The 56,209-nt window shown below is 67.6% G+C and carries 55 protein-coding genes (2 of these 55 cut by a window edge); 32 read left to right on the top strand and 23 right to left on the bottom strand.

What is annotated here, in order from left to right; genetic code table 11:
• Positions 1-46: the 3' end of a flavin-containing monooxygenase gene (locus ACWFRF_RS03810; protein WP_452448808.1), read on the top strand. 1,439 nt of this gene lie to the left of the window's left edge; 46 of the gene's 1,485 nt are visible here — the last part of the coding sequence; the start codon falls outside the window, past its left edge; it ends in the stop codon at positions 44-46.
• Positions 47-83: 37 nt separating this feature from the next.
• Here the strand turns inward: ACWFRF_RS03810 and ACWFRF_RS03805 are convergent, their stop codons facing one another.
• Positions 84-2,075 (bottom strand): AfsR/SARP family transcriptional regulator, encoded by a 1,992-nt coding sequence (locus ACWFRF_RS03805; protein WP_452448807.1) that lies wholly within the window; start codon positions 2,073-2,075, stop codon positions 84-86.
• 110 nt (positions 2,076-2,185) lie between these two features.
• On the opposite strand from ACWFRF_RS03805, the gene ACWFRF_RS03800 reads away from it, so the two are divergent.
• Positions 2,186-3,064: an alpha/beta fold hydrolase gene (locus ACWFRF_RS03800; RefSeq protein ID WP_452448806.1), complete on the top strand. Its 879-nt coding sequence runs from the start codon at positions 2,186-2,188 to the stop codon at positions 3,062-3,064.
• 17 nt (positions 3,065-3,081) lie between these two features.
• On the opposite strand, the gene ACWFRF_RS03795 is transcribed toward ACWFRF_RS03800, so the two are convergent.
• Entirely contained in the window at positions 3,082-4,551 is a 1,470-nt protein-coding gene (locus tag ACWFRF_RS03795; protein WP_452448805.1) for an alpha/beta fold hydrolase, read from the bottom strand.
• A 128-nt stretch (positions 4,552-4,679) separates the two neighbouring features.
• A complete protein-coding gene (locus tag ACWFRF_RS03790; RefSeq protein ID WP_452448804.1) occupies positions 4,680-5,234 on the bottom strand; it encodes a TetR/AcrR family transcriptional regulator in 555 nt (184 codons plus the stop codon).
• Positions 5,235-5,308: 74 nt separating this feature from the next.
• Here ACWFRF_RS03790 and ACWFRF_RS03785 point away from each other — a divergent pair, with 74 nt between their 5' ends.
• Positions 5,309-6,733 carry an MFS transporter gene (locus ACWFRF_RS03785; RefSeq protein WP_452448803.1) on the top strand — a complete coding sequence of 475 codons (1,425 nt, stop codon included), beginning with the start codon at positions 5,309-5,311 and terminating at the stop codon, positions 6,731-6,733.
• A gap of 44 nt (positions 6,734-6,777) precedes the next feature.
• Here the strand turns inward: ACWFRF_RS03785 and ACWFRF_RS03780 are convergent, their stop codons facing one another.
• Genes ACWFRF_RS03780 through ACWFRF_RS03770 form a run of 3 tightly spaced genes read right to left on the bottom strand, consistent with a single transcriptional unit; the run spans position 6,778 to position 9,876 of the window.
• Positions 6,778-7,539: a MerR family DNA-binding transcriptional regulator gene (locus ACWFRF_RS03780; protein WP_452448802.1), complete on the bottom strand. Its 762-nt coding sequence runs from the start codon at positions 7,537-7,539 to the stop codon at positions 6,778-6,780.
• Positions 7,511-8,416, bottom strand: coding sequence for an alpha/beta fold hydrolase (locus ACWFRF_RS03775; protein WP_452448801.1), 906 nt, complete (start codon positions 8,414-8,416; stop codon positions 7,511-7,513). Before ACWFRF_RS03775 ends, ACWFRF_RS03780 begins: the two co-directional genes overlap by 29 nt.
• 50 nt (positions 8,417-8,466) lie before the next feature.
• Complete coding sequence (locus ACWFRF_RS03770) at positions 8,467-9,876, bottom strand: aminotransferase-like domain-containing protein (RefSeq protein WP_452448800.1); 1,410 nt, start codon at positions 9,874-9,876, stop codon at positions 8,467-8,469.
• 79 nt (positions 9,877-9,955) lie between these two features.
• Here ACWFRF_RS03770 and ACWFRF_RS03765 point away from each other — a divergent pair, with 79 nt between their 5' ends.
• Positions 9,956-10,294 (top strand): cupin domain-containing protein, encoded by a 339-nt coding sequence (locus ACWFRF_RS03765; RefSeq protein ID WP_452448799.1) that lies wholly within the window; start codon positions 9,956-9,958, stop codon positions 10,292-10,294.
• A 14-nt stretch (positions 10,295-10,308) separates the two neighbouring features.
• On the opposite strand, the gene ACWFRF_RS03760 is transcribed toward ACWFRF_RS03765, so the two are convergent.
• Positions 10,309-10,959 carry a TRADD-N-associated membrane domain-containing protein gene (locus ACWFRF_RS03760; protein WP_379313710.1) on the bottom strand — a complete coding sequence of 217 codons (651 nt, stop codon included), beginning with the start codon at positions 10,957-10,959 and terminating at the stop codon, positions 10,309-10,311.
• 92 nt (positions 10,960-11,051) lie between these two features.
• On the bottom strand, positions 11,052-11,678 hold the full coding sequence (locus tag ACWFRF_RS03755) for an SgcJ/EcaC family oxidoreductase (protein WP_379313712.1): 627 nt from the start codon (positions 11,676-11,678) through the stop codon (positions 11,052-11,054).
• Between the two features lie 169 nt (positions 11,679-11,847).
• Here ACWFRF_RS03755 and ACWFRF_RS03750 point away from each other — a divergent pair, with 169 nt between their 5' ends.
• Positions 11,848-13,194: a lipase family protein gene (locus tag ACWFRF_RS03750; RefSeq protein ID WP_452448798.1), complete on the top strand. Its 1,347-nt coding sequence runs from the start codon at positions 11,848-11,850 to the stop codon at positions 13,192-13,194.
• 59 nt (positions 13,195-13,253) lie between these two features.
• Here ACWFRF_RS03750 and ACWFRF_RS03745 read toward each other — a convergent pair whose 3' ends face one another.
• The 3 genes from ACWFRF_RS03745 to ACWFRF_RS03735 all read right to left on the bottom strand — a co-directional run bounded on the left by ACWFRF_RS03745 (position 13,254) and on the right by ACWFRF_RS03735 (position 15,605).
• Complete coding sequence (locus tag ACWFRF_RS03745; RefSeq protein ID WP_378630144.1) at positions 13,254-13,604, bottom strand: histone-like nucleoid-structuring protein Lsr2; 351 nt, start codon at positions 13,602-13,604, stop codon at positions 13,254-13,256.
• Between the two features lie 88 nt (positions 13,605-13,692).
• A complete protein-coding gene (locus ACWFRF_RS03740) occupies positions 13,693-14,667 on the bottom strand; it encodes an AurF N-oxygenase family protein (RefSeq protein WP_452448797.1) in 975 nt (324 codons plus the stop codon).
• A gap of 89 nt (positions 14,668-14,756) precedes the next feature.
• Complete coding sequence (locus tag ACWFRF_RS03735) at positions 14,757-15,605, bottom strand: SDR family NAD(P)-dependent oxidoreductase (RefSeq protein WP_378995100.1); 849 nt, start codon at positions 15,603-15,605, stop codon at positions 14,757-14,759.
• 90 nt (positions 15,606-15,695) lie between these two features.
• On the opposite strand from ACWFRF_RS03735, the gene ACWFRF_RS03730 reads away from it, so the two are divergent.
• From ACWFRF_RS03730 to ACWFRF_RS03690, 9 genes are all read left to right on the top strand, one after another.
• Positions 15,696-16,637: an alpha/beta fold hydrolase gene (locus ACWFRF_RS03730; protein ID WP_452448838.1), complete on the top strand. Its 942-nt coding sequence runs from the start codon at positions 15,696-15,698 to the stop codon at positions 16,635-16,637.
• A 155-nt stretch (positions 16,638-16,792) separates the two neighbouring features.
• A complete protein-coding gene (locus ACWFRF_RS03725; RefSeq protein WP_452448796.1) occupies positions 16,793-18,988 on the top strand; it encodes an MMPL family transporter in 2,196 nt (731 codons plus the stop codon).
• A 48-nt stretch (positions 18,989-19,036) separates the two neighbouring features.
• Positions 19,037-19,498, top strand: a complete 462-nt coding sequence (locus tag ACWFRF_RS03720; protein ID WP_378995096.1) for a VOC family protein — start codon at positions 19,037-19,039, stop codon at positions 19,496-19,498.
• 48 nt (positions 19,499-19,546) lie between these two features.
• Positions 19,547-20,059, top strand: a complete 513-nt coding sequence (locus ACWFRF_RS03715) for an anthrone oxygenase family protein (RefSeq protein WP_452448795.1) — start codon at positions 19,547-19,549, stop codon at positions 20,057-20,059.
• Between the two features lie 46 nt (positions 20,060-20,105).
• Complete coding sequence (locus ACWFRF_RS03710) at positions 20,106-20,942, top strand: alpha/beta fold hydrolase (RefSeq protein WP_452448793.1); 837 nt, start codon at positions 20,106-20,108, stop codon at positions 20,940-20,942.
• 111 nt (positions 20,943-21,053) lie between these two features.
• Positions 21,054-21,716 (top strand): hypothetical protein, encoded by a 663-nt coding sequence (locus ACWFRF_RS03705; protein WP_452448792.1) that lies wholly within the window; start codon positions 21,054-21,056, stop codon positions 21,714-21,716.
• 50 nt (positions 21,717-21,766) lie between these two features.
• The gene (locus ACWFRF_RS03700; protein WP_452448791.1) at positions 21,767-22,432 is read left to right on the top strand and encodes a GNAT family N-acetyltransferase; all 666 of its coding nucleotides are present in this window, start codon (positions 21,767-21,769) and stop codon (positions 22,430-22,432) included.
• 183 nt (positions 22,433-22,615) lie between these two features.
• Positions 22,616-22,783 carry a hypothetical protein gene (locus tag ACWFRF_RS03695; RefSeq protein ID WP_378995084.1) on the top strand — a complete coding sequence of 56 codons (168 nt, stop codon included), beginning with the start codon at positions 22,616-22,618 and terminating at the stop codon, positions 22,781-22,783.
• A gap of 243 nt (positions 22,784-23,026) precedes the next feature.
• A complete protein-coding gene (locus tag ACWFRF_RS03690; RefSeq protein WP_378995082.1) occupies positions 23,027-24,298 on the top strand; it encodes a PucR family transcriptional regulator in 1,272 nt (423 codons plus the stop codon).
• On the opposite strand, the gene ACWFRF_RS03685 is transcribed toward ACWFRF_RS03690, so the two are convergent.
• A complete protein-coding gene (locus ACWFRF_RS03685) occupies positions 24,299-25,852 on the bottom strand; it encodes an acyl-CoA carboxylase subunit beta (protein WP_452448790.1) in 1,554 nt (517 codons plus the stop codon).
• A 139-nt stretch (positions 25,853-25,991) separates the two neighbouring features.
• The gene (locus tag ACWFRF_RS03680; RefSeq protein ID WP_452448789.1) at positions 25,992-27,740 is read right to left on the bottom strand and encodes an FAD-dependent oxidoreductase; all 1,749 of its coding nucleotides are present in this window, start codon (positions 27,738-27,740) and stop codon (positions 25,992-25,994) included.
• Positions 27,741-28,218: 478 nt separating this feature from the next.
• Here ACWFRF_RS03680 and ACWFRF_RS03675 point away from each other — a divergent pair, with 478 nt between their 5' ends.
• Positions 28,219-33,681: an ATP-binding protein gene (locus tag ACWFRF_RS03675; protein ID WP_452448788.1), complete on the top strand. Its 5,463-nt coding sequence runs from the start codon at positions 28,219-28,221 to the stop codon at positions 33,679-33,681.
• Positions 33,682-33,719: 38 nt separating this feature from the next.
• Here the strand turns inward: ACWFRF_RS03675 and ACWFRF_RS03670 are convergent, their stop codons facing one another.
• On the bottom strand, positions 33,720-34,292 hold the full coding sequence (locus tag ACWFRF_RS03670) for a TetR family transcriptional regulator (RefSeq protein ID WP_452448787.1): 573 nt from the start codon (positions 34,290-34,292) through the stop codon (positions 33,720-33,722).
• A gap of 38 nt (positions 34,293-34,330) precedes the next feature.
• Between ACWFRF_RS03670 and ACWFRF_RS03665 the strand changes: the two genes are divergently transcribed.
• The 7 genes from ACWFRF_RS03665 to ACWFRF_RS03635 all read left to right on the top strand — a co-directional run bounded on the left by ACWFRF_RS03665 (position 34,331) and on the right by ACWFRF_RS03635 (position 38,266).
• A complete protein-coding gene (locus tag ACWFRF_RS03665; RefSeq protein WP_452448786.1) occupies positions 34,331-34,708 on the top strand; it encodes a hypothetical protein in 378 nt (125 codons plus the stop codon).
• A 68-nt stretch (positions 34,709-34,776) separates the two neighbouring features.
• The gene (locus tag ACWFRF_RS03660) at positions 34,777-34,965 is read left to right on the top strand and encodes a hypothetical protein (protein ID WP_378995072.1); all 189 of its coding nucleotides are present in this window, start codon (positions 34,777-34,779) and stop codon (positions 34,963-34,965) included.
• Positions 34,966-35,040: 75 nt separating this feature from the next.
• Positions 35,041-36,000, top strand: coding sequence for an Acg family FMN-binding oxidoreductase (locus ACWFRF_RS03655; protein WP_452448785.1), 960 nt, complete (start codon positions 35,041-35,043; stop codon positions 35,998-36,000).
• Between the two features lie 114 nt (positions 36,001-36,114).
• A complete protein-coding gene (locus tag ACWFRF_RS03650; RefSeq protein ID WP_379313986.1) occupies positions 36,115-36,405 on the top strand; it encodes a hypothetical protein in 291 nt (96 codons plus the stop codon).
• Position 36,406: 1 nt separating this feature from the next.
• A complete protein-coding gene (locus ACWFRF_RS03645; protein ID WP_452448784.1) occupies positions 36,407-37,078 on the top strand; it encodes a HemK2/MTQ2 family protein methyltransferase in 672 nt (223 codons plus the stop codon).
• A gap of 13 nt (positions 37,079-37,091) precedes the next feature.
• A complete protein-coding gene (locus ACWFRF_RS03640) occupies positions 37,092-37,271 on the top strand; it encodes a CDGSH iron-sulfur domain-containing protein (RefSeq protein WP_387448595.1) in 180 nt (59 codons plus the stop codon).
• Positions 37,268-38,266, top strand: coding sequence for an iron-containing redox enzyme family protein (locus ACWFRF_RS03635; RefSeq protein ID WP_452448783.1), 999 nt, complete (start codon positions 37,268-37,270; stop codon positions 38,264-38,266). Before ACWFRF_RS03640 ends, ACWFRF_RS03635 begins: the two co-directional genes overlap by 4 nt.
• Here ACWFRF_RS03635 and ACWFRF_RS03630 read toward each other — a convergent pair.
• The 4 genes from ACWFRF_RS03630 to ACWFRF_RS03615 form a co-directional block, all read right to left on the bottom strand.
• Positions 38,241-38,669, bottom strand: coding sequence for an ATP-binding protein (locus tag ACWFRF_RS03630; RefSeq protein WP_379313983.1), 429 nt, complete (start codon positions 38,667-38,669; stop codon positions 38,241-38,243). The two genes, ACWFRF_RS03635 and ACWFRF_RS03630, sit on opposite strands and share 26 nt — an antisense overlap.
• A 77-nt stretch (positions 38,670-38,746) precedes the next feature.
• On the bottom strand, positions 38,747-39,166 hold the full coding sequence (locus ACWFRF_RS03625) for an STAS domain-containing protein (RefSeq protein ID WP_378995053.1): 420 nt from the start codon (positions 39,164-39,166) through the stop codon (positions 38,747-38,749).
• A gap of 136 nt (positions 39,167-39,302) precedes the next feature.
• Entirely contained in the window at positions 39,303-40,142 is an 840-nt protein-coding gene (locus ACWFRF_RS03620; RefSeq protein WP_379313982.1) for an RNA polymerase sigma factor SigF, read from the bottom strand.
• Between the two features lie 97 nt (positions 40,143-40,239).
• Positions 40,240-40,677 carry an anti-sigma factor gene (locus ACWFRF_RS03615; protein ID WP_452448782.1) on the bottom strand — a complete coding sequence of 146 codons (438 nt, stop codon included), beginning with the start codon at positions 40,675-40,677 and terminating at the stop codon, positions 40,240-40,242.
• A 311-nt stretch (positions 40,678-40,988) separates the two neighbouring features.
• Between ACWFRF_RS03615 and ACWFRF_RS03610 the strand changes: the two genes are divergently transcribed.
• On the top strand, positions 40,989-43,136 hold the full coding sequence (locus tag ACWFRF_RS03610; protein ID WP_452448781.1) for a catalase: 2,148 nt from the start codon (positions 40,989-40,991) through the stop codon (positions 43,134-43,136).
• A gap of 271 nt (positions 43,137-43,407) precedes the next feature.
• A complete protein-coding gene (locus tag ACWFRF_RS03605) occupies positions 43,408-43,821 on the top strand; it encodes a hypothetical protein (RefSeq protein ID WP_452448780.1) in 414 nt (137 codons plus the stop codon).
• A 55-nt stretch (positions 43,822-43,876) separates the two neighbouring features.
• On the opposite strand, the gene ACWFRF_RS03600 is transcribed toward ACWFRF_RS03605, so the two are convergent.
• Entirely contained in the window at positions 43,877-44,563 is a 687-nt protein-coding gene (locus tag ACWFRF_RS03600; RefSeq protein ID WP_452448778.1) for a PAS and ANTAR domain-containing protein, read from the bottom strand.
• A gap of 124 nt (positions 44,564-44,687) precedes the next feature.
• Between ACWFRF_RS03600 and ACWFRF_RS03595 the strand changes: the two genes are divergently transcribed.
• The 3 genes from ACWFRF_RS03595 to ACWFRF_RS03585 all read left to right on the top strand — a co-directional run bounded on the left by ACWFRF_RS03595 (position 44,688) and on the right by ACWFRF_RS03585 (position 46,633).
• A complete protein-coding gene (locus ACWFRF_RS03595; RefSeq protein ID WP_378995042.1) occupies positions 44,688-44,861 on the top strand; it encodes a CsbD family protein in 174 nt (57 codons plus the stop codon).
• Positions 44,862-44,940: 79 nt separating this feature from the next.
• Positions 44,941-46,044 carry a glutamate--cysteine ligase 2 gene (locus ACWFRF_RS03590; RefSeq protein WP_387448578.1) on the top strand — a complete coding sequence of 368 codons (1,104 nt, stop codon included), beginning with the start codon at positions 44,941-44,943 and terminating at the stop codon, positions 46,042-46,044.
• Positions 46,045-46,192: 148 nt separating this feature from the next.
• Entirely contained in the window at positions 46,193-46,633 is a 441-nt protein-coding gene (locus tag ACWFRF_RS03585; protein ID WP_387448575.1) for an anti-sigma factor antagonist, read from the top strand.
• A 27-nt stretch (positions 46,634-46,660) separates the two neighbouring features.
• On the opposite strand, the gene ACWFRF_RS03580 is transcribed toward ACWFRF_RS03585, so the two are convergent.
• Positions 46,661-47,446 carry an alpha/beta fold hydrolase gene (locus ACWFRF_RS03580; RefSeq protein ID WP_379315119.1) on the bottom strand — a complete coding sequence of 262 codons (786 nt, stop codon included), beginning with the start codon at positions 47,444-47,446 and terminating at the stop codon, positions 46,661-46,663.
• Positions 47,447-47,630: 184 nt separating this feature from the next.
• Here ACWFRF_RS03580 and ACWFRF_RS03575 point away from each other — a divergent pair, with 184 nt between their 5' ends.
• From ACWFRF_RS03575 to ACWFRF_RS03560, 4 genes are all read left to right on the top strand, one after another.
• Positions 47,631-48,869, top strand: coding sequence for an alpha/beta hydrolase family protein (locus ACWFRF_RS03575; protein WP_452448777.1), 1,239 nt, complete (start codon positions 47,631-47,633; stop codon positions 48,867-48,869).
• 194 nt (positions 48,870-49,063) lie between these two features.
• Positions 49,064-49,567 carry a 2Fe-2S iron-sulfur cluster-binding protein gene (locus tag ACWFRF_RS03570; RefSeq protein WP_379315121.1) on the top strand — a complete coding sequence of 168 codons (504 nt, stop codon included), beginning with the start codon at positions 49,064-49,066 and terminating at the stop codon, positions 49,565-49,567.
• On the top strand, positions 49,564-50,550 hold the full coding sequence (locus tag ACWFRF_RS03565) for an FAD binding domain-containing protein (RefSeq protein WP_452448776.1): 987 nt from the start codon (positions 49,564-49,566) through the stop codon (positions 50,548-50,550). Before ACWFRF_RS03570 ends, ACWFRF_RS03565 begins: the two co-directional genes overlap by 4 nt.
• On the top strand, positions 50,547-52,613 hold the full coding sequence (locus ACWFRF_RS03560) for a xanthine dehydrogenase family protein molybdopterin-binding subunit (protein WP_452448775.1): 2,067 nt from the start codon (positions 50,547-50,549) through the stop codon (positions 52,611-52,613). The genes ACWFRF_RS03565 and ACWFRF_RS03560 overlap by 4 nt, the downstream gene beginning before the upstream one ends.
• Here the strand turns inward: ACWFRF_RS03560 and ACWFRF_RS03555 are convergent, their stop codons facing one another.
• The 3 genes from ACWFRF_RS03555 to ACWFRF_RS03545 are packed head-to-tail and all read right to left on the bottom strand — an operon-like array spanning position 52,614 to position 55,920.
• Complete coding sequence (locus ACWFRF_RS03555) at positions 52,614-53,801, bottom strand: lipase family protein (RefSeq protein WP_452448774.1); 1,188 nt, start codon at positions 53,799-53,801, stop codon at positions 52,614-52,616.
• Between the two features lie 9 nt (positions 53,802-53,810).
• Positions 53,811-54,998, bottom strand: a complete 1,188-nt coding sequence (locus ACWFRF_RS03550; RefSeq protein ID WP_452448837.1) for a lipase family protein — start codon at positions 54,996-54,998, stop codon at positions 53,811-53,813.
• 25 nt (positions 54,999-55,023) lie between these two features.
• Positions 55,024-55,920: an oxidoreductase gene (locus tag ACWFRF_RS03545; protein WP_452448773.1), complete on the bottom strand. Its 897-nt coding sequence runs from the start codon at positions 55,918-55,920 to the stop codon at positions 55,024-55,026.
• A gap of 236 nt (positions 55,921-56,156) precedes the next feature.
• Here ACWFRF_RS03545 and ACWFRF_RS03540 point away from each other — a divergent pair, with 236 nt between their 5' ends.
• Positions 56,157-56,209: the beginning of a type I polyketide synthase gene (locus ACWFRF_RS03540; protein WP_452448772.1), read on the top strand. It continues 6,424 nt past the right edge of the window; 53 of the gene's 6,477 nt are visible here — the first part of the coding sequence; its start codon is at positions 56,157-56,159; its stop codon lies beyond the right edge, outside the window.

Raw genomic sequence — 56,209 nt, 5'->3', positions numbered from 1 at the left:
ATGGCGCAGCAGTCATTTCCCACTCACCGACTATGTCTTCTCCTGATCGCATCGGCTCGGCTCGGGCGGCGCGCAGTTCGGCCTCATCCGACCGGCGATCGCAGCAGCGCCGCATCGATCTCGTCGAGGTAGGTGCGAACCGGGCCTACGCTGAGAAGTCCACTCTGCGCTGTTGTTTCGGCCGCCGCGGGGGCCAGCTGGGTCCGGGCTCGGCGCATGGTCTCGCGATCGCCGACGGCGGTGGCCGCGTGTGCCACGATGGCCCACAGTGCTTCGAACAGCAGGTCGCGCGGCGGGGATGTCATGGTGCGCAAGGCCTCTCGCGCACCGGAGAGCTCGCCCCGCGTGACGAGGAGGATGGGTTCGACCCAGGTTTTGTAGGGACCCCAGTCCGTCTCGGGGTCGATCGTGGCGATCCTGCCGGTCTCGCGCCGCCGCAGAGCCAGGCTCAGCCGCGCCAGTGGCAACAGGCCACGGTCGAGTCCCGGCATGCCTGCTCCGGTGAGTGAGGCGGCCGCCGTTGCGTACGCGGCTTCCGCAACCGCGAGGTCTGTTGTCGCACTGGCCCGTAAGGCGCGGTACCAGGTGGTGAACACCTCCACCAGCGGCAATTCATAACGCCGCGCGAGCGCGTCCGCGGCATCGGCGTGTCGGTCGGCGCCCATGTAATCCGCCGAGGCGCACCGTGTTTGGATGAGGATGAGGTGGCCGAGAACCTCGTAGGTCGCGAGTTTGCTGGTGGCCGCCACCGCGATGATCTCGGTGCCGACAGCGTCGCGCCGGTGCGCCAGTCCCGCTCGCTGGAAGCTCTGCATGAACACACCGTTGAGTGCGAAGGCCAGCAGGGCGGGGTCGTGCAGACGCCGGGCGATCTCCTCGGCCTGACGGGCGGCACGCAGCGGGCGCAGTCCCGCCTCGGTCGGATCGTCCACCGGCAGAGCGCCGCGCGATTCGACAGCGATGGTCGCCAGCAGCCTGGCTCGATCGGCATCATCGTGGGCGGGCAGGCGCAGGAGCGTCTTCTCGGCGATACCCACGAGGCGTCGATCCTGCGCCGGGTCGTCGGAGCGGGTCCAGATCGCGGGGACGTCGTAGATGCCGATCACCCGCGCGGTCAGCTCGGCGTCACCGAGGTCGTCGGCGGCGACCACCGCCGAAATCCGGTGGGCGCGTGCGGCCGCCAGACCGCCGCCACCCGTGACCGCGAGATCGCGCATCAAGCCCGCGGTCGATTCCAGCCGCGTCCTCGTACGCGGTGGGACCGCGCTGTCGTAGGCGGCACGCGCCTGTTCCCACACCCGTACCGTGGGGTCGGTCGCGACCGGGTCGAGGTAGTCGGCCTGGCGGAGCAGGTCGTGTTCGAGGCGGCGCAACGCCGGTCCGGGGTCGATGCCCAGATCCTCGGCCAGCATCCGCCGCGCCCTGGCGAGGACCGCGAGCGCGTCGGCCTGGCGGCCCGAACGGTAGAGGGCCGTGGCCAGCAGCCCCCACGCGTCTTCACGCCAGGGATGTTCGGCGACGTGCGCGTCGAGGTCGGGAACCGCCGCGGCGGCGGCACCCAGTGCCAATTGCGCCGCCCCACGACGCTCGACGGCCAACAACCGCTGCTCGGTGAGCCGCGACCGTTCGGCCTGCGCCCATCCGGCGTCGGCGAAGTCGGTATAGGCAGGCCCTTGCCACCAGCTCAGTGCGGCGGTGAGCAGCGAGAACGACGCTTCCGGCGGCAGGGTTGCCGCCGAACGCACCGCATCGTCGAATCGCCACGCGTCGACATCCGCCGGTTCGGGTCGCAGCGCGTAACCGAGCCCCTCGGTGACGAGCAGACGTGGCGGGGTGCGGGGCGGGCGATCCGGTTCCAGTGCTCGCCGCAATCCGGCGACGAAGGTACGGACCGCACCCACCGCGTTCGGGGGCGGCTCGTCCCACAGATCCTCGACCAGGCGACCGACCGGAACGACCCGCCGGTGCGCGAGGATCAGCCGTGCCAGCACCTCGCGGTAGCGCGGACCGCGCAGCGCGACCGGCGCACCGCGGTCGTCGTGCGCGATGACCGGTCCGAGCACCTGAAACCGCATCAGGCCAATGTAGTGCGCGTTCATCGGCTGCTCATCGCGACACCGCACGCTCGAACTCGATCCGCGCAGACCCCGCGGAACACCCTTCGAACGAAGCGAGAGCCCACGCGATGACCCGCACCATTCCCGGTTTCGACTACCACCGCGTCCCGGTCGCCGACGATGTCGCCCTCAACGTCGCCGTCGCCGGTGCGGGAACCCCGATCGTGCTGCTGCACGGCTTCCCACAGACCCACCTGATGTGGCGTCACGTCGCCGCCGACCTGGCGGCCGACCACACAGTGATAGTCCCCGACCTGCGCGGCTACGGCGACAGCGACAAACCCGAAGAATCCGGCACCGGCACCTACTCCAAGCGGAGTATGGCCGCCGACATCGTCGCCGCCGCCGCTGTCCTCGGTCACGACCGCTTCGCGCTCGCCGGTCACGACCGCGGCGCCTTGGTGGCCTTCCGCGCCGGGCTCGACCACCCCGACGCGGTCACCCATCTCGCCTGCCTGGACGTGCTGCCCACACTCGACATGTGGGACGTGCTGCACGGCTCGACCGCCGCCGTCGGATTCCACCTGTACCTGATGGCACAGCCGCCCGGACTGCCAGAACAGATGATCGCCGCCAGCGCCGACGCGTTCTTCGCCTACTTCCTCGACCAGTGGGCGAAGACTCCGGACGCGATCCCCGCGCCCGTGCGCGCCGCGTACCTCGACGCCTGTCGCGACGCTATCCCCTCGATCGTGGCCGACTGTCGTGCCTCGGCAACCATCGATATCGACCACGACCGCGCCGACCGCGCGGCAGGCGCCAGGTTGTCCATGCCCGTCACGGTCATGCAGCAGGACTGGGGCGCCGCGCTCGGATACGAAGCGGCGGCACTGTGGTCGAGCTGGGCGCCCGACCTCGACCACCGCACCGTCGACGCGGGTCACTTCATGGCCGAGGAGGACCCCCGGACCGTCACCGCCGCCCTGCGCGAGCTTCTCCGGCGCTGAGGTCGGCGCGGCACCGCTCAGTACGAGACGGTGAAGCGCAGGCCGACGAAAGTGTTGTCCTCCAGCGCGTCGACGATCGCGCTCGCGTAATCGCCCACGCTGATCCGGCTTTCACCAGCGGCGTCCACGATCGGGGTGTCGCGAGCCTCGGCCCGATAGACGCCGGTCGCCTCGCCGGGGACCAGGTGCACCGGCGGCGGGCTGACGTAGGACCACCGGACCGGGGAGTCGGCGGCACGCAGAATTTCCAGCGCCTCGCTCTGGTCACGGGCCGTCTCCAGGTACTGGGCGGGAAACTCCGGAGAATCGAGGAAACGCTGTCCCGGTGCGTATTCGAGGCTGCCGCCACCGCCGAGGAACACCAGGCGGTCGACCCCGGCGAGGGGCAGGGCCGCCAGGAGGGTCTCGGCGCCACGCGGCACCAGTCGGTCATCGCCCTTGACCGCCGCGACGACGGCGTCGTGTCCCGCGACGGCATTCTTGACCGAGGCCGCGTCGGTGACATCCACCGTGTCCCGGCCGAGCGCGGTGACCTGCATACCGCGAGCGGTCGCCGCGCGGACAACCGCACCGCCGAGATTGCCCGTGGCGCCGATGACAGCGATCCTCATCGGCTGGCGCCGGCGCAGACCGTCCACGAAATCACTGATGAGCGGGGCGATTTCGGGAAGGTTCTCCTCGAGCGCGAAATGGCCGGTCTCGAAGAGATGGATGGTGGCGTCGGGGAGATCGCGGAGGTAGGCGTTGGCGCCCGCCTCGGGGAAGAAGGCGTCATTGCGACCCCACAGCACGAGCGTCGGCGGCCGGTGCTCGCGCAACCACTGCTGCCACACCGGGTAGAGCGCCACATTGGTGTGGTAGTCGAGGGCCAGGTGTACCTGCGCGTCCTTGCGGCCGGGGAGGTCGAGAAAATGCTGGTCCAGGGTCCAGCCGTCGGGTGCGACGAGTTCGAGATCGGTGGTGCCGCCCTCGTATTGGCCGCGGGTGACGGGCAGTTCGAGGATCTGCCGTACGTTGTCCTCGGCGCCCGGCTGTCCCGGCTTGTTCGCGGTCATCGCGCGTGCCATGTCGGACAGGCCTTCGTCGTAGGTGTTCGCGTTCTGCACGATCAGCCCCGCGATCCGCGCGGGGCGGCGGGTGGCCAGGCGCAGGCCGACCGGTCCGCCGAAGTCGAAGGCGTACAGCACGAATCGGTCCAGGCCGATCGCGTCGACGAAGCCTTCGACGATGTCGGCCAGCCGTTCGAAGGAGTAGACGAAATCGTCGGGGACCTGGGTGTGCCCGAAACCGGGATAGTCGGGGGCGATCATCCGGAATCGGCCACCGAGGGCGTCCATGAGCCGGCGGAACTGGTGCGAGGCCGACGGAAAGCCGTGCAGCAGAAGCAGCGCCGGTGCGTTCGCGGGTCCGGTCTCTCGATAGAAGACCCGCACCCCGTCGACCTCGACGACCCTGTGCCTGATATGTGGGACGGTCACTACCGCCATGTCGAAACCGGCCTCTCTGAACATATTTCGTAGACGGATCCATGATCAACTGTTCGCCGGGCGTGATCAACGCCGAACTGGCCGGGCGTGGCATCCAGGGCACCGTGCGGGACGGCGTGTGGCCTCGGCTATCGCGGCAGAAGTTGAAGGATGCCCTGGGTGGCCCGGCGAAACGGTTCGCTCGACTGTGCGCCGCGAGCAAGGACATAGGCGCCCTGTCGGACAGCGAGAATCGTGGCGGCGAGGTCGTCGACATCCAGGTTCGGGTCGAGTTCCCCGTTTCGTCTGCCCTCGGCGAGGACTTGCCGGATCTGATCCTGGATCCAGTCGAACGTCGTGGCTATCGGTTCTCGTAGCGAATCGTCATCCACCACCGCCGCGTCTTGGACGAGCCGCCCGAGTCGGCAACCGCGCAGCACATTTTCGTCGAGGGTCAAGAATGCCGAGACTTTCTCGCGGGTGGTGGATCCGCTGTCCAGCCGGGCGGTGATCTGGTGTTTCAGCTCGTCGCTCATCTGCAGCTCGGCAGCGACGGCCAGGGCCGCCTTGCTGCGAAAATGGTGGTACATGCTGCCTTGTCCGGCACCGGCGAGCTCTTGGACCGCTCGCGGACTCGTGCCCGAGTAGCCGCGTTCCCACAGCAGGATGTGCATGCTCTCGATCAATCGCTCGGACGCAGTCATCGCCCAACTGTACCTATCAGTAGGTACAGTGGCGATCTGTACTCATAGGTACAGGGTCGACGAAAGGCGGCGCGATGGGGGCAGCGGGTTCGGAACGGGCGTCTGTGACAGCGGACGAGTCCGCGCAGTCGGGCAGGAGTCGCGAGCGGTCGCCGAACACAACCGCCGCCCTGGCCGCAATCTGCCTGGGGTTCTTCATGATTCTGCTGGACGGCAGCGCGCTGAATATCGCGTTGCCGTCGATTCGGGCCGAGACAGGCGGGTCGATGGTGGCCGTGCAGTGGTTGGTGAACGTCTACACAATTCCGCTGGCCGCGCTGCTGCTCAGCGCGGGAACGCTGGCTGATCGGCTCGGCGCCCGCCGGGTGTTCGCCTGGGCGCTGGGCGGGTTCACCGTCGCGTCGCTGATCTGCGCTGTGAGTGCGACCTTGCCGGTGCTCCTCGTCGCGCGGTGCGTTCAAGGGATCTTCGCCGCCGGAGTCCTGCCCACCACGCTGGCGATCATCGCCCGGATGTATCCGGACGCGACGCAGCGCGCACGCGCGATCACCGTGTGGGGCGCGACCGGCGGTGTCGCACTGGTTGCCGGGCCGATCGGTGGCGGACTGCTCACCGAGGTACTGGGCTGGCGATCCATCTTCTTGCTCAACGTGCCGATCGGAGCGACGGCGCTGTGGCTGACCTGGAGGCACATCGCCGAAACCACACGCCGTGACGACGGATCCTTCGACTGGACAGGCCAACTCCTGGCGATCGCGGGTCTGGGGACACTCGTCGGCGGTCTGATCGAAGGTGGTGAACGTGGCTGGTCGTCGCCGTTGACGCTGGTACTCCTTGCCGCGTCCGCGCTGTTCCTGTCGGGGTTCGTCGGGGCCGAATCGCGGGTTGCGTCGCCGGTCCTGCCGTTGACGATGTTGCGCAGCGCATCCTTCTCCGCCTCGATCGTGAACGGGTTCGCCTTCCAATTCGGCGCCTACGGCCTGCAATTCATGCTCGCGGTGTTCCTGCAGACACAGTGGGGCTACGACGCCCGCACCACTGGATTGTTCTTCCTGCCGTTCGCTGTTCTGTGGACGTTCGCGACCCTGGTACTCAACCGCCGGTGGGCGGACCGTGGGATGAGGTGGTTGCTGATCACGGGGTCCCTCACCGCTGGGGTCGGGGCTGTCATGTGTTCGGCGGTGGGAGAGCCGGACAGGTGGCCCGCCGTGCTGTTCGGCTCCGCGGTCGTCGGATTCGGCTGCGGACTGTTCGGGCCCAGCTGCAACGGTGCGGCGATGGCCTCCGCGGAGCCGCGCTGTGCCGGTCTGGCATCTGGAGTCCTCAACACCTCGCGTCAGGTCGGAATGGCGATCGGGATCGCACTGTTGGGTGGGTGCCTGGCTGCTCCGGATCCGATCATCGGTGCGCGCATCGGGATCATTCTGACAGCCGTGTGTTTCGTCGCGATCGCCGTGCTGAGCTCGCGCTACGTGCCGCGTCGCAGCGCGGCGCAGTGATCCGACGCGGTCCGGACCAGCGTGATACCGACCGCGCAATCGGGTCAGCTTCCGGAGGCTCGTTGTTCGGCGCGGTGGGTGAGTGCGTCGACGATGCGTTGCCAGGCGGGGGAGGACTCCGCGATGCGGGAAGCGACCAGTTCGGTGGAGCGGGTGGGGCCGCGGGTGTGGGCGATTTCCCAGGCGTCGAGGTCGTCGATGAGGCGGTCGAGGCGTGGATCGTGGGGGTGCCAGTCGACCGATTCATCGACCGCGCGGTACAGACGGATGGTTTCCGGGTCGTCGAATTCGGCGTTCTTCTCCCGGACCCGGTGCGGGATCGCGTCGGCGTCCAACGCGTGCAACAAGATCCAGGCGTCACGCTCGAGGCGCATCCGTTGGTCGCTGATGCCGAGACCGCGCATCCGGTTCAGCAGGGCGATCACCTCGCCGGGGAGGAAAAGGCTTTCGCCGCTTGCCAGTTCGGCGATCCGGTGGCGGTACTCGGCGAGCTGATCGATCTTGCGCCCGAGCGCGGTGTCGATCTCGCTGATGGCCGTGGCGAATTCGGCCGGTTGGGCGTGGAGCAGCGCGTCGATCCGGGACAGCGGAACGCCCGCGTCGGCGAGGGTTCTGATCCGGATGAGATCGACCGCCGCCTGCGCGGGGTAGCGGCGATAGCCGGAGGCGTCGCGCTCGGGCTCGGGCAACAGGCCGACCTGGTGGTAGTGGCGTACCGTGCGCACGGTCACGCCGGCGGTCGCCGCGAGTTGGCCGATGGTGAGCACCGCGCCGATCCTAGCGGCGACGAACCTGGTCGATGACATCGCGGATCGCCTCGACCACGGCATCGGGGCGATCGAAGCAGAGCCGGTGGTGCACCGTGTCGGAGAGAATGCGCTGTTGCCCCTGGGAAACCCCGCGTACCATCGCCGCGTCCATTCGCCGCCTGCCGTCGTGGATCTCGGCCAGCGCCTCGGGCGACTGGTGTGGGTCCGGGCCCAGCACGCTGAGTGCCACCAGCGGAATATCGGGAATGTTGGGCCCGGCGTGCAATTCGGCGGCCAGTTCCGGCAATCCGTTGCGCTCGGCGAAGCCCGCCCGGATCCACTCGTCGCTCGCCTTCGCCTCCGTCAATGCTCGCCGCACCGGTTCCGGGTAGTCCGCGAGCAGCCCGGCGGCCATTTCGCGAAGGGTTGTACGCAGGCGTTCGAGCTGCTCGGCATCGGGTGCGGGCGCCGCGGCCGCGGCCAGTCCCATCGCCGGTGGCATGAACTGGTCCCAGTCTCGGTGCAAGCCGTCCATCCAGACCAGTCCGGCCACGTGCCGCGGGTACAGCTGCGCGAACCGGTGCGCGTAGAGGCATCCGAGTGAGTGGGCGGCGAGAACATAAGGGCCCGAGAGTTCGTCGAGAGCGCCCAGCAGCTGGTGCAATTCTGTGGCGACCTCGGTGGCGGTACGGGGCAGGGGCAGCGGATCGCTGTAGCCGGTGCCGCCGCGGTCGTACACCACGGCGCTGGTGAACTGCGAAACCTGCTGCTGCACACCGAAATAGTCGAGTCCGACCGCACTCGCGCCGGGCAGGAAGACCACCGCCGGTCCACCACTGCCCGACCGATGGACGAAAAGGCGATTGCCGTCGATCTCGGTGAACCCGCCGACCGGCGGTGCGGGCTTCGTCGAGGAGATGTCGTTGTTCGTCATGCGACAAGGGTGCAACCCTGACGCTGCGTCAAGGTCAACCTCTGCGTCGGCTACAGCGCGAGCGGAGGCGCGGCGGCAGTGAGTGTGGTCGGCGGGCGGTAGGTACGCCACGCTTGCGCGAGGCGATCGACTGCGGTGGTGAGGGTCTCCAGCGGATGCAGGAAGTGGATCCGCAGATAACGGTCGCTGCCGCCGGTCGGATCGAGCCCGCCGCCGGCCAGGATCGAAATACGGTGTCGCAGTGCGGCTTGCGCGAAGGAGGCGCCATCACCGTGCGGTAGCCGGATCCAGAGCGTCTGTCCGCCCCGGACCCGCGCCACGTCCCATTCGGGGATCCGGCGCGCGAGCTCGGCACACAGGTGGTCGTGGCGGCGCTCGCGTTCGGCGGCCTGGGTGCGCAGCATGCCGTCGCGGCGGGGGAGTAGCTCGGCCGCGGCCAGCTGGGCAGGAAGATTGCCGCCGAGATCGTGCACCGCGCGCAGTCTGGCGAGCTTGGCCACGACGGGGGTCGCCGCGCGTATCCAGCCGATACGTAGTCCGCCCCAGACGCTCTTGCTCAGCGAACCGACGGTGATCACGGTGTCGGCGAACACGGCAAGGGGCGGCGGAGTCTCCTGGCCCGGGAAGCCGAGTTCGGCGAGCACCTCGTCATCGATCAGCGGAATCCCTTCTGCTGCTGATGTTTCCGCGAGACCTCGGCGCACGAGCGTGGAAAGCACCGACCCTGTCGGGTTCTGAAAGGTGGGGATCACGTAGGCGAGTGCGGGCCGACGGTCTCGGATCGCGCCCGCGAAACCGTGCAGTCCGGGCGGCAGTCCGGAGACGACCGCCGCCTCCGCGCGAAAGGCTTCCAACGCCCCCGGGTAGGTCGGGGCTTCCACGAGGACGTGATCGCCGGGCCGAAGGTAAGCCCGGGCGAGCAACGACAGTGCTTGTTGTCCGCCGGCGGTGACGAGGATCTGCCCGGCCTCGGTCGGCAGCCCGCGCCCCCGGTAGTACGCGGCGACGGCCTCCCGAAGCGTCGGATGGCCCGACGGGTAGTAGCCGATGTCGTCGGTCGTCGCGGCCAACGCGGGCAGCATCGCCGCGTAGGACTCGGCCAGTTCGACCGGCGGCCGGTCCGGTGCCGCGCAGGCCAGCGAGATCACGTCGGATCGCGGCTCGAGCAGGTCGAGAAACATCGGCTCACTCGTGGTCGCCGGCGGGTCGATCCGTGGGGTCCCCGCGACCCGGGTGCCACTGCCCTGCCGCCGCACGATCCGGCCTTCGTCCTGCAGCAGGTCGTAGGCCGCTACCACGGTGCTCCGCCCGACCGACAAGGCGACGGCGAGTGCCCGATCCGGCGGCAGCAGCACCCCCGGCGCCAGTTCGCCGTCCTCGATCAGCGCGCGCAACCCCGCCGCGAGCAGGGCGTACAGCGGCCCACGCCCCGCCGACCAGCGACCGAGCCGATCTGTCACGTCAATTGGTTCCATAGGCAGACCAATTATGCGCGATTGGCGCTGGATCGGCGCCCCGTGCGGCCCGACGATGATCACCATGACAGCCTCGAGCACCACCGGTTCCGTCTCGATCCCCGCGGCCATCGCAGCCCTGCCCGGCCCGTTCCAGCAGCACGAGCTGGCAACGGTCAACGACACCGTCGTCCGCGTCGCCCGGCTGGCGGGTGAGTTTCCCTGGCACCACCACGACGAAGACGAACTCTTCCTCTGCTGGGACGGCACGTTCCGCGTCGAACTGGCAGACCGCGCACCCGTGATCCTGCGACCCGGCGAATTGTTCGTGGTGCCCGCGGGAATTCGGCACCGGCCGGTCGCCGACGAGGTCGCGCACGTGCTCTTGATCGAGCGCCCGGAGACCGCGCAGTACGGCAACTGAACGCCGTGCGCACGTCACACCCGCGAGGTCACCGTCCCGGCTTCGACGGGCACCGTGCGAAGGAGTTCGGCCACCTCGGTGGGTGTGGCGGAGGGAAAGAGCTGCCGCACACCGATCATCGCCAGGAGCCGATCCTGATCGGCACCGACGCCCATCCGCGACACCACATCGTGGGCGGCACGGTTGGCCTCGGCGATCTCGTCGGCTTTGCTCAAGCGGGTGAGGTTCTCGCCCACGATCTTGTCGAGGTCGGTGGAGCGCTTGTAGAACAGCGCGGTGATCCCGACCGGCACCGCGCCCATGATCGAGGTCGCGGCGGCGGCGTCGCGATTGCCGAACGCCACCATCGACGCCGCGGCGAGAACCACCACCACGCCGCAGCAACCGCTGATCATGTACGCCCAGAAGAACGCCGTGCTCTGCGCCATCGCGCTGCGTACCTGGCGAAGGTATTCCTCTGTTCGACGACGCGGCGTCCCGGTGTCGCCGGTGGCCGGATCCGCCGGTTCCGAGACGACCGGGGCAGCGGTGTCGCCGGTCATGGTGACTTCGATGGCCCGCTTGCTGACGCGGCGACTGAATGTCGCGGAGAACCACGCAGACACCGCGGCGATCATCGTGGGGATCAGACCACCCACCCCGATCAAGGCCAAGACTTCGTCCACCGTATTCCCCCGAATCGAGCGCCGACACCCCTGTAACGTTCACGCGCACTCTACCCCGCGCCGGTTGTCCACTCGCACAAGGTGATCGGTGTTCATCGTTCGGCTGTCGGTTTGGTTGCCGGGTCGAAGAGGAACGAGATCCGCTCCATCCTGGGCTGACGCTGGGTGTTGTGGAAGGCCGCGATGCGCCACTGGTCGTCGGGTTCGCGCACCAGGGTGTAGGTCTGGGTCTTGGACAGTTCGGCGGGCTTGTCGTCGTCGTAGCGGTCGCCGCGGCTGGTGACGATGGCGACGTCGGCGCCGTAGAAGCGGGCATCGAGGAAGGAGTCCGCGAGCTTGGAGCCTTTCAGGAAGCCGTTGAACAGTGCGCGATGCGCCTCGGTCAGATCCGCGCGGCCCTGGTAGTGGGTGCCGATAAACGTTGTGTAGGTGGCATTTTCGGTGAACGTGGCGCCGAAGGCATCGGCGTCGTTGCGGTCCCAGGCGGCGGTCATCGCGCTGAGCGTGGCGCACACCGCACGCAGATCGGATTCGGTGCCGCCGTCGGGGACGAGGCTCGCGCACTCGGTGACGCCGATGTTGCGCACCTCGGAGGTGTAGCCCAGCCACAGGTAGCCGGCGGCGCCGGCAAGGCCGAGCACGAGGGTGGTGGCACCGAGCGCTCGCCCGATGGTGCGCCGTCGGGATTTGGTGGGGCGGGTGGTGGCGATGGTGGTCATGGGGGCGCCTCTCGACTAACTCTGCATGAAAGAAGTATCTGCGTATAGGAAGAGAATATTGGCACGATTGATCGCTTGTCAACGGCGAGTGGCGGACATGTGAACAAGAGGTCTTGTTAGAAACAAGCCACCGTGCTGTAATCAGCGTCACCTAGACAGAGGAGACGCCATGCAGCGCAGCACGGCAGCCACCGTCCGCCCGGGGTGGGGACGCAGGCTGGGAACGAGGTGGGCGGCGGTGCCTTTGGCGGCGGTGTGCCTGGCGATATCGAGCGTCGGCACCGCCGCCGGTGACCCGTATCCGAGTTTCCCGCCGGATCAGAACCAGCTCCCACAGCTGCCCGCCGAACCCCAGCTCTACGACATGCTGCCGATCCCGGTGCCCGCCGAGGATCCCTGGTACGACGACCCGGCGGGCCTCGATTCCTATGCGCCCGGACAGATCATCCGTTCCCGAACGGTGCAGACACGCCTGCTCGGCCTACCCTTCCCGGTGCATACCGAACAGCTGCTGTTCCGGAGCAACGACGTGCACGACAACCCGATCGCGACCGCGACCTCGGTGATCGTTCCCGGTATCCCGTGGTCGGGCAGTCCGCGGCCGGTGGTGTCCTTCCAGGAAGCCATCGACGCGACCGATTCGTCGTGCAACCCGTCCTACACATTGCAGACAGGCACGATGAAAGAGGCTGCGCTGGCGGTGTATTGGCTCGCGCAGGGGTTCGCGATCAATGTCGCCGACTTCGACGGCAAGTTCAACACCTTCAACACCTACGACGAAGGCAAAATGGTGCTCGACAGCCTGCGCGCCATGAAGAACTCGGCATTGGGCCTGACGGACTCCGGGATCGCGCTCTACGGGTACTCCGGCGGCGGCTCCGGTTCGATCCGGGCGGCTGAACTCCGCGAGAGCTACGCCCCCGATGTGCGGTTGCTCGGCACCGCGGTGGGTGGATTCCCCGCCGATCTGCGAGCCCAGGCCCAGTACGCGATCGCCCAGCGGCCGGGCCTTACCGGCGCCGGTAATTTCACGATGTGGCTCGGGTTCGCCGCGTTGTCGCGGGAATTTCCCGATCAGTTCGACGCGAAGGAATTGCTGACCCCGGAAGGGCAGGCGATCGTGGCGGATATGCGCAGTCGTTGCGTTTACACGATCGCCGCCGCCGGCGCGTACCGGCCGATCAGTGCCTATTTCCAGCCGGGGAAGTCACTCGAAACGGCACCGGGGGTGATGGAGGTTCTCGCGGACCAGAGTCTGGGACACCATATTCCGGACAGCCCGATCTTCTGGTGGCACGGAATCTGGGACGAACTGATCCCGACGTCGGCGGTACTACCGACAGTGCACGACTACTGGAACCGGGGCGCGGATCTGCGGTTCTACACGATGCCGCTGCCGGAACACATCGTCAATGCCGTCGCGGGCTGGCCGCCCGCGGTCGCCTGGACCAGTGCGGTGCTGCGCGGTCTCCCGCCGGGCGAGCGATTCAAAGCCGATATCCCGCTGCCCAACTGAAACGAAAACAGCACGGCGCGCGGAGGGAATGCGCGCCGTGCTGTCGACGATCCGAAACTTTACGCCGAGGCCTGCTCATAGGCCGAGATGACGTCCGCCGAGATCCTGCCGCGGCTGGACACCGTGTGTCCGTTCTGCGATGCCCACGCCCGGATCTCGGTGAGATCGTTGCGACGGGTGGATTCTGCCGCCGGTGCCGCGCCGAGACGACGTGCGGCGCCTGCCTTTGCGCGGCCGGTGCGACGCGCGTACGGAACCCACTGTTCGAACACCTCACGCAACTGTGCCGCGTTGGCATCCGACAGGTCGATTTCGTAGGCCGCCCCATCGATTCCGAATGTGACAGTCGCATCGGCAGCGGACGTGCCATCGAAATCATCGACAAGTGTGACAACGACTTTGCGCGCCATGGGAGTCCTGTTCGTTCGGGTGCCGAGAATTACCGTCGTTGATCTTAGTTGACGACGACACGGGTTATTCGCTCGGCATCAGTGGCGATCAGCTCGCCCGGCGTTGCGGCTCACCGCGGTAGCGGGTGTAGCCGCCGTCGACTTTCAGTAGCTTCCACAGCTGTCGGGTCACCGGGTTCATCATGCCGAGTTCGTCGACCAGCGTTCGGATGTCGCCGAAGAATCCGCTGAGGATCTGACGGGAGGTGGGGCTGCGCCAGAACGCGTCGTCGAATACCTCGTCCGGGATGTCGAACTTGGTGGCGAAGGATTTCGACGGCTTGACCAGTTCGTCGGCCAGCCAGCGCATCGCGATCGGGAACGCCACCGCGCAGACCGCGGTGCGCACCGGGCCCATGCGGGCGATGTGGGTGCGCAGGAACTCGTTGGCGAACGAGATGTGGCGCGCCTCCTCGGCGATATGGATCTGCATGATCCGCAGGAGGGCGGGCTGGGTCTCTTTGCCGGAGCGGATCAGCGCCTTCTGATAGTGATCGATCGGCTCCTCACCGCCGAGGATGCCGATGAACAGAATGGCCCAGAAGTAGCCGCCCGCGACACCGATGAACGGTGACATCACCCGGAACATCGGCCGCATGCCCGGCACATCGTCGCCGATGCGATTGACCAGCTCCTGGAACATCTGGATGTGGTTGCACTCCTCGGTCATCTCGTGGAGGCAGTACCGGAATTCGGGAGAGCCGTTGGGCAAGGTCATGGCGTACTGCATCATCCCGCGGATCAGGATGGATTCGAATGCCAGCCCGACCTTGGCCGCGTTGGCTTGTCGCCACCGCCCTATCTCGATCCGGCGCTCCAGCGGCAGGTTCTGATACCAGCTCGTGGCGCCGAGCGGGTCGAGCTCGCCGGAGAGCTCCCAGCGAGGATCGTCGCGATCGATCGCGAGTTCCGGTGCGTCCCAGTCGATGTCGAGGTAGGGGTCGAACCGGCGATGGACCGACCCTTCCGACAGTGTGTGCAGGGTTTCGGCGTACTCGGCAGCCGCGGTTTTCGAGAACGTCATTGTTTCTCTCCGTTGTCACCTGGACAGCCATCGAGCGGCTGATCCTCAATGTAAATGTAACGCACTGTCGCAGGTAATTCTAGGGGGAGTCAGTCGGCGCGCGGGATGCGTCCGTCGACGTCGGTGAATCCGTAGTCCTCGGCGAGGTCGGCGACTTTCCATGACTTCCCGGAGCGAGTCGACCGGCCCGGGTCGGCGGCCAGTGCCACCACGGCGCGCCCGGGGAACCGCGGGGTCTCGGCGGCGTCGAGATCGAAGGAGCCCTCGCCGGGCAGGGTCACCCGGCGGTGACCGTGCTCGTCGGCCGGGACCAGTTGCAGCAGTTCGGTATCCACGATTCCCGGCCAGATCGAGACGGCGGTCGCACCGGTGCCGTTCAGGTCGTGGGCGAGGTCGGCGGTGAGGCGATCCAGTGCGGTCTTGCCGACGCCGTAGACGGCATTGTGCATGTACCGCCGCGCGCCGGGGGAGGAGACATTGACGATGAGCCCGGCCGACTCGATCAGCAGTGGCGCGGCGAAAACGCTGGCCACGTAGTGCGATCGCACGCCGATTTCGAAGGTCTCGTCCCAAGCCTTGGGCGGCACGTCCCAGAACTTGCGGCCCAGCCAGCGGGCGGCGGCGGGGGAGTTGTAGACGTTGTTGACCAGCACGTCGAGACGGCCCTGTTCCTCGCGGACCCGGGCGAAGAGCTTTTCGACCGCATCGTCGTCGCGGTGATCGCAGACCGCCGCGACACCGTGCCCGCCGAACTCGGTGACCATCGCGGCGGTCTCCTGCACGGTGCCGGGCAGTCTGCCCGGCTCGGTGGTGCGCCCGGTGACGTACACGGTCGCGCCGGCCGCGCCCAGTTCGAGGGCGATGCCTTTGCCGATGCCACGACTTGCCCCGGTGACGACCGCGACGCGCCCGGCCAGAATCTTGGGTGTTCCGCTCATGACCTCCGGACACTACCGTCAAATCAGAACACGTTCTAGAAATTGGAGGCGGTAGTGGAACAGAGATTCCTCGACACGGGCGGAATCCGGATGCATGTCACCGAGCAGGGGCAGGGCTACCCGGTCGTGTTCTGTCACGGCTTTCCGCACACCGGGTTCATCTGGCACCGGCAGATCGAAGCCGTGGCCGAGGCGGGATACCGGGCCATCGCGCCCGACCTGCGCGGGTACGGCCGAACCGAGGCGCCCGCTGATGTCGCCGCCTATACCAATGCGGCCGTGATCGGCGACCTCCTGGCGCTCCTCGACGACATCGGCGCCGAGAAGGCCGTGTTCGTCGGCCTCGATTTCGGTGCGCAACTAGTGTGGGAACTGTCGCTCCGCGCTCCCGAGCGGGTCGAAGCCGTTGTGGTGCTGAACAATCCGTACTCGCCACGCCCGCCGCGCCCGCCGTCCGCGTTCTGGACCAAGGCCGCCCAGCGTCACTTCCTGCACCTGTCCTATTTCCAGCAACCCGGCGTCGCCGATGTCGAACTCGCCGCACGGCCGCGGGAATTCCTGTCCCGCGTCTACTTCTCCCTCTCCGGCGACTACCACTATCTCGACACCTGGAAGAACCCGCCGGGTCTGGGTTACCTGGATGTGCTGCCCCAGGCGCCCGCGCTGCCGTGGGCCTGGCTCACCGAGGACGAATTCGACACCCTCGCCACCGAATTCGAACGGACCGGTTTCACCGGAGGCTTGAACTGGTACCGCAACCTGGATCGCAACTGGGAGCTCTCCGAGCCTTTCGCCGACGCCCGGATCGAGGTCCCGACGTACTTCCTCTACGGCGAGAACGATCCCGACATGGAGGGCTTCAGCGGTCGTGACCCCCTCGCCACGCTCCGTGCCAATGTCACCGACCTTCGCACAGTCGTGGAACTTCCGGGCGCGGGCCACCTCGTCCACCTCGAGCGAACCGACGCGGTCAACGACTTCCTGATCGCCGCGCTACGGGAGGTCGGCGTCGATCAGCGCGCGCGGTCGTAGGTCAGGAAATCTCGCGGTGAGCCTGCTCGCGTAGTCGTTCGGTGGAAAACCGCGAAGTGGCGGTACTTTTGATGGGAGGCAGATCAGGCGAACCACGGGAAAGGACGCGGCCTCTTGGAGATTGCGCTCGGAGCCGATGAACGGACGGCGAGCTAGTGTTCGCGCGCTGGGGCGATCTGGTCCATCGATTCCGGTTCGCGGTACTCGGCGTCGTCGTGGCCGCATTGCTGGCGCTCGGCGGGTACGGCCTGGGATTGCACGATGAGCTGAGCTCGGGCGGCATGGATGATCCCGGCTCGGAATCCGCGCTGGCAGGGCGTTTGGCGGACAGTGCCTTCGGTCGCAACCACGACCTCGATGTGGTGGTGCTCTACACCGCGCCGCCCGGCCGGACCGTCGACGATCCCGAGTTCAGCCGCAAGATCGTCGACAACCTCAACAGCCTGCCTCGTGCGTATCCCGGCGCGATCTCCGGCGTCAACGGGGCCTACTGGCCGACGGAAACGGGCCGGGCGAGTGGTTCGCTGTTCGCGACCCCTGACCGCACCCGTGCGGTCGCCGCCGTGGCCATCGTCGGCGACAACGACACCGAGATGCTGCGCAACACCAGAAAGGTGAAGGACGCCTTCACGATTCCCGGTGTCGATGTGCAGGTGGGCGGCCTGCAGCCGGTGGCGGGAACACTCAACGACACCCTGTCCGACGACATTCGGCGGATGGAAGTCCTCGCCTTCCCGGTGGTCGCCCTGCTGCTGTTCTTCATCTTCGGCGGTGTGGTCGCGGCCGCGCTGCCGTTGATCGTGGGTGGGTTGACGATGGCGGGTGCGAGCGGGATCGTGCGCACCTTCACCTACGTCACCGAGGTGAACTCTTTCGTCGCGCCGGTGGTGTCGATGATCGGCGCCGGATTGGCCATCGACTACGGGCTGTTCATCGTGAGTCGCTTCCGTGAGGAACTCGCCGAAGGCTACGACACCGCGTCGGCGGTGCGGCGCACGATGACGACGGCGGGGCGCACCGTGGTGTACTCCGCGACGATGATCATCGCCAGCGCGGGCGGCATGCTCTTGTTCCCGCAGGGGTTCCTGAAATCCATCGCCTACGGCGCCATCGCGACCGTGTCGCTGGCGGCGCTCACCGCGATCACCCTGTTGCCCGCGATGCTCGCGATCCTCGGTGCGCGCGTGGATCTGTGGGGCAGTAGACGGCTGCGGCGAACGAAGTCCGCGCACGAAGTGGAGAACGGTTTCTGGGGTCGGAGCACCCAGTGGGTGATGCGGCATCCGGTGAAGGTCGCGGGTGTGCTGTGCGTGGTGTTGGTGCTGCTGATTCTGCCCGCCCGCAACCTCGCCTTCGGTGGCTTCAGCGAACGATATCTACCGCCGGACAACAGCACTCGCGTCGCGCAGGAGCAGATCGACGCGACCTTCCCCGGCCGCCGATCGGATCCGATCGACCTGGTCTTCGTCTCCGACGACAGCGTCGCGATCGGCGCGGCCCTGAAACTGGCCAACCGGGCACCCGGGCTGGCGGCGAAGTTCGAACTGCCGTCGCGCTCGCCGGTGCAGTCCGATGTCTACCGCACCACAACGACGCTCACAGACTCCGATGCGGCCGGTGACACCATCGAGTACCTGCGCGGCATCGAACTTCCCGACGGGGTCCAGATGCTCGTCGGCGGTGTCCCCACCATCCAGAAGGACAGCATCGACGCGCTGCTCGAGCGCATCCCATGGATGATCGCCCTCGTCCTGCTCGTCACCACCTTGCTGATGTTCCTGACCTTCGGTTCGCTGGTCCTGCCGATCAAGGCCGCCCTCATGAGCGCGCTCGGCCTCGGCTCGACGCTGGGCATCCTCACCGTGATCTTCATCGACGGTCACGGCGCGAGTCTGCTGAACTTCACCCCGCAACCCATCCAGGCCAACATGCTGGTGATGATCATCGCCATCATCTACGGCCTGTCCACCGACTACGAGGTCTTCCTGCTCTCGCGGATGGTCGAAGCGCGGGCCGCGGGTGCCTCCACGACAGAGGCTGTTCGCATCGGCACCGCCCACACCGGCCGCATCATCACCGCCGCCGCGCTGATCCTGCTCGTCGTCACCGGCGCCTTCGCCTTCTCCGACCTCGTCCTCATGCAATACGTCGCTTACGGCATGATCGCCGCGCTCATCATCGACGCCACCGTGCTGCGCATGCTCCTGGTCCCCGCGACGATGAAACTGCTCGGCGACGACTGCTGGTGGGCTCCCACCTGGATGAAGGCCGTCCACGCCAGATTCGGACTGGGCGAATCACCGTCCTCGGCAACGACAGCGGCAGATTGTCGGACCTCTGACATACGGTGACCGAAGATCTGTCACGCCGTGTGTTCGGTTGCCATGAACGGAGTACTGATGAGCCGCCATATTCAGATCACCTTCGACGCGCACGATCCGGCCGCGCTGTCGACCTTCTGGCGGGATGCGCTGGGATACGTGCATCCGGGGCCGCCGGGCGTCGAGGTGCCCGCCGGGGTGGACCCGCTCGTGGTTTGGGATCAGTTCCTCGCGCGGATCGGGGTTCCGGCGCAGGAGCGGAACTCGAAATCGGCGATCGAGGATCCAGAGGGTCACGGTCCGCGGGTGTTCTTCCAGCGGGTACCCGAGGGCAAGGTCGCGAAGAACCGGGTTCACCTCGATGTGCGGGCGGCGCCCGGGTTGCAGGGGGACGAGCGGATGGCGGCGTTGGAGACCGAGTGCGCGCGACTGGTCGCGCTGGGTGCGCAGCGGGTCGAGCGCTTCGAGCCCGAGCCGCCGATGAGTGCCGGGTGGATCGTGATGACCGACCCCGAAGGCAACGAGTTCTGCCTCGATTAAATTTGACAATCTTGTCAGAGTTAGAGGCGGGCGGCTAACTTCGACCTCATGAAACACGCTCCGATACGCGCACTGGCCCTGCTCACCACCGGTCTTCTCGCCGGTGCGTTCGGCTACGGTGCCGCGAATCTGGTCCCGACTTTTCATCGGGTCCCGCTGCAGATGCGCCTGGAATTCCACACCGAGCTCATGCAGAACAACAGCATCAGCATGCAACTCACCATGGCCGCCGCCGCGCTGAGCTGCCTCGTCCTGGCCATCGTGCAGACGGGCAGGGACCGGGCGCTCGCCGCGGCGGCCGCGCTACTCGTTGTCGGATCGTTCCTCATCACCCGGCTCGGCAACGTGCCGATCAACCACAAGATCAACGCCTGGGCTGTCGACGGCGCGCCCGCCGACTACGCCGACATCCTCGCGCGGTGGGATCTGTTCCACTTCCTGCGGACCGGGACAGCGCTGGCCGCGTTCGCGCTGATCATCACCCTGGTGGTGTGGCGTGCCGAGGAGCAGAAGCGAGAGTTTCGCCGTGCGGACGAGGGGGTCGGGGCTACCGTGAGTTGACCACGACGGCGTGGTCACGTGGCTGCCACCGGAAGGAAGCCCGGGGATGCGGTATTTCGACTTTCGCGGAACTTCGATCGCCTATGACGAGGCGGGTGCGGGGCCCCCGATCGTCTTCCTGCACAACCTCGGCGGCGATCGTCACATCTGGCGTGCGCAATTCGACGCCCTGCGGCAGACGCATCGGGTCTTCGCGATCGACCTCATCGGCTACGGCGATTCCGACGCTCCCGACAACGGATACACCGTCGAGAACTATCTGGCCATGGTCACCGCGTTCTTCGAGGAGCAGGATCTGCGCGATGTGACGCTGGTCGGCCACTGTTTCGGCAGTGCGCTGTCGCTGCTCTACACACAGCGCAATCCCGACCGGGTGCGGTCACTGGTGCTGAGCAGCCCGCTGACCCCGGCCACTCTGCGGCCGACCCGCACCGCGTGGGCGGCGCGACTGGGTCGGCGCGTGCACATCGACGCACTGCTTGCCCGTGTGCGCATTCCCGGCCCGCTGGCGGGACTGATCGTGGCAGAACAGCTGGGCTCGGAGAGAGCGCCGCACGCGGCGGACATCGTCGCGCACCTACGCGAGAGCTGGACCGAACCCCGCCGGCTGATGGTCACCGCCGCGATCTCCCGGGAGATCCCGCGGCTCGGCGAACTGGACGAGTTCGTGCCGCCCCCCGGCTTTCCGTCCATCACCACGGTCTGGGGCAGCCGCAATCGAGTGCTGTGCGCTCGCGCCGGCGCCACGCTGAACCGCACGTTGGCGCCGTCGCGGGCGATCGTCGTGGAGGGTGCGGGGCACCTGGTGATGGTCGAGGCGCCCGATCAGGTCACCGCCGCGGTGCGCACCGCGACGACGGGCGCCCGCGTCGTCGATTCCTAGTACGAACGAACCACCGCCGGGCGTGAATCCCGCTCCGCCGCGACATGCGGCGGAGCGGGCGCTGTTGCTCGGTGAACCGAACTTGTCGGTGCGCGAAGTTAGTCTGCTCTCATGGACGGACCGGACTCTGCGCTACGCCGCTTGACCCGCGAGGCGGGAAAGCTGTTGCGGCCATACGGCTTTCACGGAACGGAAGCATCCTGGACCCAGGTCACCGAGGGCGGGGTCGCCTCGATCCGCCGCACCCGCGTCCAGCGGACCTGGACAGACGGTCAGCAGGCGCTCGGATTCGGTCTCGAGCTCAGCGCGACGCCGACCGCCTGGTGGGAATACCGCGCGTGGCGTGACGCTGTGCGCGACCTCCCGCCGGCGGCGCTCGAGCAAGCCACCGGTCCCGGCGTGATCGACAACCACGGCCTGAGCGCGGAGCTGACCGAGTTGTGGTGGCTGCGCGTCGATCCGGCCCACCGGGAGCGCCCCGCACTCCAGGCCGACGTCGACGCCGTGCGCGCCGATTTGCCGGTGCGCGTCCATGCCTACGCGCGCCGGGCACTGCGATTACTCGAACCGGACGCCTATCTGGACGAACTACTGGCGGACCCGAATCCACGGCCTGCCGTGCTGGAGGCGATCATCGTTCTGCTCGCCGAACACGGGCCGGGATCGCGACTCGACGATGCGGTGACCCAGTTCCGATTATCCGTCGCCGACCCGAACGAGTCGGGCGCCGAGGACGTCATCGCCTACCTGCGCGGCCGAGCCGTTCCGGTCTGATCGCCCTGCTCGAGCAGCCGGACGGACGGCTCGCCATTATCATTCCGCCCGTGGGAGATGCGGTACAGGAAGATGCTCGGCGGATTCGCCCCGGCAACCGGAAGGACTTCGGTGTCGCCGCCGAACTCTTGGCGGCCTCCTTGGCGAATGATCCGGCGACCCTGTGGCTGCACCCGAAGGAATCCAGCCGCAGAACCCGGCTCGTCCGCTCGTTTCGATTCTCGCTCGATGACGCCCGCGATTGCAGCGACGGCGTCGACCTCGCGCTCGACAGCACCGGCGCGATCGTCGGCGTCGCGGTATGGCTGGCCACCTTTCACATCCTGCCGCGAGCGACGCTGGGCCGACAGCTGAGATCGATCCACACCTACGGTTCGCATGCCGGACGTGCCAGTGCCGGTGCGCGCGCGACCTACGCGGCAGGTGTGCAGGAGCAGCATTGGCACTTGCTGGCCGTGGGCGTCTCCGCGGCGGCGCGTGGCCACGGACACGGACGGGATCTGATCGCGGCGGGAATGTACCGAGCTGCCGCGGACGGCGTCCCCGTGCACCTGGAAACGACGAATCCCCACAACCTGTCCTTCTATGAACGCCTCGGATTCGAGACGACCGGGGTGCTCGACCTTCCGGGTGGCGGCCCGCGCAGATGGCTCATGCGTCAAGTGCCGCAACCGATCCCGAATCCCGCTCGGGACAGGCGACCGCGCAATACCTGAAGGCGCTACGAAACGCGAGAAGTTCGCGATGGAAATTGTTGTGGAAATCCATGACAATTCCGCGGAAAGGGAATTGGAACGTCAAAACCTGTGCACGGTGATAGCGGTCTGCGTGGTGGCCGTGATCTGATCGAGATGTCCCGAAGCTGGGATGCTTCACAGAGTGCAAATAAGGATGACCGTATGAACTCCAGAATTTCCCGTCCGCTCGCCGTCGCCGCGATCGCGCTGTCCGCCGGTGCGATCGGCGCAGGCACCGCCACGGCCGCGGCGCCTGCGCCCGTCTCGGGTTCGGTGGAAGTGTGTGTCCCCCTTCCGCTCCCGGTGCTCGAGGTCAGCTTCTGCCTGTAACCGACTGACACGGCTAAATGCGGCGGTGGCGACACCGTTCACGGAGTGAAGATGTGCGCGGCTCCGGTTCGGATCCGCCACCGCCGCACCGTTGTGGACCCGCAGGCCCGCGGGTTTCTTTGTCGGAAAGCATCATTGATCCAGCCTTCTCTTACTCTTTGTCACAAGTGAAGGTTGGACGGGGGATTGTCGTTCACGGTAGTTTGGGGGCTTGCCCAGTGATCTGGGTGGGAAGGATTCATCATGGCTGGCGCAACGTCCATCGAGCCGTTCCTGACCGTTTCGGGGCGGCCGGTGTCGAACCCCTTGAAGGATGTACGGACGATATCCCGCCAGATGGTGGTGCATTTCATCGAGAATGTCGTGCCGTGCGGCACGCTGCCCGGCGAAGCACTCGACGGAGACGTCACCACGGTGACCCGCGTCTGTCTCGAGCTGACCAGGAGCATGCTCGACGGCCGCGATATCCCGGGACGGGTCGAGCGAGTACAGGCCGCCGCCGCCGATTGGGCGCGCGAGGGAATCCCGATCGACACCATTCACGACGCCGTGCACGAGGGCTTCAAACTGGGCTTCGATCTCGTCATCACCAACGTCACCAATCATGACTACGACACCGTGGTCGGGGTGGCTCGGCGGCTGATGGACGCCCAGAAGATGATCACCTCGGCGGTCTCGGTGGCCTACGTCCGCGAATTGCGATCGGTGGACAGTGAGCACCACACCGCGGTGCACACCCTCACGTCGGCGCTGCTCGGCGGCCAGAACACGTCGACGATGGCGCGCGAATGTGGCATCGAGGTCGCCGATCGCTATCACGTGATGGCGCTCGAACTCCCGCCGCACGCAGAGGAATTCGATCCCACTCTGGACGCGAAAGTCGTCGCGCGACGGAAATTGCGCCGCGTGCAGGCAGAACTGGCGGACCGCTGTGACGGGAAGGTGCTGTCGCTGTTGAGCGTGGACGGCGGCACGCTACTGTTGCCCGCGCACGAATTCACCCAGGTGGAATTGGATGAGCTGATCGTGCACCTGTCCGCCGCGGCGCAGGTGCCGGTGCGTGCGGTGGCGACGTCGGCGACGCCGTCCGAAATCCCGCACGCCGCCGAGCAAGTCCATGAACTCGTCGAAATCGTGCATCGGTTCGGTGGTCCGAGCAAGGTATATCGCCCGCACGAATTGGCCTTCGAATATCAGCTGACCCGGCCGGGCCCCGCGCGCGATTATCTGAGTTCCATCGTCGATTCCCTCGAAGCGCATCCGGAACTACTACGCACGCTCGAGGTGTACATGTCCACGAATATGCAGCGGTCACGGACCGCGCGCATGATGTTCATCCACACGAACACCGTCGACTACCGATTGAAAAGGATCGGCCAGATGACCGGGTTCGACCTCAACGACGTGTCCGGTCTGTGTCATCTGCGCGCCGCTCTGTTGATCCGGGCCCACCGCGGGTCCGGATCAACAGAGCTCTATCGGCCCCCGAGCGAAACCAGTTCGCGCGCGGGCTGATCACATCGGGTAGAGCGGGTGCTTACGCGGGTTGAACTCCGGCTTGACCGGCGGCTTGTCGCGCAGCAGGCGCAGTGCGTGCCGGATCTCGAGGCGGGTGCGTGAGGGCTCGATCACCGCGTCGATGTAGCCGCGCTCGGCGGCGACCCACGGGGTGGCGATGGTCTCGTTGTACTGGTTGATCATGAAATCGCGCGCCGCGGCGCGGTGTTCCTCGGGGACAGCGGCCAATTGGCGTTTGGCGGCGAGGTCGACCGCACTTTCGGCGCCGATCACGGCGATCCGGGCGGTCGGCCAGGCGAAGCTGACGTCGGCACCGACCTGACGGCAGCCCATCATTCCGTAGGCGCCGCCATAGGACTTGCGCACCACCAGGCTGATGATCGGTACTGTCGCCTCGATGATCGCGCGCGGCATCCGGCCGCCCCGGATGATCACGCCCGCGTCTTCCTGATCGAGGCCCGGCAGCACGCCGGGAGTATCGGTGACGAAGATCAGCGGGATGTTGAAGGCGTTGCACAGCCGGATGAAGTAGGTGCCCTTGTCGGAGCACGCGGCGTCGACGGACCCGCCGAGGACCAGTGGCTGATTGGCGATCACGCCGACCGGATAGCCGTCGACCCTGGCGAACCCGGTGATCAGGTTCGGGGCGAAAGACGCTCGGATCTCATGGAATTCACCATCGTCGAACAGACGCAACAGGACGTCGTGCATGTCGTAACCCGCACGATCGGAATCCGGGATGATCGTCTCGAGTTCCAGGTCGTAGGCGGTGATGTCGGGTTCGAGGCCGGGATTGACGATCGGCGGCTGTTCGAGGCAGCTCGACGGCATATAGCTGAGGTAGTTGCGGGCCCAGTCGAAGGCTTCCTGCTCGTTGTCCGCGACGTGATGCAGGGTGCCACGCTTGGCCTGCACCTCCGCGCCGCCGAGCGCCTCGGCGCTGATGTCCTCACCGTTGACGGCCTTGATCACGTCAGGCCCGGTGACGAACATGTAGGTGTCCTTCGTGCCGACGAGCACGTCGGTATTGATCGGTCCGTAGACCGAGCCCGCCGCGCATTTGCCGAGCATGATCGACACCTGCGGCACATAGCCCGACAACTTCTCCAGAACCCGGGTCATATCGCCGAACGAGGCGAGCGAACCGGCCGCGTCCTGCACCCGCGCGCCGGGGGATTCGTTGATCGTCACCACCGGGCAACCGTTGTCGAACGCGAGTTTGAGCGCCTGCATGAACTTGCGCGCCGCCGTGATACCGACCGACCCGCCGTACACGGTCGGATCATGAGCGATCACGATCACTGTCCGGCCATGGATCAGCCCACGACCGGTCACCAGTCCGTCGCCGTAGAGGGCATCGGGCTGTCCGGGCTGACGTGCCAACGCTCCGATTTCGATGAATGTCCCAGGGTCGAGCAGCATGTTCATCCGCTCGCGAACGCTCGGAACGCCCTTCTTCGCTCGCTTCGCTACGGCGGCCTCACCTGCTGGTTCCGCGGCGATCGCCAGAATCTCGGCCAGCCCGTCGAGCTTCGCCTTGGTACTTACCACGCTTACTGCCACCTTCCAACCAACTCAAATGCTGTGCGCGACGGTAGTCGAATCACGGTGTGGCAGCGCGATAAGCGGGGGAGGCGGGAGAGGTCACAAAGTCTCGGCCGGCGATCTCATCGCATTCTCTACACCGAGCTCAGCGGTCTTCGTGGGTGGACGCGGTGACCGGCCAGATCGGCAGGCGAAGGGCGGCGGTGGCGGTGGCGGGCACGACAGGGTCGTTCGGTGCCACCGCGGCGATCCGCTGGTAGGGATCGCCGGGTGCGGGGCGTGGATCCGGTTCGCCCTTGTTGGGCCACAGCGCGGCCGCGCGTTCGGCCTGGGCGGCGATCGTCAGTGACGGATTGACACCGAGGTTGGCCGAGATCGCCGAACCGTCGACGACGCTGAGACCGGGGTAGCCGTGGACCCGGTGATAGGCGTCGATGACGCCGTCGCTCGCATCGGTACCGATCACGCAACCGCCGATGAAGTGCGCGGTCATCGGGACGTTGAACACATCGGGCCAGGTACTGCCCGGTGTGGCACCGAGTTTCGCGGCGACGTGCCGGGTCGCCTCGTGCCCGGGCGGGATCCACGAGGGGTTGGGTTCGCCGAAACCCTGCTTGCTGGTGAACCGGCGACCGAACACCCCGCGCCGGGTGTAGGTGGTGATCGAATTGTCCAGGCTCTGCATCACCAGCAGGACCAGCGTGCGCTCGCTCCACCGGGTGGTGCGCAGCAGTCGCACGGTCTGCACCGGGTGCCGCCCGGCGATGAGCAGCACCCGCGACCATCGCGGCAGGCGGTGATCGCCGTCGACCAGATAGGTGTTGAGCAATCCCATGGCATTGGATCCCTTGCCGTAGCGCACGGGTTCGACGTGGGTGTTCGGCGTGGGGTGGAACGAGGACGTGATCGCCACGCCCTTGGTGATGTCGACGGCGGGGTCGACCTCGGTGCGTCCGGCACCGAGGATGGCTTCGGAGTTGGTGCGCGTGAGCACACCCAGTCGGGGGGAGATCCCGGGAAGCACCGCGGTGTCGCGCATGCGGAACAGCAGGTGCTGGGTGCCCCAGGTGCCCGCGGCCAGGACGACATGTCGCGCCGACCGGGTGGCGCGGTGTTTGCGGATCCAGCTCCCGGTGCGTTCGGTGTCGACCAGCCAGCTGCCGTCGGGTCGGGGCCGGATCGCGGTCACCGTGGTCATCGGCGAGACCACGGCGCCGGCCCGCTCCGCCAGCCCGAGGTAGTTCTTGACGAGGGTGTTCTTGGCGCCGTGACGGCAGCCGGTCATGCATTCCCCGCACTCGATGCAGCCGGTGCGCTCGGGACCGACGCCGCCGAAGTAGGGGTCGGCGGCGGTCCGGCCGGGTTCGCCGAAATACACCCCGACCGGGGTCGGGACGAAGGTGTCGCCGACTCCCATCTCGTCGGCTACCGACTCGATGATCGTGTCGGCCGGAGTCATGTGCGGATTGCGCACGACGCCGAGCATGCGGCGGGCCTGGTCGTAATGGGGGCTGAGCTCGGCGTCCCAGTCGGTGATATCGGCCCACTGCCGGTCGCCGAAGAACGCCGATCCGGGTTTGTACAGGGTGTTGGCGTAGTTGAGCGAACCACCGCCGACCCCGGCGCCTGCCAGGATGAAGCAGTCGCGCAGGCGGTGAATGCGCTGGATGCCGTAGCAACCCAACCGTGGGGCCCACAAATACCGGCGCAGATCCCAGTTGGTCGCGGCGAAGTCCGCGTCCGCGAACCGGCGACCGGCTTCGAGGACACCCACGGTGTATCCCTTTTCCACCAGGCGCAGGGCAGTGACGCTGCCACCGAACCCGGATCCGACGATCAAGACGTCGTAGTCGTAGGAAGGGGCGGCGGCGTTGCCGGAAGAGTCTGCTGACACGGACCCGACGGTAGAAGCCCGCGTGCCGACGCGACTGATTCGGCGCGCCGACTGGCAGAACTCACGATCTCGGGCGCGTAGTTATGGCACGGATGACAGCCGAAGGCCCGCCCACGTCCCGCACCTGGTGGGACGGGTGGGATGCCACCTCGAATATGTTGTAGGTCAACATGATTGATAGGATTTCGCAGTGAGTGGATGGTCCGGGACCGCAGACCTTGGCCGTCCACTCACTCAGGGGAGATACTTGTTCAACCAGCGGGCATCGCGACGCCTGCCAGCGGTCATCTCAGCGCCTCCGGCCGCTCGCGTTCGTCAGGTTGTATGGTGCTCGGCGGCCGCTCGTGCCTTGGCTACGTGCCGGTAACCCGCGCACGGTGCTTGTATATGGGGCACGGGGGTGCAGACTGCGCACGGACCGGGAGTTGCAAATCTCACCCGCAGGACGATGTCCTGGGTAAATGGAAGGAGTCGGCGAGTGTTCAGCCGTATCGCCATCGTGAATCGGGGCGAGGCCGCTATGCGCCTCATCCATGCCGTCCGTGATCTGGCGGCGGCAACCGGGCTACCGATCGAAACCGTAGCCCTGCACACCGACGTGGACCGGAACGCCACCTTCGTCCGGGAAGCCGATATCGCCTACGACCTCGGTCCGGCCTCGGCACGCCCGTATCTCGACCTCAAAGCCCTCGAGAATGCCCTCGTGGCCACCAAGGCCGACGCGGCCTGGGTCGGCTGGGGCTTCGTCGCCGAGGATCCGGCGTTCGCCGAACTGTGCGACCACATCGGCGTCACCTTCGTCGGGCCGAGCGCCGAGGCGATGCGCAAGCTCGGTGACAAGATCGGCGCCAAGCTGATCGCCGAGGAAGTCGGCGTGCCGGTCGCGCCGTGGAGCCGGGGCGCGGTCGACACCGTCGAAGACGCCATCGAAGCGGCCACCGCGATCGGCTACCCGCTGATGCTGAAGGCCACCGCCGGCGGTGGCGGGCGCGGCATCCGCGTGATCACCAACGAGGCCGAACTCGTCGACGCCTACGAGCGCACCAAGCAGGAGGCCGCCCGCGCCTTCGGCAGCGGCGTCGTCTTCCTGGAGCGCCTGGTCACGGGCGCCCGGCACGTCGAGGTCCAGGTGATCGCCGACGGTCAGGGCACCGCGTGGGCGCTGGGCGTGCGCGATTGCTCGGTGCAGCGACGCAATCAGAAGGTGATCGAGGAATCCTCCTCTCCCGTGCTGAGCGCCGAGCAGACCGCCGAACTCAAGGGCTCCGCCGAGCGCCTGGCGATCGCGGTCGGGTACTGCGGCGCGGCGACCGTCGAGTTCCTCTACCACCCCGGTGACCAGCTGTTCGCCTTCCTCGAGGTCAACACCCGCCTGCAGGTCGAGCACCCGATCACCGAGCTCACCACCGGTTTCGACCTGGTGCACGCGCAGCTGCGGGTTGCCTCGGGCATCAAGCTCGAGGGTGTGCCACCCGTCGAGCGCGGCCACGCCATCGAAGCCCGCCTCAACGCCGAAGACCCCGACCGCGACTTCGCGCCCGCGCCCGGCCGCATCGTGCGCCTCGATCTGCCCGCGGGCCCCGGTATTCGCGTCGACACCGGCGTCAGCCAAGGCGACACGATCCCCGCCGACTTCGACTCGATGATCGCCAAGATCATCGCCTACGGCCGCGATCGCGCCGAGGCCCTCGGCCGGCTGCGCCGGGCCATGGCCCAGACCCGCGTCGTCATCGAAGGCGGCGCGACGAACAAGAGTTTCGTCCTCGACCTGCTCGACCAGCCCGAGGTCATCGACGCCAGCGCCGACACCGGCTGGATCGACCGGGTACGCGGCGAAGGCCGCCTGGTGACCCATCGGCACTCCACCGTCGCGCTGGCGGTGGCCGCGATCGACGCCTACGAGGAAGACGAGCGGGTCGAGCGGCATCGACTGCTCTCGACCGCGTCCGGCGGACGTCCGCAGGTGCAGCACGAGAGCGGACGGCCGCTGGATCTGAAGCTGCGTGGCGCGGGATATCGCGTGCGCGTGGCCCGGATCGGCGCGCACCGCTTCCGCGTCGGCATCGAGGCCGGTGGCGAATTGCGCACCGCCGATGTCGATCTGGAGCGTTTCGATCACCACACCGGCCAGATCGTCGTCAACGGCACCCGCTACCGCCTGATCACCGGCACCCACGGACCCACCCATGTGGTGGACGTCGACGGCGTGACCCACCGGATCAGCCGCGACGAGGGCGGTGTCGTCCGCTCGCCCGCCCCCGCGCTGGTCGTCGGCACGCCGCTCGAGGTCGGCGCCGAGGTCGAGGCCGGAGCGCCGGTGCTGGTGCTGGAGAGCATGAAGATGGAAACGGTGCTGCGCGCACCGTTCCGGGCCCGGCTGAAGGAATGCGCGGTCTCGGTCGGCACCCAGGTCGAAGCGGGCGCCCCGCTGCTGCGGCTCGAGCCGCTCGCCGACGACGACGAAGCCGCCGAAGCCGAGACCACCGGCACCGTCGAGCTCGATCTGCCCAGCGCGGCAACACCATTGCGCGCCCACGAGCGCGTGGCCCGCGGCCTGCAGGACCTGAGCAGCCTGCTGCTCGGCTTCGACGTGGACCCGCACGACGACCGCCGCGTCCTCGACGACTACCTCACGGCGCGACGCGAAGCCGTCGCCGACAGCCTGCGCCCGCTCGCCGAAGAGCTCGAACTGGTGCAGATGTTCGCCGATCTCGCCGAGCTGAGCCACAATCGGTCGGCCGACGACGATCACGTCCAGGGCCACGTCCACAGCGCCCGTGAGTACTTCCACACCTACCTGCAGAGTCTCGATGTCGAGCGGGCCGGGCTCCCCGAGTCGTACCAGGCCAAACTCGGCACGGCGCTGCGCCACTACGGCGTCACCGAGCTGGACCGCACACCCGATCTCGAAGCGGCGGTCTTCCGGATCTTCCTCGCTCAGCAGCGTCCCACCGACACCGTCACCGTCGTCACCGCGCTGCTGCGCGAATGGCTGACCGAGCCGATGCCCGACCAGGTGCTGCGCGAACCCGTCGGCCTGGCGCTCGAGCGTCTCGTCGCGGCGACGCAGGTGCGTTTCCCGGTGATCGCCGATCTCGCCCGCGGTCTGGTCTACGCCTGGTACGGCCAGCCGCTGCTGCGCCGCAACCGCGCTCGCGTGTACACCAACGTCCGCAAGCACCTGAGCTACCTGGACGCGAACCCGGCCGCCGACGATCGCGGCGCCCGGATCGCCGAAATGGTGCGCAGCACCGAACCCCTGGTGCGGTTGCTCGGCCAGCGGCTCGAGCGCGACAAGCCCGACCACACCTCGATGCTCGAGGTGCTGACCCGGCGTTACTACGGCAACAAGGGCCTCACCGGCGTCCGCACCGAACAGGTCGGCGACACCACGTTCGTCGTGGCCGAACGCTACGGTTCGACGCTGGTCTCGACCGCCGTCGGCTTCGACAAGCTCGACGCCGCACTGGACGGGCTCGCCGAACTGGCGAGCGGCGCCGTCTCCATCGACGCCGACATCTACCTCAGCTGGGAATCGCAGCCCGAGGACTTCGACGCGATGGCCGCGGCCCTGCAGGAGGTGCTGGGCGCGCACCCGGTACCGAATCAGGTGCACCGGATCACCGCCACCGTCGCGGGCAGCGGCGGTTCGGTCATGCACCACCACTTCACCTTCCGTCCGTCGGTGACGGGGATGGCCGAGGAACGGCTGATCCGCGGACTGCACCCCTACATCGCGCAGCGGATGCAGCTGGAGCGGTTGCGCAAGTTCGACCTCACCCGGTTGCCGTCCTCGGACGAAGAGGTCTACCTGTTCCGCGGCGTGGCCAAGGAGAACCCCTCCGACGAGCGCCTGATCGCCTTCGCCCAGGTCCGTGACCTCGCGGCATTGCGCGATCACGACGGCCGGTTGGTCGCCCTGCCCACCGCCGAGAGCGCCATCGCCACCTGCGTCGACTCGATCCGGCGGGCCCAGTCGCGGTTCCCCTCGGCCAAGCGACTCAACACCAACCGCATCGTGATGTACATCTGGCCGCACATGGATGTCACCCGCGCGGAGCTCGAGACCATCGGCGGCCACGTGCTGCCGACGGCCGCGGGCGCCGGGCTCGAGGAGATCCTGCTCATCGCCCGCCAGCGCGATCCCGAGACCGGCGAGCTTACCAAGGTCGGCGTGCGGATCTCGTTCCGTCCCGACGGCGGATCCGAGGTGACGGTCGGCGAACGGACCGACGAACCCGTCGAGCCGTTGGACGAATACCGGCAGAAGGTGCTGCGCGCCGCGGCCCGCAACACCGTGTACCCGTACGAACTGACTTCGCTGCTGGGCGATTTCGCCGAATACGATCTCGACGCGAACCATGCGCTGGTGCCGGTCGATCGGCCCAAGGGCCACAACACCGCGGCGATCGTCGCCGGTGTGGTGACCACAGCGACCGCGCAGCATCCGCAGGGCGTGACCCGAGTGCTGCTGCTCGGTGACCCCACCAAGTCCCTCGGCGCGCTCTCGGAGCCGGAATGCCGCCGGGTGATCGCCGCGCTGGATCTGGCCGAGAGCCTGCAGGTGCCGCTCGAGTGGTACGCGCTGTCCTCGGGCGCGCGGATCTCGATGTCCTCGGGTACCGAGAACATGGACTGGGTGGCGGCCGCGCTCAAGCGGATCGTCGAGTTCACCCAGGACGGTCGCGAGATCAATATCGTGGTCGCCGGCATCAACGTCGGCGCGCAGCCGTACTGGAATGCCGAGGCCACCATGCTCATGCACACCAAGGGTGTGCTGGTCATGACGCCCGACTCGGCCATGGTGCTCACCGGAAAGCAGTCGCTGGACTTCTCCGGCGGTGTCTCGGCCGAGGACAACTTCGGCATCGGCGGCTACGACCGGGTGATGGGCCCGAACGGGCAGGCGCAGTACTGGGCGCCGAACCTGTCCGCCGCCCGCGATGTGCTGATGGCCCATTACGACCACACCTACGTCGCCCCGGGGGAGCAGGCGCCGCGTCGGGCCGCGACCGGCGATCCCGTCGACCGCGACATCTCGAGCTTCCCGCATGTGCTGGCGGACAGCAGCTTCGCCACCGTCGGCGAGATCTTCTCCGCTCACGCCAACCCGGATCGCAAGAAGCCCTTCGACATTCGCACGGTGATGCGGGCACTGGCCGACCAGGACCACCCGGTCCTGGAGCGCTGGGCCGGGATGGCAGACGCCGAGACCGCGGTGGTGCACGACGCGCACCTCGGCGGAATCCCGGTGTGCCTGTTGGGAATCGAGTCACGCAATGTGGCGCGACGCGGCTTCCCGTCCACCGACGGACCCGACACCTACACCGCGGGCACCCTGTTCCCGCGTTCGTCGAAGAAGGCAGCACGGGCCATCAACGCGGCCAGCGGTAACCGGCCGCTGGTGGTGCTGGCGAACCTGTCCGGCTTCGACGGCTCGCCCGAATCGATGCGTAAGCTGCAGCTCGAGTACGGCGCCGAAATCGGCCGTGCCATCGTGAATTTCGACGGCCCCATCGTGTTCTGCGTGATCTCGCGCTACCACGGCGGTGCGTTCGTGGTGTTCTCGAAGGCGCTGAACCCGAACATGACGGTGCTCGCGCTCGAAGGATCGTTCGCCTCGGTGCTCGGCGGCGCGCCGGCCGCCGCGGTGGTGTTCGCCGGTGAGGTGAAGGCCAGGACCGCGGCCGATCTGCGCGTACGGGAGCTGGAAAGCCGGGTGGCCAATGCCGTCGGCACCGACCGCGCGACATTGAGTGCCGAACTCGACGAGACACGGTCCTCGGTGCGCGCGGAGAAGCTGGGCGATGTGGCCGCGGAATTCGACCGCGTGCACAACATTCAGCGCGCGGTCGAGGTCGGTTCGGTGGACGCCATCGTCAGCGTCGCGGATCTGCGTCCGCGGATCATCGACGCGATCGAGGCGCGACTGCCCGCGTAGTACTCGGCGGACCGGGCTCGGTATTCGACCGAGCCCGGTCAGTCGGCGCCGTACAGGCGCAGAACCGACGATCGGAACCGAGTGGCCGCCGTGGCCGCGTCGACCCGGCCGCCACGGAGCTGCTGTCCCGCCGCGTGGCCGAGCGCGATCGTCGCGGCGACGAGCCATTCGGTGGACAGATCCGTCGTGAATTCTCCGGTCTCGCGGCCGCGCCGGATCAGCGCGTCGAGGTTTTCCTCGACCGGTACGTGGCGTGCGGCGTCGGCCGCGGAGTCGCTGTCGGAGAAGTCGAATCGCGTCTGTTCGGCCAGCATCGTGGCGACGGCGGCGAGGAGCCGGTCGAGAGCCGCCGTGGCGGTGCCGGTGTCGAGGTCGGCGGCTTCCAGCACATCGAGCGCGCGTCGGCTCTGTTCGTCGCGCACCGACGCGAGCAGCATCTCCCTGGTACCGAAGTGCGCGTACGCGGTCTGGCGGGTGACCCCCGCCGCGGCGGCGATCTCGGCCATGCTCGCCTCGGGATGCTCGCCCAGGACCCGGATCGCGGCGGCGACCAGCGCCGACCGGTTGCGCCCCACCTCTACGCGCTGACGGCGCCGCCTTATCTCTGACACGATTGACAACGATAACAGCCCACTTAAAATTGTCAGGTATGTCAGAGATAACTGAACGTGCAGCCCGTCGACTCGTGCTCGACTACACCCGCGACATGGCCCTGTCCGGCGAGGACCCCGCCGCGATCGTGGATCGCACCCTGACCGAGGACGTGATCTGGCAGACCGACGGCACCGAGCTCGACCGCGACCGGTTGATCGCGCACGCGTCGCCCGCCCGCAAGAACGTCACCGCCGTCGATGTCACGATCGACGATCTGCTCGTCGACGGCCACCGATTCGCCGCGCGGTGCTGCCTCGACGCCGAACATCGCAAGCTCGGACACCTGCGGATCGTATGGATCATGATCGGCAGCGTCGCCGGCGACGGACGCGTGCGGCGGATTCATCAACTCGCTATGACCCCGAAGTCGTAGGAGTGGTCCTGACCACATCGAATGCCCCTATATCCTGGTCTCTTCGCATCACGAGTAGGAGCGTTCCGATGGCCTTGGCTCGACACTGCGACCGCGATGGTTGCGATAGCTGGCAGCGCATCGATCACGACGTCAACCACCGATGGATCACTGTCGACCTCGGTGCGGGCGACGTGCGGCACTTCGATACCCGCGACTGCCTGCTGCACTGGGCAGCGGCCACCAGCGTCCCGACCGAGGTCTCTCCGGCTGTGTAATTTCTCAGATTCGCCACCTAGGGTCGAGTCCAGCCGCAGTACGCCTACCTGCACAGGAAGGAAGACTGGCGAGACATGCCGAGCATCACAACGTGCCGAGACGCACTCGAATTGGCGGTGCGTGCGCCCTCGGTGCACAACACCCAACCGTGGCGCTGGCGGATCCAGCGCGGCCGCGTCGATCTGTTCGCCGACTTCGGGCGTCAGGTCACCGCGACAGACCCCTTGGCACGCGCTCTCGTGGTGAGCTGCGGCGCCGCGCTGCATCATCTCGAGGTGGCGTTCGCCATGCTGGGCTGGCAGGCCGAGATCGATCGGCTGCCCGACCCGGATCGACCCGATCACCTCGCGACGGTGCGGTTCACCCCGCGTCCGCCGTCGGATCGCGATATCCGGCTGGCCGCCGCCATCCACCTGCGCCAATCCGATCGGCGCCGCTATCCTGGCGCGCCGGTGCCCGCGCGCGACCTGCGTGCGGTGTCGCGATGCGCGGCCCCGTTCGGGGCCGCCGCCCGGCACGTCCCCGACAGCATGCTCTCGCAGCTGGCCGCCCCCATGCGCCGAGCCGCCGTCCGGCACGCGACCGACACGAACTACCTGGCGGAACTGGAGCAGTGGAGCGGCTGCCACGGCGAGCCCAACGGCGTACCTGCCCGCAACGCACCCGTCGCACGCTCATCGAACGAACTACCGGTGCGGGTCTTCGCCGAAGCGGAACTGTCCGAGTACACCGACGAGCCCGACTCCGCCCACTGGCTGGTCGTGTGCACCCCGCACGACAACCGCCTCTCCCAGCTGCGCGCGGGTCAGGCAACGAGCGCGATCCTGCTGCAGGCCACCTACCTCGGCCTGGCGACGAGCCTGCAATCCGAACCTCTCGGCATGCTGGATCTCCGCGACCAGATCCGCACCACGGTCCTGCAGGAATGCGCCTATCCGCACGTCATGATCCGAGTCGGCGTCATGCCGCACGCCGCGGCACCCTTGGAATCCACCCCGCGCCGCCCGGTGACCGAGGTCATCGAAACGAACTGAATCACCTGGTCGATCGGTGTTTCGACCGCGTCGGCGCGAGGGCGGCTGATTGCTTCGATGGATTGCGGGCATGTCCACGACAGGGCGGTCTCGTCCTCGAAAAGGAGCTGCGCGATGAATCAGTCAGAGAAACAGTTTCCCGATGACGCTCGGACCACTCGAACCCATGCGGGCGAGTCGATCAGGGACACCAGGAATTGGCCCGGATTGATTCTTGCCGCTATCGGGCTGGTGCTGCTCGGTCTCACGCTCACCGCGGCCGGGTACGGCTTCGGCGGCTGGGCCGTGCTGGCGGGTGTGGCGTGCGCGGTGTGTCTGGTGGTGGGGATCGGGCTCGTGGTCGCCGAGCACCGACGGGTGAAGGCGCAGGAGGGTCTCGCCTTGGGCGAGCCACGGGGACACTGAGATGGTCGTCCTGCGGGCGCCGCGGGTCTACCGGCCGCAGGCCGATACCTGGCTGCTCAGCCGTGCGATGCGTGAAGTGCCGTCGCTGTCCGGCGGGCGGGTGCTCGACGTCTGCTCGGGGACCGGCGCGCTCACCATGGCCGCCGCCGCGGCGGGCGCGAGCAGTCTGACCGCCGTCGACCTGTCCTGGTCGGCGCTGATGTCGACATGGATGAACTGCCGGTTGCGCGGCATCGCGGTCGAGTTGCTGCACGGCGATTTCGGATCCGCGCTGCGGCTGCCGCGCTTCGACGTGGTGGTCGCGAATCCGCCCTATGTTCCCGCGGGCCGGGCGACCGGTCGCGGTGCGGCGCTGGCCTGGGACGCGGGCCCCGACGGCCGAAGTGTGCTCGACCGGTTGTGCGCGATGCTGCCGGACCTGCTCACCGAGCGTGGCGTCGGGTTGATCGTGCATTCGGCGATCAGCGACCCCGAGCGCAGCCTGTGCCAACTGCGTGGACTGGGCGCGAACGCCCAGGTCGCGGCGACCGGAACGGTGCCGTTCGGACCGGTCATGCGGTCTCGCGCCGGATGGTTGGCCGCCAACGGCTTCATCCGGCCCGGTCAGCGCGAGGAGGAACTGGTGGTGATCCGTGTCGACCGAACATCGTCTCCCGTCGCCGACCTCGCCTGAGGCGCGGCGGGTCGTGCTCACCGACGGCGGGCCCGCGCTCATCGACGGTCCCGTCGACGTGGTCACCCCCGACGGGACGGTCCTGCACTGCGACCGTTTCGTGGTGGCGCTGTGTCTGTGTCGACGGTCGAGCACCTACCCGCTGTGCGATACGAGCCACCGGCGCCGGCGTCATCCGAGGAGTGCCGAATGACGGCTCTGCGATCACTGCCGCGCCCGCGTGGCGAGTTGTCTGCCGCGGTCACCGAATTGCTCACGCGGACACCGGGTTCGGCGGTTCCCGAGGTCGGTGGACTCGACCCTTACGGCGAGGATCTCCTGCTGACCCTGCACACCTGTTACGAACTGCACTATCAGGGATTCGCCGGTGTCGACGAGAACTGGGAGTGGGATCCCGACCTGCTGCGGCTGTGCCGCGACCTGGAGAACCAGCTGCTCACAGCCCTGCATGCCGATGTCCCCGGCGGCGAGGACGTCGAGGCAGAACTCGACCGTCTGCTCGAACCGACCCGTGACACCGACGGCATCGCGGGATTCCTCGCCGAGCGGGGGACGGCCGATCGGTTGCGCGAATACTTCGTCCACCGCTCGATCTATCACCACATCGAAGCCGACCCGTACGCCTGGGTGATCCCGCGCCTGCGCGGACAGGTGAAAGCGTCGCTGGTGGCGGTCGAGTTCGACGAGTTCGGCGCCGGCCGCGGCGAACGCGTGCACGCGCGGCTCTTCGCCAATCTCCTGTCCGGCGCCGACCTCGAGCCGGGCTACCTGCACTACCTTGACACCGTGCCCGCGCCGATGCTGGCGCTGGTGGACATGATGACGTTGTTCGGCCTGCACCGTGGCCTGCGCGGCGCGCTGATCGGCCATTTCGCGACCGCCGAGATCACCTCGCCGCCTGCGTCGCGCCGATTGGCCGAGCTCGCCCGCACGCTGCTCCCGCATCCCGCGTGCGCGCACTTCTACACCGAACACGTCGAAGCCGACGCCGTGCACGAACAGGTGATGCGGCGCGACGTCATCGCCGGATTGCTGGCCACCGAACCCGGCCGAGCTGCCTCGGTCGTGTTCGGCATCCAGGCGACGAACCTGCTCGAGGATCGCTTCGCCGATCACGTCCTGACGTGCTGGAACGCGGATCGCAGCTCGTTGCGCGAGGCACTCAGTGCACCCGCCGCACCTGCGTGAAGGTGATCCCGACGGGGTAACCGCCCTGTTCCCGGTCGTAGGCCTCGTGGTCTGCGGTGAGATGGTCGGTGATCGAGTGCATCACGTGCCAGCCGAAACCGGTCGTGTCGACCGGGTGGTCGCTGTCGCAGACCGCGGAAACCGCGACCCGGATCCGGAATCCGTCGGCGGTGACCTCGCAGTGGATCTCGGACTCGGGTACCGCGTCGAGGATCAGGCACGTGGCCGCCTCGTCGAGCGCGACGCGGATATCGGCTACCTCGTCGACCGTGAAACCGGCGATCAATGCGACAGTTTCGGCGACCGCCCGGAGCATGACAACCTGGCTCAGATCGGCGTCGATCTGGACGCGGGTCGATGTCGCACGGGTCGAGTCGGTGATGATCCGGTCGCTCGAATCCACGATGTCCTCCTCCCGAGCGTGCGCCGGAGTGGCTTCATCGAGCGCATACCCAGGATCAGGGTGATCGAAACGGCCTGTCAGTGACCTGGTTCCGATCGGGAGGCTTCGTCGATCGACAGGTAACACCGGAACAGCGGCCGCACACCGACCAGATCCAGCGCTCGCTCCACCTCACGGGTTCCGGTGAGCAGGCGAATGTCCACCCGGTGCGTCCACGCCTCGACCTTGGCGTCGCGCAGCATCGCCGCGACGCGGATACTCAGGAATTCGGTGTCGCGCAGGTCGATGACGACGACACGTGCGCCCGAACGCACGGAGCGATCGAGGAGCGAACGGAATCGCGGCATGCGCGCCGCGTCGAGCTCGATGCCGCCCTGGAGTACCCAGCAGCCAGGTCGTCCCGGGTCGCGCAAGGCCGGCTCGGCCGCGGTATCCGCGGAGCAGCCGCGGTACCAGCGCAGCCGACTCGAATGCCGACGATCCGTGACGACAGACATGAAACCTCCTGTGCGACAGGAATGACCGGTCGTCGCTGCCGACAGGCGTCTACCGGCTCGGGGGAGCGGTAGACGAGGACCGGGGTCGGCTGGAGGTCTCAACCTGGAACAATTCTGGCACGTGTCGCCGCCGCTGTCACTGGGTCGACGTCGGCTCGGCGAGCGCTTGCTCACGCAGAAAGGTCAAGGTCCGCGACAGGATCCGCGAGACCTGCATCTGTGAGACACCCAGGTGCTCGGCGATCTGGCCCTGCGTCTGGGACTCGTAGAAACGCATGATCAGCACCTGCCGTTCCTCGGCGGGCAGCGCGGCGATCAGCGGGCGTACCGCCATCGCATCCTCGGTGAGTTGGTAGCAGGGCTCGTCGCTGCCGAGCGTGTCGGTGATCGGCTGGGTGGAGTTGTCTCGGCCGTCGTGGGTGACGCCGTCGATGGAGTTGGTCTGGTAGCCGTTGCCCGCGACCAGCGTGCGGGTCACCTCGACCAGGTCGACATCGAGTTCGTCGGCGAGTTCGTGCGCGGTGGGGAACCGGCCGAGCCGCTGCGAGAGTTCCTCGGTGGCGGGCCCGATCCTGAGCTGGATCTCCTTGAGCCGGCGCGGCACCCGGACCGCCCATGTGCGATCACGGAAGTGCCTGCGCACCTCACCCATGATCGTCGGGATCGCGAAGGACAGAAATGAGGAGCCGCGGGTGACGTCATAGCGATCTACGGCGAGCACCAGGCCCACTCTGGCGGTCTGCTCGAGGTCGTCGAACTGCTCGCCGCGGCCGTTGAACTTGCGCGCGATGTGATCGGCGAGCGGCAAGCACAGTTCGATGACCTGCGCGCGCACGGTGTCGTGGTGTTCGTCGCCGGGCTCGAGCGCCCGCAGCTTCTCGAACCACGGTTCGATGTTGTCGTAGCTGTCGCCGTGCGAATGGGATCGCCGGGCGGTCGAACGGTCGGCCGAAACTGTCGTTGATTCCCATGTCATCGCTACTTGCCTCACTTCCAGGCGGTTGCAGATGTGTTCATGGGGTACCCACCGGGACCCGGGGCTATGCCCTACCCACGAGGCTAGCGCGCAATGGTCACGACTTGGCAGGTCCGTGCAATCGCCGGATCCAGCCGAATTCGACCGTGGTGGGGTAGCCGCCGCGGGCCGCGTCGAACCCGGCGTAGTCGGTGCGCAGCGCGTCGGTCAGCGTCGCGACGACGTGCCAGCCGAAGGACTGCTCATCGAGGCCGGCGGGCTCTCGTGCCACTGCGCTCACCCGGGCGCCGAGCGCTCCGTCCCCACCGGTGAACGCACAGTCGAGCAGGGAGTCCGGCGTCGCGACCAGCATCAATGCAGTGGCGACCTCGTCGAGAGCCAGCAGCAGGTCGGTGACCTCGTCGAGCGCGAAACCACCGACGAGCAGCACTGTCTCGGCGAGGGCGTGCACCATGCTCAGCTGGTCCAGTTCGGCGGGCACCTGGAACCCGACAGTTCTCGAGCGGGGAGCGGTGTCGCGATCTCGAGCCCGCACGCCACCTCCCTCATCCACTACCGTTTGTCGGAGGTTACCCCGTAACCGCCGGGTCACGCCTCGAGCTCATTTCGGGTCGTTGCCCGTCGACTCCGGTTCTCCCGGTCGCCTGCCCCGGGTCTTGCGCATCACCAGCACCACCGCGACGAGGGCAACCAAAGCCACGATCGCAATTATCTCCATAGGCGCCGCTTACCCCACGAGCCGAGTCCGAACCGCTGTTTGCCCCGCCGATAACGCGGTAGTCCGTCGAAGAAGTGGCAGGCCGTTCTCCGAATTCCCCGCGCGCGACGAAGGGACGACGAAATACCATGACCGACCGCGATATTCCGTCCGAATTCACCCATCCGCCGACTCCGCCCGACGAGGACGCCGGGACACCGTGTGAGCAGGCGGGTCCGGCAGCCGACCAGCAGGGGCCCGCGCTGCGCAGCCCCACGGGTGCGCCGATTCCCGGTGACGCGAGCGTGCGCGCCCAGCAGGGGCCTCGGCTGACCACCCCGCAGGGCGCGGGGGTGGCCGACACCGATCACGCGCTCAAGGCGGGACCGCGCGGCCCGACGCTGCTGCAGGACTTCCACCTGCGCGAGAAGATCACCCACTTCGATCACGAACGCATCCCCGAGCGGGTGGTGCACGCTCGGGGCACCGCCGCTCACGGTGTGTTCGTCGCCAACGGCGCCGCCGCGTCGCTGACCCGCGCGAAATTCCTGGCCGCCGACGCGCGCACCCCGGTCTTCGTACGATTCTCGACGGTGCTCGGCTCCCGCGGGTCGGCCGACACGGTGCGCGACACCCGCGGTTTCGCGGTGAAGTTCTATACCGGCGAAGGGGTCTACGACCTGGTCGGTAACAACATTCCGGTGTTCTTCATCCAGGAAGCGATCAAATTCCCCGATGTGATCCACGCAGGCAAGCCCGAGCCGGATCGGGAGATCCCGCAAGCGCAATCCGCCCACGACACTTTCTGGGATTTCGTCACGCTGCACACCGAGGCGACCGCCCATACCTTCTGGAACATGTCGGACCGGGCGCTGCCACGGTCGTTGCGGATGATGGAGGGATTCGGCGTCCACACCTATCGCCTCGTTGCCGAGGACGGCACGACGAGTCTGGTGAAATTCCACTGGAAGCCGCGCCTGGGCGTGCATTCGATGCTGTGGGAGGAAACACAGCTCACGGCCGGTTTCGACCCGGACTTCCATCGCCGGGATCTGGCCGACACGATCGCGGCGGGCTACGCACCGGAATGGGATTTCGGTGTGCAGGTATTTCCCGACACTCCCGATCACCTCTTCGAGGGCATCGATCTGCTCGACCCGACCAAGATCGTCCCCGAGGAACTCGCGCCGGTGCGGACTATCGGCACCCTGCGGCTCACCGCGAATCCGGAGAATTTCTTCGCCGAAACCGAACAGGTGGCCTTCTGCCCCACACATCTGGTTCCGGGCATCGAGGTCACCGACGACCCACTGCTGCAGGGCAGGCTGTTCTCCTATCTCGACACCCAGATCAGTCGGCTCGGCGGCCCGAATTTCACCCAGTTGCCGATCAATACGCCGCACGCCGACGTCAACGACCTCTTTCGGGACGGGATGCACCAGGGTGTCGTCCACCCCGGAGTCGCTGCCTACAAACCCAATTCGCTCGGCGGCGGGTGCCCCTATGCGGCGAGTTTCGCCGGCGAAGCCTTCGTCGAATCGCCGACACCCATTCCGCCGCCGACCGCGAAACTGCGGACCTCCGCCAACAGTGCGGGATCGGTGTCGTTCGCCGACCATTACTCGCAGCCGCGCATGTTCTATCGCAGCCTGACCACCGGCGAACAGCAGCATCTCGCCGATGCGTTCTCCTTCGAACTCGGGAAATGCCAGTCCGAGACGATTCAGCGGCGCGCTCTGCAGATGCTGGTCAATGTCGACGACGGGCTGGCCGACTACGTCGCCGGTCAACTCGGTCTCGACAAGCCCGCCCCGAACAGCGACCATGTCGACCTCGCGCCGAGTCCCGCGTTGTCGCAGCGACACGGCAGTTTCCCGGTGGACGGGCGGACGGTGGCGCTGCTGGTCGATGACACCACCTCGGGCGACGCGATACGGGAGGTCTCGACCGCGCTGGAAGAGGCCAGGGTCCGGCCGATGGTTGTCGCGGCGCGCGGCGGTGTCATCGACGGTGTGCCGGTGGCGCGGACTTTCGCCACAATGCGATCGGTCGAATTCGACGGCGCGCTGTTGCTGGCCGCGCCGGCGGACTCCCGCGTGAACCTGCTGGTCGAGGAGATGTGGCGGCACGGCAAGGCGATCGCCGCGGTCGGCACCGCGGCCTCGGTGCTGCAGCGCAACGACATCGAACCCGATGCACCGGGAATCACGGTCGCCGACGCGGTGGCAGCGACGAGCGCGCTGCTCACCGATCTGGCCGAGCATCGTGCGTGGGCGCGCATCGAAGCCGGCTCCTGACCCACACCGACACTGCGCGCGTCCGTCGTTTCGAGTGCGAATGCGCGGGCATCCCACGAGTGTGGCGATCAGCCGAATGTGGAACGGGCGCCGAAGAAACGGCTCAGCCACGCTTTCGTAGGACGGTGTCGACACCGGAGTTACCTCGGGGCAGGTCGAGCGCACCATCACGATGCCAACGACGTCATCGCGGTGCGCGCTCGACCTGCGTCGCGGCCTTTCGCGGGTGCCCAACGGCGTGCGCCCGCCGCAACACCGACGACAGGAGGCGATGATGTTCGCGATCGAGCGCACCGAGTCGAACCCGGTGCCGACGCCGCCGGAACCCACACCACCAGGCCCGCCGCCGGACCCGTTCCTGCCGAACCCGGGCGATCCGGTGCCCGCCCCACCCAGCCCACCCAGCCCGCCGAGCCCGCCCGGCCCGGATCCGATTCCGCGCCCGCCGAGCCCGCCCGGCCCGGATCCGGTGCCCCCGCCGCCGAGCCCACCCGGTCCCGATCCGGTGCCCGCCCCGCCGACTCCGCCCGGTCCCGGTGATCCGGTGCCCGTTCCGCCGGAGCCGCCGGGCCCCGACGTTCCCCCGCCGCCGATCCTTCGAGGTCTCAGCGCGGCACTAGATCTCGGCTCGGCTCTGACCGCGTCCTCGGTGTCACCGCGCCTCGAACTCGCGGCGCGGCCATAGGGAATCAGGGAGGTCGGTTCTCTGGACCACCGCCCGGCCCCGCTGGGTGTCGCCACTAACCGTTGCGGTCCACCTGGGCGCCTTCGTGCGCGGTCAGCAGGACGTGGTCGAGCCGGGTGCGCAACCGCACCTCGTCACCGGCCACCGTCGGCAGCGCGGCGACCACGCGTTCGGCGATGGCGCGTAGCTTCACGTTGGTCTCCTGCGAGCGCCACTGGAGTACCCGGAACGCCTGGTCGGCGCTGACGCTGTAGGCGAGCATCAACGCGCCTTTGGCCTGTTCGATCACCATGCGCGCCTCCAGCAGCACCGGCAGGGTGCTGTCGAGCGCCTCGCGCCGGTATTCGGCCGCGGTGTCGGACAGGTCGATGTAATAGCCCTCGGTGCCGATCACCGTCCCGTCCACGTCGGCGAGCGGCTCCGACACGACCAGCACATCGCGCACCCGGCCGTGCGTATCGATGATGCGGTGGTGGCTGGAGAACGCGCCGCTGTCCTCGACCGAGGTGATCATGGCCGCGACCCGATCACGATCGTCGGGATGCTTGTGCGAGAGCAGCATTTCGGTCGTCGGCACGGTGCCGGGCCGGTAACCGTGCATCCGTGCGACCTCATCGGACCATTCCCATTGCCGGGTGGCGAATCGAAACCGGAATCGGCCGACCGTCAACGAGTCGCCGACCCCGACCACGCGTTCGACAAGCGCGCGCTCTGCGGTGGATGCGTTGTCCAGTTCGGTCATGTGTTGATTATTCACCCTGGACGCCGAGCCTGTTTGCACCTGACAGACCCGGGTAGGCCGTCGATGGGTCCCCAGGACGGCCCACGGCCACCGAGTGGCCGAGAAACAGCCTGAAAGGAATGTCATGGGTATCGCTGACAAGGCGAAGAACAAGGCCGAAGAGCTGGCAGGCAAGGCCAAGGAAGCCACCGGCCGCGCCACCGACGATCGCGATCTCGAGAACGAGGGTCGCGGCGAGCAGGCCAAGTCGAACCTGAAGGACGCAGGCGAGAAGGTCAAGGACGCTTTCCGCGACTGACCGGCCACGCCGCCGGGGTCATCGGTCCTTCACCGGGCCGATGACCCGGGCCCGCTCCGCAGGTGCTGGAGGTGAGCAAGTGTCCGCGCATGTACCGACGGTCGGCGTCGAGGAAGAGTTCCTGCTGACCGATCCCGCGTCCGGCGCGCCCGCGCCGAAGAACACGCTGGTCGCCGAGACGGCGAAGAAGGCCGGGATCGATCTGCAGCTGGAGCTGACGAGCTGTCAGGTCGAGACGAGTAGCGCGGTGCACTCCGAGATCGGCGCCTTGCTGGCGGAATTGCGGACCGCACGGCGCCGGGTGGCCGAATGCGCGGCCGAGCACGGCACCCGGTTGCTGGCGGTCGCGGTTCCACCGACCGTCCCCGAGGGATACCCGGTTACCGATACGCCGCGCTATCAGCGGATCGCGCACTCTTTCGGCATGATCGCCCACGAGCAGGGGCTGTGTGGGTGCCACGTGCACGTGGCGGTGCCCGACCGCGAAACCGCGGTGCTGGTGAGCAATCATGTCCGGCCACGATTGCCGGTACTGCTCGCCTTGACCGCGAATTCGGCGATCTACCGCGGCAGCGAGACCGGCTACGCGAGTTGGCGCAGTATTTTGTGGCGCCGGTGGCCCAGCGCCGGTCCGCCGCCGTATTTCGCGTCGCTGCGTGACTACGAATCGATGGTCGCGATGATGCGATCCAGCGGCAGCATCCTGGACAACAAGATGGTCTATTGGGATGTCCGCCCGTCGGAATCCTTTCCTACTGTCGAGATCCGCGTGAGCGATGTCCCGGCGACAGCCGAGGAATCCGCCTTGCTGGCCGCCCTCATCCGCGGAATCGTCACTACCGCGCTCGACGCGATCGCGCAGGACATTCCCGCTCCCACGGTGCCCGGCGAAGTCCTGCGCGCCGCCTATTGGAACGCCGCGCGATCCGGGCTCGACGGCAACGGCCTCGACCTCGTCGCGGGTCGCGTCGTTCCCCACCAGGACCTGCTGGCCGGGCTGGTCGAGGACATCGCGTCGGCATTGCATCGTTGTGGTGACCACGACTTCGTCACCGATGCGGTCAGGGCCCTCAGTGAGCGCGGAAACGGCGCGCGCCGGCAGTTGGCGGCGATGAACAGGCGACGCGAGATCGCCGATGTGATCGGTGAACTCGCCGACGCCACCCTCGAGGGCTGCCGCTGATCGTTAGGCCGCGCGCATCAGATCCATCACATTCGCAGACACCATCGATTCGGCGTGCTCAAATGGGATCACCAGCCGATTTTGAGCCACCAGGACCGGCTGGGGCAGTGTGTGTGTATGCCTGCCGGTGTCGAGGGATCGGGCACTCGTGAACACCCATTCCGGCCATGGCGACCAACCGTCGCGGATCGATGAATCCGACTCGGCACTGCGTGCGGAGGTCACCCTCCATCACACGGCCACTGTTCTGCATGTGCACGGCGAGATCGACGCGTGCAACCTGCCTCGATGGCGCATCATTCTCGACGCAGCCATCACGGCGGAGGGCGAGTCGGGCCACCTGGTGATCGACATCAGGGACGTGACGTTCATGTCCTGCCGGGCGATCCTCGACATGGCGACCCGCGCCCAGCAGAGCCGGCTGCGGATGAGTGTGGTCAATCCCGTGCCGTCGGTCACCAACCGGATCATCGTCGCGGCCGGTCTCACCGAGTGGCTACCCGTCTACCCGAGCCGAACCGAGGCTCTGGCCGCCGCGCCCGCGCAGCCCACCCGAACGATTCCCCCGGCGTCGTGGACGACGACGTAGACCTGGGCAGGCAACCCAGGTCCGGGTTCAATCGTTCGCAACGGAGTCGGTGAGAATCGGCAGCAACGCCTTGGCGCTGACCATGTGGTCCTGCCCGGCGAGCACCCGGTGCGACGCCTGGGGAATCGCCGCGGCGAGCTCCCGGGACACCTGATGCATCCCGGTCGGGTTCTTCTCCCCGACAACGACTTTCACGGGAACCCGGATCTCCTCGAACCGTTGCACCGGTGGCAGTGTTTCGGTGATCGCGATGTCGTACATCAGTGTGGGGGCGAGGGCCTTCATCGTTGTCCACCCGGGAAACAGCGGCAGCAGCGCGACGAACGCGCCCGGCATCCCGATCCCGCGCAGAAACGCCTTCAGCGCTCGCGCGTTCTTCGCCTGGTCGAGCAGCGCACGCACCGTGGCGGCCAGCTCGGCGTAGGACGCCCGTTCGGTCTCGTCGTGCACATAGGGGGCGTCGTAGATCACGACCCTGTCGATCTTGTCCGGCATCCGTACCGCCGCTTCGAGCGCCAGCGCGGCACCCGAGGAATGTCCGTAGAGAATCGCGCGCCCACCGGCGGCGTCCACCATCGCCTCGATGTCGTCGACTTCCCGCTCGATCGCATACGGCTGTAGGTCCCCGCTGTCCCCGCGCCCGCGCCGGTCGTAGTTGTAGACGGTGAAGCGCGTGGCGAACACCCGCACGTCGCCGGCGATCGGCCGAAACCGCCGGAAACACGTCGCGCCGGTGATGTACACCAGCGCGGGCCCGTCACCGGACACGTCGTAGGCGAGTTCGGTGCCATCTTTCGACGTAGCGATCCTCATAGCTCGTTCCTTTCGGTGCCCGGCGCGCGCGGATCCCGATCGATCCACTGTCTACCACTACGACGATGTCGCCCCCGCAAACTCATCGGTGCGCCACGGGAGCCCGGCCCGGCGGAGCGGTATATTGCGCCGCGGCCCGACCGGGAACGTGTTCGACGCGACGAATCAGGAGGATTCAGTGGTGATGGGATCAGGCACGGAGTCGGCGTCGATCGTCGTGCGTCGATGCGCACGGGCGGTCGCGGTGGTGCTGGCCGTCTGCGCTTCGGCGGTCCCAGCCGCCTCCGCCGACCCCGCGTCGGCCGGTCTCGAATTCTATTCTCCGGCACCGGATTCGGTGGCCGGCGAGCACGGATCGGTGATCTCGTCACAGCCGATTGCCGGGGAGCCGGGACTGCCTGGGGCGCGCAATTTCCTTGTGCTCTACCGGTCGGTGGATGTGCACGGTCAGCCGGTCGCCGTCTCCGGTACGGTCGCTGTTCCCGAGGGAACGCCGCCGCCCGGCGGTTGGCCGCTGATCTCCTGGGCACACGGCACCACCGGCACCGCCGATGTGTGCGCACCGTCGCGGGACACCGGCACGGGGTTCCCCGCTCACGACTACACCTCGTTGACGCGCGAGACCCTGGCACGATGGATCGCCGCCGGATACGCGGTGGCGCAGACCGACTATCAGGGTTTGGGTACGCCGGGCCCGCACGGGTATCTGATCGGGGAGGCCGAGCAGCGTGCGGTCGCGGACATGGCGCTGGCGGCGCGGGTGATCGCGCCCGAGATCGGGACTCGCTGGGTGGCGATGGGGCATTCGCAGGGTGGTCAGGCCGCCGTCTTCGCCAACGCGCGCTCGCAGCAGTGGGCGCCGCAGTTGCGCTTGCTCGGTGCGGTGGCAATGGCACCCGCCTCGCATCTGGGGCCGGTCGTGCAGGCTTTCGCCCTCGCCCAGCGAACCGGCATCGCGGCGAAGGTGGACGCACCGGCGGGCTCGGTGTCGTTCATTCCGTTGTTCATCCGTGGCGCCCAGACCGTCGCCGACATCGATCCGTCGGCATTTCTTACCGCCGAAGCTGATTCGATGGTGGGCCAGGCCGATGACCGCTGCATCGGACAGCTGCGTGAGCGGGATTCCTGGGGCGGGCTCGGCGCGGGTGACACGTTCTCCGCCGACGCCGATTCCAGTGCGCTGGTGCGAGTTCTCGACGGCAACGACCCCAGCGGGCTGGCGCTGACCACCCCGATGCTGGTGTTGCAGGGCAAGGCCGACACCGTCGTCCTGCCCGCCGGCACCGACGCCATGGTCGCTCAGCAGCAGCTGACCGGCCAACCCGTGGAATACCGCACCTACCCCGGCGTCGATCACCGCGCCATCCTCGGCGCGAGCAACGACGACGCCCTCGCCTGGGTGAACGCCCGCTTCGCCCGCTGACTCACAGCGCGCACGTCCCGGTGATCCCGCCGGTCGTGATGTCCGGTGAAACCACGGCGGATGTGGTCGAGGTCCACGATGGCCAACGGCCGGATTGGTAGCGTGGCCGAGGTGCGCACAGTGGTTGCGTACGTGCTGGTAGCGGGCCCGGAGGGTCTGTGCGGAGTCGGTGTCCCACGACGAGAGGCCGTTCGATGCGAGCGCGGATCAAGGTGACTGTCGATGGGCGGACGCGGGTGGTGGACATCGACACCCGCACCACCCTGTTGGATGCCCTGCGTGAACAGCTGGGCGTCACCAGTCCGAAGAAGGGCTGCGATCGCGGGCAGTGCGGGTCGTGCACTGTCCTGCTGGACGGCCGAAGGGCGACGTCGTGCCTCGCGCTGGCCGTCGCACACGACGGGGCGACAATCGTCACCGCCGACGGACTGGCCGACGGTGACGACCTGCATCCGGTCCAGCGAGCATTCCTCGAACACGACGGCTTCCAGTGCGGCTACTGCACGCCGGGCCAGATCTGTTCGGCGGTCGGCATGCTCGACGAGGTGCGGGCGGGCGCCCCGAGTCACGTGACGGCGGACCCCACCGGCGAGATCGTGCTGAGCGCCGACGAGATCCGGGAACGAATGAGCGGCAATCTGTGTCGCTGCGGGGCGTATCCGAACATCGTCGCGGCGATTCAGGAGGTCGCTCGATGAGGGAGTTCACCTACGAACGCGCCACTGATGCGGGGCAAGCGGTAGCGGCGGTACTCGCCGACCCCGACGCCGTATTCCTCGGTGCGGGAACCAATCTCGTCGATCACCTCAAACTCGGGATCATCGCGCCGGGCAAGCTCGTCGATGTCAGCGGACTGCCGTTCGATCAGGTGACCCCGCTGCCCGACGGCGGTGTCCGCATCGGGTCGGCGGTGCGCAATGCCGATCTCGCCGCGCATCCGGTCATCCGGGCGCGGTACCCGATGCTGTCGGCGGCACTGTTGGCGGGCGCGTCGGCCCAGTTGCGCAATCTCGCCACCACCGGCGGAAATCTGTTGCAGCGCACCAGATGTCCCTACTTCCAGGATTCGACTGTGCCGTGCAACAAGCGCGAACCGGGCAGCGGATGCTCGGCGATCGGCGGGTTCGATCGCGACCAGGCCATCCTCGGCGCGTCCGATCAGTGCATCGCCACCCATCCCTCCGACATGGCGGTGGCGATGGCCGGGCTGGGTGCGGTCGTGCGGGTGCTCGGCGCCGTCGGTGAGCGCGAGATCCCACTGGCCGACTTCTACCGGCTGCCCGGCGACGAACCCGACCGGGACACGGTCCTCGACCACGGTGACCTGATCACCGCCGTCGACCTGCCCGCGCTCGAGTGGGCGAGCACCTCCACCTACCGCAAGGTCCGCGATCGTGCGTCGTTCGCGTTCGCCCTGGTGTCGGTGGCCGCCGCCGTCGACATCGCCGACGGCCTCGTGCGAGATGTGCGGATCGCGTTCGGCGGTGTCGCTGCCAAACCATGGCGGGCATTCGCCGCCGAGGCCCAACTGCGTGGCCGGGCCGCCACCGAGGAGAACTTCGCCGCCGCGGCCGATGCCGAACTCGCCGGCGCGCGCGCACAGCGTCAGAACGGTTTCAAGATCCCTTTGGCGCGCAATGTGCTGGTCGCGACCCTGCGCGAGCTGAGCGAGGTGCGATGAACCCACCGGCGATCGGCAGCTCACCCACCCGTGTCGACGGACCGGCCAAACTCCGTGGTGTCGCGCCCTACGCGATGGAGCATCCGCAGCGGGATCCGTTGTACGGCTACGTGATTCAGTCGACGATCGTCCGCGGGCGCATCCGCGAGATCGACACTTCCGTGGCCGCACGGAAGGACGGCGTCGTCACCGTGCTCACCCACCACAACGCTCCCCGGCTGGCCGTCGACGACGACAACGAACTGTTCATCCTGCAAAACGGCGAGGTCGCGTTCCGTGGGCAAGTGATCGGCGCCGTCATCGCGACGAGCCTGGAAGTCGCCTGCGAAGCCGCCGCCCAGGTGCGCGTGACCTATGACGAGCAGCCCGCCGCCGTCACCCTCGACGCCGACCTCTACACCCCGCAGGAGGTGAGCGGCGGCTTTCCCACCGACACCACGATCGGTGACGTCGACGCCGCCATGGCGATCGCCCCGGTCACCGTCGACCACACCTATACGACCGCGATGGTCCACAACAACCCGATGGAACCGCATGCCACCATCGCGCACTGGACCGACGACACTTTGACGCTGTTCGACTCCACCCAGGGCCCCCACGTGGTGCGCGCCGAGATCGCGGCCCTGTTCGGCCTGGCGCCCGAGCGGGTGCGGGTGATCGCGCCCTTCGTCGGCGGTGGCTTCGGATCCAAAGGTGAGCCGCACGCCAATATCGTGCTCGCGGCGATGGCCGCGAAACTCTGCGACGGGCGACCCGTGAAACTGCCGCTGACCAGGCAACAGCTGTTCTCACTCGCCGGTTATCGGACGCCGACTCGCCAGCGGGTCCGGCTCGGCGCGCACCCCGACGGCACCTTGACCGCCATTGCCCACGACGCGATCGCGCAGGTCTCCACGGTGAAGGAGTTCGCCGAGCAGACCGCCGTGGCGACCCGCGTGATGTACTCGGCGGCCAACCGATCGACCTCGCATCGTTTCGCGGCACTGAGTGTTCCCGTCTCGTCATGGATGCGGGCGCCCGGGCACTGTCCGGGCATGTTCGCCGCGGAGACGGCGATGGACGAACTCGCGGTCGCCCTCGGTATGGACCCGATCGCCTTGCGCATCCACAACGAACCCCAGGTCGACCCGGAATCAGGGCGCCCGTTCTCCACCCGTGGGCTGGTCGAATGCCTGGGTGCCGGGGCGCAGCGCTTCGGCTGGGCAGAGCGTGACCCGGCACCGAAGTCGCGCCGCGATGGCCGATGGCTGATCGGATCCGGGGTCGCCGCGGCGACCTACCCGGCCGACACCGCCGGGGGCAACAGCGCCCGCGTGCGCCACAGCGGCGACCGCTACGAAGTCGCCATCGGCGCCGTCGATATCGGTACCGGCACCTGGACCTCCCTCGGCCAGATCGCCGCCGACGCCCTCGGGGTCGACACGGATCGCATCGATCTGCGTATCGGCGATTCCGATCTCCCCCAGGGGACGGTCGCGGGCGGTTCGACCGGCATGGCGTCGTGGGGTTCGGCCGTGGTGGCCGCCGCGCGAGCGTTCCGTGACCGCTTCGGGCCGGAACCCGCCGACGGCGCCGAGATCACGGTCGAGGCGCCCGAATATCCAGGGAGAGAGAACTTTTCGACCCATGCGTTCGGCGCGCACTTCGTCGAGGTCCGCGTGCACACCGACACCGCCGAGATCCGGGTTCCGCGCGTGGTCAGCGTTTTCGGCGCGGGCCGCATCATCAATCCACGGATGGCCCGTTCCCAGTTCATCGGCGCTGTCACCATGGGTCTGTCGATGGCGCTGTGGGAAGAGAGCGAGTTCGATCCGCGCCTCGGCGCCGTGGTCAACCACGATCTCGCCGGGTACCACATCCCGGTCAACGCCGATATCGGCGAGATCGACGTCAGCTGGATCGACGAACACGATCCGCATCTGAACCCGATGGGCAGCAAGGGAATCGGCGAGATCGGCATCGTCGGCTCGGCGGCCGCGGTCGGCAACGCGGTCTACCACGCCACCGGCGTTCGCGTTCGCCGCGTCCCCATTCACCTCGAAGACCTGCTCGGCGCGCTCTGATCAGCAGCGGGTCGGCGCGGGTTCGCCGCGGAACCTGGCTTCGATGAAGTTCCAGGCCTCCGGCAGACCCGCCACCGCGGTCGTCATGTGCTCGGCGATCTGATAGCGGGAGAACGTGACCGGCGCGCCTGCCGCGCAGTAGCGGGTGGCTACGTCCTCGACGGCGTCGAACGGTGTCAGTTCGTCGAAGACGCCCTGCCAGATCAACATCGGCGTCTCGGGCACCTCGGGGTCGTAGCGCAAACTGTTCTCCCGCAACACCGCTCGTGCCTCGGGGCTGTCCATCAGGGACTTGGTCGCCGCCAGCTGTTCGGCGCTGCGGGCTATACCGTGGAACAGCAGGAAGCGCCGGCATTCGTCAGCGGTGAAATCACGGAACCACAGGCCTTCGCCGTTGAGCTGGTCGGAAATGGGCAGACGCTGGGGGTATTCGCGCTCCAGACCCATCGCCGCCGCCCAGGCGAGGCCGAAACCGGGATGGTGCCCGAAGCCGATCCCGAGGGCCATCTGTTCGAGGTCGGCCGGGATGCCGCCGGCGGCGACGCCCGCGAGCTTCAATTCCGGTGCGTAGGTCGGTTGCAGCGCGGCCGCCCACGCGGTCGCCAGCCCGCCGCCGGAGTACCCGGCGAGTGCGATGGGGGACTGGCCGAGACCGAGTTCGGGCGCGCGCTGGAGCGCTCGCACACTGTCGAGGGTGACCATGCCGCTGAGCCGGGCGGCGCCGTAGGCGACATTCGGCCCGAGGTAGTCCGGCAAGGCGACCGCCCAACCGCGGCCCAGCGGCAGAGCCGCGCCGAACGCGTCGGGGGTCTCGTCGTTGATCAGCGAGGTGGAAGGGTTGCATTTGGTGCCGAGGGAATTGATCAGCGCCTGGTAGGACACCAGCGGCGGGTTCGTGACACCGGCGGGGATCAGGACCGTGGTGACGCCCATGATCGGGTCACCCGCGGAGTTGGTCGAGCGGAAGGCGACGTGCCAGATATCGGTGCCCTGGTAGGGGCCGAGGTCGAACTTCCGTTGCCGCACCACATCACCGGGCGCGAAGTCGCCGATATCGGCCGGTGCGGTGAAGAAGGGATCGGGATTGGGGGTGGGGTAGTGCGGCTCCGGCGTCGCCGCGGGAGCGAAGATGGCGACGGTGAGGCCGTAGAACAGCACCGTGAGTGCGGCCGTCAAAATCCGGCGCATGATGGATCCTTATCTCTCGGGAAGTGAGCAGTTGCTCGGCGCGGGCTCGCCGCGGAAGCGGGCGTCGAGCCACGCGACGGCAGACGGGAAACCCATGACCGCGGTGGCCAGGTGGTCGGGGCTCGGATAGAGCTCCGAGTGCACCGGTGTCCCGGCCTCGCAGTAGCGCTGGTTCGTGCGATCGACCGCGTCGACGGGGATGAGTGGGTCGATGGGGGTGTGCCACTCGAAGATCGGGATCGTCGGCACGGGCTCGAACAGTTCCAGACTGTTGGCGTCGCCCACTTCCCACGCCCGGGGGTCGTCGATCAGTGAGACGGTCGAGGCGAGGTCGGAGGCGCTGTGCATGGCTCCGGCGGCGATGAGTTCGACCGTGCACCCGTTGGCCATGGCATCGCGTACCGCCAAGCCGGTGTCGTTGAGCTGCCCGCTGATCGGGAGGCGGTCGGGGTACTCGCGTTCGAGGCCGAGTGCCGCGGCCATCGCGAGACCGAACATGGGATGCGGGGCGAAGCCGAGGGCGCGCGCCATCGTGGTGATGTTCATCGGCACCCCGCCCTGCGCGGCGCCGACCAGGCGCAGTTCGGGCGCGTACTGCGGTGCGAGCGCGGCCGCCCAGCCGGTCGCCATGCCGCCGCCGGAGTACCCGAGCATGGCTGCCGGGCTGTCGGCGAGACCCAGTTCCGCGACCCTGGTCGCGGCGCGGATGCCGTCGAGGGTGATCTGTCCGCCGAGTCTGGCCGCGCCGTAGGCGGCGTTGGGGCCGAGATGGTCGGGCAGCGCGATGCTCCAGCCGCGCAGCAGCATCGTGTTCAGCAGCGGCACAGCGCGATAGAGCAGATTCGGATCGTAGGCGTAGAGGGCCCGCGAGACCGCGCACTGGGTACCGAGACCGTTGATGATGTGCTGGTAGGACAGCAACGGCGCGCCGGGGCGATGGTCTTGCGGGGTGAGGATCGTGGTGGTCGCGGCGATCGGCCTGCCTTGGGAGTCGTTGGACCGGAACTTCACCAAAGTGACTGTGGCGGTGGGGAAGTAGGGCAGTGGCTCCTGGACCCGGACCGCCAGTACAGCTCCGGGTTCCTTGCTCGCGATGTCGGCGGGCGCGGCGTAGAAGGGGTCGGGGTCGGGAGCCGGATACACCGGTGGTGCCCCGGTGGCCGCCGGCGGGCCGGAGGCGGTGAGAAGCCCGACCATGACGGCGCAAGCCAGGGTGCGCAGGCTAATTCTCACGGATCACCGCCGACGCGGGGTAGCGAACACCGGTGGCGCGTTCGGATGCCGTCCACAACTGCTGCCAGAGGGCCCGATCCTGCGACAGCGCGCTCGACGGGCAGGCGCTGACCGGTCCCCGGGTGTTGAACAGCTTGGTCGGGCCCCAATAGATATCGGGATCCGCATCCGTGGCGGTGGCGGCGTGGAGCATCGATTGTGCTGCCGCGGTCCGTGATTGGCCTACCAGGCGGATGAACGGCTCGGCGACGTAGTCGAGTGGCGTCTGCGTCTTGGCGACGAGGCCGGTCGGTGCGACGCCGGGGTGCACGGCGTAGGAACGCAGCGTCGACCCGGATTCGCGGAGCCTGCGCTGTAGTTCGCGGCCGAATATCAGGGTGGCCAGCTTCGATTCCGGATAGGCCGCGTGTCGACTGTATCGGCGGTGTTCGAAGCGCAGATCGTCGAGCGGCAGTGCCTTGGTCCACCCGTGGGAAATGCTCGACAACGAGATGACCCGGTCCTGGATCCGATCCAGCAGCAGGCCGGTCAACGCGAAGTGACCGAGATGGTTGACGCCGAATTGTGTTTCGAATCCGTCGGCGGTACGGGCGAACGGCACATTCATCAATCCGGCATTGTTGATCAGCACATCGAATTCGCCGCACTCTTGCGCGAAGCGCCGTACGTCGGACAGATCGGCAAGATCCAGGGCTGCCACGGAGATATCGCCGGCCAGCCGATCAGCGATGGCGCGACCCCGTTCGGTATCACGGCACGCCATGATCACCGTGGCGCCACGGGCTGCCAACGTGCGGGTTACCACCTCACCGAGGCCGCCGTTGGCTCCGGTGATCACGAATCGTCGGCCGTGCTGATCCGGTATCGGATCGGGAGTCCTTGCCATGGCGCATGACCTTACGAATCGTGGTCACCGGGTGGCAATGCGTTTGGAAAATGTCAGGGACGACGCGAGGACCGTTGGTCGTTTCCCAAAGAGGCCCGGCGCGCGAGGAATTCGGTTGCCCGCTGTCGTAGCGTGGCGCCGGTCAGTGTTGTCGAGTGGATTGCCGGGCGAATACCCGATCCCGCCGCACTGCTCGATTCCCTGTCGATACCTCTGATGCAGGAGATGTTTGCCCTATGGCTCGCGAAGACGAACTACGCACTTACATGAAGAAGGCGATCCGGGAACT

The organism is Nocardia sp. NPDC055165 (genome assembly GCF_053606985.1).
This window is presented reverse-complemented; position numbering and strand designations above follow the sequence as displayed.

What these genes read in the sequence shown, in the direction of transcription:
- ACWFRF_RS03805 (WP_452448807.1), bottom strand. Translation starts at nt 2,075, where the DNA reads ATGCGGTTTCAGGTGCTCGGACCGGTCATCGCGCACGACGACCGCGGT.
- ACWFRF_RS03800 (WP_452448806.1), top strand. Translation starts at nt 2,186, where the DNA reads ATGACCCGCACCATTCCCGGTTTCGACTACCACCGCGTCCCGGTCGCC.
- ACWFRF_RS03795 (WP_452448805.1), bottom strand. Translation starts at nt 4,551, where the DNA reads ATGGCGGTAGTGACCGTCCCACATATCAGGCACAGGGTCGTCGAGGTC.
- ACWFRF_RS03790 (WP_452448804.1), bottom strand. Translation starts at nt 5,234, where the DNA reads ATGACTGCGTCCGAGCGATTGATCGAGAGCATGCACATCCTGCTGTGG.
- ACWFRF_RS03785 (WP_452448803.1), top strand. Translation starts at nt 5,309, where the DNA reads ATGGGGGCAGCGGGTTCGGAACGGGCGTCTGTGACAGCGGACGAGTCC.
- ACWFRF_RS03780 (WP_452448802.1), bottom strand. Translation starts at nt 7,539, where the DNA reads ATGTCATCGACCAGGTTCGTCGCCGCTAGGATCGGCGCGGTGCTCACC.
- ACWFRF_RS03775 (WP_452448801.1), bottom strand. Translation starts at nt 8,416, where the DNA reads ATGACGAACAACGACATCTCCTCGACGAAGCCCGCACCGCCGGTCGGC.
- ACWFRF_RS03765 (WP_452448799.1), top strand. Translation starts at nt 9,956, where the DNA reads ATGACAGCCTCGAGCACCACCGGTTCCGTCTCGATCCCCGCGGCCATC.
- ACWFRF_RS03755 (WP_379313712.1), bottom strand. Translation starts at nt 11,678, where the DNA reads ATGACCACCATCGCCACCACCCGCCCCACCAAATCCCGACGGCGCACC.
- ACWFRF_RS03750 (WP_452448798.1), top strand. Translation starts at nt 11,848, where the DNA reads ATGCAGCGCAGCACGGCAGCCACCGTCCGCCCGGGGTGGGGACGCAGG.
- ACWFRF_RS03745 (WP_378630144.1), bottom strand. Translation starts at nt 13,604, where the DNA reads ATGGCGCGCAAAGTCGTTGTCACACTTGTCGATGATTTCGATGGCACG.
- ACWFRF_RS03740 (WP_452448797.1), bottom strand. Translation starts at nt 14,667, where the DNA reads ATGACGTTCTCGAAAACCGCGGCTGCCGAGTACGCCGAAACCCTGCAC.
- ACWFRF_RS03735 (WP_378995100.1), bottom strand. Translation starts at nt 15,605, where the DNA reads ATGAGCGGAACACCCAAGATTCTGGCCGGGCGCGTCGCGGTCGTCACC.
- ACWFRF_RS03730 (WP_452448838.1), top strand. Translation starts at nt 15,696, where the DNA reads ATGCATGTCACCGAGCAGGGGCAGGGCTACCCGGTCGTGTTCTGTCAC.
- ACWFRF_RS03720 (WP_378995096.1), top strand. Translation starts at nt 19,037, where the DNA reads ATGAGCCGCCATATTCAGATCACCTTCGACGCGCACGATCCGGCCGCG.
- ACWFRF_RS03715 (WP_452448795.1), top strand. Translation starts at nt 19,547, where the DNA reads ATGAAACACGCTCCGATACGCGCACTGGCCCTGCTCACCACCGGTCTT.
- ACWFRF_RS03710 (WP_452448793.1), top strand. Translation starts at nt 20,106, where the DNA reads ATGCGGTATTTCGACTTTCGCGGAACTTCGATCGCCTATGACGAGGCG.
- ACWFRF_RS03705 (WP_452448792.1), top strand. Translation starts at nt 21,054, where the DNA reads ATGGACGGACCGGACTCTGCGCTACGCCGCTTGACCCGCGAGGCGGGA.
- ACWFRF_RS03695 (WP_378995084.1), top strand. Translation starts at nt 22,616, where the DNA reads ATGAACTCCAGAATTTCCCGTCCGCTCGCCGTCGCCGCGATCGCGCTG.
- ACWFRF_RS03690 (WP_378995082.1), top strand. Translation starts at nt 23,027, where the DNA reads ATGGCTGGCGCAACGTCCATCGAGCCGTTCCTGACCGTTTCGGGGCGG.
- ACWFRF_RS03665 (WP_452448786.1), top strand. Translation starts at nt 34,331, where the DNA reads ATGTCAGAGATAACTGAACGTGCAGCCCGTCGACTCGTGCTCGACTAC.
- ACWFRF_RS03660 (WP_378995072.1), top strand. Translation starts at nt 34,777, where the DNA reads ATGGCCTTGGCTCGACACTGCGACCGCGATGGTTGCGATAGCTGGCAG.
- ACWFRF_RS03655 (WP_452448785.1), top strand. Translation starts at nt 35,041, where the DNA reads ATGCCGAGCATCACAACGTGCCGAGACGCACTCGAATTGGCGGTGCGT.
- ACWFRF_RS03650 (WP_379313986.1), top strand. Translation starts at nt 36,115, where the DNA reads ATGAATCAGTCAGAGAAACAGTTTCCCGATGACGCTCGGACCACTCGA.
- ACWFRF_RS03645 (WP_452448784.1), top strand. Translation starts at nt 36,407, where the DNA reads ATGGTCGTCCTGCGGGCGCCGCGGGTCTACCGGCCGCAGGCCGATACC.
- ACWFRF_RS03635 (WP_452448783.1), top strand. Translation starts at nt 37,268, where the DNA reads ATGACGGCTCTGCGATCACTGCCGCGCCCGCGTGGCGAGTTGTCTGCC.
- ACWFRF_RS03625 (WP_378995053.1), bottom strand. Translation starts at nt 39,166, where the DNA reads ATGTCTGTCGTCACGGATCGTCGGCATTCGAGTCGGCTGCGCTGGTAC.
- ACWFRF_RS03620 (WP_379313982.1), bottom strand. Translation starts at nt 40,142, where the DNA reads ATGACATGGGAATCAACGACAGTTTCGGCCGACCGTTCGACCGCCCGG.
- ACWFRF_RS03610 (WP_452448781.1), top strand. Translation starts at nt 40,989, where the DNA reads ATGACCGACCGCGATATTCCGTCCGAATTCACCCATCCGCCGACTCCG.
- ACWFRF_RS03605 (WP_452448780.1), top strand. Translation starts at nt 43,408, where the DNA reads ATGATGTTCGCGATCGAGCGCACCGAGTCGAACCCGGTGCCGACGCCG.
- ACWFRF_RS03600 (WP_452448778.1), bottom strand. Translation starts at nt 44,563, where the DNA reads ATGACCGAACTGGACAACGCATCCACCGCAGAGCGCGCGCTTGTCGAA.
- ACWFRF_RS03595 (WP_378995042.1), top strand. Translation starts at nt 44,688, where the DNA reads ATGGGTATCGCTGACAAGGCGAAGAACAAGGCCGAAGAGCTGGCAGGC.
- ACWFRF_RS03580 (WP_379315119.1), bottom strand. Translation starts at nt 47,446, where the DNA reads ATGAGGATCGCTACGTCGAAAGATGGCACCGAACTCGCCTACGACGTG.
- ACWFRF_RS03575 (WP_452448777.1), top strand. Translation starts at nt 47,631, where the DNA reads ATGGGATCAGGCACGGAGTCGGCGTCGATCGTCGTGCGTCGATGCGCA.
- ACWFRF_RS03570 (WP_379315121.1), top strand. Translation starts at nt 49,064, where the DNA reads ATGCGAGCGCGGATCAAGGTGACTGTCGATGGGCGGACGCGGGTGGTG.
- ACWFRF_RS03565 (WP_452448776.1), top strand. Translation starts at nt 49,564, where the DNA reads ATGAGGGAGTTCACCTACGAACGCGCCACTGATGCGGGGCAAGCGGTA.
- ACWFRF_RS03560 (WP_452448775.1), top strand. Translation starts at nt 50,547, where the DNA reads ATGAACCCACCGGCGATCGGCAGCTCACCCACCCGTGTCGACGGACCG.
- ACWFRF_RS03555 (WP_452448774.1), bottom strand. Translation starts at nt 53,801, where the DNA reads ATGCGCCGGATTTTGACGGCCGCACTCACGGTGCTGTTCTACGGCCTC.
- ACWFRF_RS03550 (WP_452448837.1), bottom strand. Translation starts at nt 54,998, where the DNA reads ATGGTCGGGCTTCTCACCGCCTCCGGCCCGCCGGCGGCCACCGGGGCA.
- ACWFRF_RS03545 (WP_452448773.1), bottom strand. Translation starts at nt 55,920, where the DNA reads ATGGCAAGGACTCCCGATCCGATACCGGATCAGCACGGCCGACGATTC.